This window comes from Mesorhizobium sp. M0633, from assembly GCF_040320645.1.
Lineage (GTDB): Bacteria > Pseudomonadota > Alphaproteobacteria > Rhizobiales > Rhizobiaceae > Mesorhizobium.
Map to the genome: position 1 here is coordinate 53,982 of NZ_JAMYQC010000025.1, position 50,432 is coordinate 104,413.

The window sequence follows — 50,432 nt, forward strand, 5'->3', positions numbered from 1 at the left end:
CAAGCTGGCCTTCCGCCAGATTGCAGATGGCCTCGAGTGTCGCCTGCCAGCGGTCGACGTCGGCAATCGAATCGTAGATCGCCTCAACGACCTGCGGCAACGCGCGACCGGCCGTGCCCGCCAGCGATGACATGAGCCCCTCTCATTTGCCGTCCTTGAGGCAACGAAGCTTCAACTGCTAGAATAACGCTGCGTAAGGTTGCCAACAACCTATTTCATCTGCTTCGGACGGCCGCGAAAATAGCATGAACGTATCGCTTTCCCGTCAGCCATTTGCTCGCCGGTTGCGGCAAGACCCTTGCCTTCGCAATGCCGTGACGCCATAAGCAGGAACAGGCGCCGCAGCCGCCGCGAGGACTTGCCACAAGGACTTGCCACGAGGATTTGGATGAAGACTTTCCTTCTGCAGTTTTTCACCTGGTGGAACAGCCAGACATTGGGAACGCGCTTCCACACCTGGCGGCACGGCAAGAAGGTCGGGCAGGACGAGGTCGGCAACGTCTACTATGAGGGCGGCGTCGATTCGGAAGGCCGCACCCGTCGCTGGGTCATCTACCGCGACTATTCGGAAGCCTCGGCGATTCCGCCCGGCTGGCATGGCTGGATCCATCATCGTGTCGACGTTGCGCCGCCAAGCGAAGACTACAAGCCACGCGACTGGCAAAAGCCGCATGTGCCGAACCTCACCGGCAGCCCCGCGGCCTATCGCCCGAAAGGCTCGGTGCTGACCAACCAGCATCGTCCGCAGGTGACGGGCGACTACGACGCCTGGACGCCTGGTTCGTGATCGATCGCCGCGACACGCGCGCGGTCCCCAAGGGCGCGGTCCCCACGGGGGCGGTCCTTTGTCGCCACAATTGCTGTTTAGCTGTTTGCTGATCCGACAGCAGCAACTAGCCTTGGCGTTAAGAGAATCACCCCGGGCGCAAACCACCGGACCTTGCATGAGCATGTTCAGCCGAATTTTGACGGGCGGATTAACCGCGGTCGTTCTCGCTTCTATGGTGGCGCTTGCTACTGCGCAGGAATTGGCGCCGCCTGCGCCGGACGCGTCGGTGGCGCCTGCAGCACCGGCAGTATCCGAGCGCATCACCAATCCAGTCGCTGAATTCGCCGGCATCGACAAGATCACCGGCCGTATCATCACCTTCGATGTCTACATCGACGAGACGGTGCAGTTCGGCGCTTTGCAGGTGACGCCGCGCATCTGCTATTCGCGGCCCGAAAACGAAGAGCCGAAGACGGATTCGTTCGTCGAGGTCGACGAGATCACGCTCGACCGGAAAATACGCCGTATCTTCACCGGCTGGATGTTTGCCGAAAGCCCCGGGATCAACGCCGTCGAGCATGCCGTCTATGATATCTGGCTGAAGGGCTGCAAGCAGAAGTCCGACGTGCCGGCACCCGCCGCCCCCAAAACCAACTAGAATCCGTCAGTGCGCGGCGGATACCGCGCCCTGCGGAACCGCCGCGTTGCCCGAGCGTTGGTGCCTCTCTACGGAGGAGGTTGCCATGATGATGGCCAACAAGAACGAACTTCTCGACATCGAAAGGGGATTCTGGAGCGGCGGTGCCGACTATTTCAAGGCCAATGCCGATACCGACTGCCTGGTGGCCTTCCCGCAGATGGCGCGGGTGATGAGCAATACCGATCTGGCCGCAACTGCCACGGACCCGAACCGCTGGCGCGATCTCGACATCGACCTCAAGGGCATCATCGAGCCGGGCAGCGACATCGTCATGCTGACCTACGAGGCGCGTGCGACGCGGCAAGATGGCGAAGCCTATGCGGCGCTGGTCAGCACCGGCTATGTCCACCGCGTCAATGGCTGGAAGATGATGTTCCACGCACAGACGCCGCTGGTGACGGCAGCAAAAGGCTGACCGGCCGCAAGAGCAATTCCAGGAAGTGTGAACGGCTTTCCGTCCGGAATTGCGTTTCCGTGAAACGATGAGCCATTCCAGGTTATGGAAAAAACACGGCCTCGCCCTTCAGCGCCTCGGCCAGCATCTTCTCGTACTTGCCGCGCGGCACGTCGATTGCACCGAAGCGTTTGAGATGCTCGGTGGTGAACTGCGTATCGAGCAGTGCAAAGCCACGCGCCTTCAGGCGTTCGACGAGGTGAACCAGGCAGGCCTTTGACGCGTCGGTCTCCCTGGCGAACATGCTCTCGCCGAAGAACACGCGGCCGAGCGATACGCCGTAGAGCCCCCCGACCAGTCGGTCGTTGTGCCAGGCCTCGACCGAATGGCAATGGCCCATCCGATGCAGCTCGATATAGGCTTCGCGGATCGGCGCGTTGATCCAGGTCGACCGCCGTTCCTCGCGCCTTTCAGCGCAGGCCTCGATCGTCGCCTCGAAATCGAAATCGATGCGGAACTCGAACAGGTTCTTGCGGATGGTCTTTCTCAGGCTTTTCGGTATGTGGAACCCGTCGAGCGGAATGATGCCGCGCGTCTCCGGCCGCACCCAGAACACTTCGGGGTCATTGGCGCTTTCGGCCATCGGGAAGACGCCGGAGGCATAGGCTTTGAGCAAAAGGTCGGTCGGGATGCGATAACCGGGTGCGTAGGGACGGGTCATCGCTTCGCCCCTGTATCACTCGCCTTCGGCCAGGTATTTTTCCAGCCAGTGGATGTCGTAGTCGCCATTGGCGATGTCGGCGTTGCCAACGAGGTCGCGAAACAGTGGCAGCGTCGTTTTGATGCCGTCGACGACGAATTCGTCGAGCGCGCGCCGCAGCCGCATCATGCATTCGACGCGGTTGCGGCCGTGCACGATCAGCTTGCCGATCAGGCTGTCGTAGTAGGGCGGGATCTTATAGCCCGAATAGACGCCGGAATCGACGCGGATACCGAGGCCGCCCGGTGTGTGAAAGTGGGTGATGGTGCCCGGCGAGGGGGTGAAGGTGCGCGGATCCTCGGCATTGATGCGGCATTCGATGGCATGGCCGTGGAAGCGGATATCCTCCTGGCGCACCGAAAGTCCGCCGCCCGAGGCGACGCGGATCTGCTCGTGCACGAGGTCGATGCCGGTAATCGCCTCGGTCACCGGATGTTCGACCTGCAGGCGCGTGTTCATCTCGATGAAATAGAACTCGCCGTCCTCATAGAGGAATTCGATGGTGCCGGCGCCGGAATAGCCGAGATCGGCGATCGCCCTGGCGCAGACGCCGCCAATATGCGCGCGCTCCTCGGCATTGAGCGCCGGCGAGGGCGCTTCTTCCCAGACCTTCTGGTGGCGGCGCTGCAGCGAGCAGTCGCGCTCGCCGAAATGCACGCCGCGCCCGGCGCCGTCGCCGAACACCTGCACTTCGATATGGCGCGGCTTCTGCAGATATTTCTCGATATAGACTGCGTCGTCGCCGAAGGCCGCACCCGCCTCCGAGCGTGCCGTCTGCAGCGCCACCTCGAGATCGGCCTCGCTACGCGCCACTTTCATGCCGCGCCCGCCGCCGCCGGCCGACGCCTTGATGATCACGGGGTAGCCGATCGCGGCGGCAATGCGCTTGGCTTCCTTGTCCTCGGTGACCGCGCCGTCGGAGCCGGGCACCACGGGAATGCCGAGGCGTTTTGCGGTACGCTTGGCCTCGATCTTGTCACCCATGATGCGGATATGGTCGCCGGTCGGGCCGATGAAGGTGATGTTGTGCGCGGCGAGGATGTCGGCGAACTTGGCGTTCTCCGACAGAAAACCGTAGCCGGGATGCACCGCGTCGGCGCCGGTGATCTCGCAGGCGGCGACGATCTGGTGGATGTTGAGATAGCTGTCGCGCGACGGCGGCGGGCCGATGCAGACGCTCTCGTCGGCGAGACGCACATGCATGGCGTCGGCGTCGGCGGTCGAATGCACCACCACCGTCTGGATGCCGAGCTCCTTGCAGGCGCGCAGCACCCTGAGGGCGATTTCGCCGCGATTGGCGATGAGGATTTTCTGGAACATCTTTCGCCTGTTCCCGGCTCTACTCGATCACGACGAGCGGCATACCATATTCGACCGGCTGCGCATCTTCAAACAGGATCGCCGTCACCGTGCCGGCGCGCGGCGAGGGGATCTGGTTCATCGTCTTCATTGCTTCGATGATCAGCAGCGTCTGGCCTTCCTTGACCTTCTGGCCGATTTCGATGAACGGCCTGGCGTCGGGCGACGCTGCCAGATAGGCGGTGCCGACCATCGGCGAGGCAACGGCGTTCTTCGACACGTCGGGCGTCGCCGGCGCGGCCGCTGCCGCAGGCTGCGCGGCTGCCGGGGCAAAGGCCGGCTGAGCTGTGGCGACGGCATGGACGGCCGGGGCCTGCCGCGAGACGCGCACCTTCAGATCGCCCAGCTCGACCTCGATCTCGGTCAGGTTGGTGTCGTTCAGTATGCCCGCCAGATCGCGGATCAGCTGCTGGTCAACACCGTTCTTCTTTATCGACATTTTCGAGCCTTCTGTTTGTTGGCCGGTCATAGGCGTGCAGCCAGCGCCTGCAGCGCCAGCGTGTAGCCGAGCGGCCCGAACCCGCAGATCATGCCGACGGCGACCGGCGCGACCATGGAGACGTGGCGGAATGGTTCCCGCGCGTGGATGTTGGAGAGATGCACCTCAGCGACCGGCAGCGGCGCGACAGCGCGGATGGCATCGTGAATGGCGATCGAGGTATGGCCGTAGGCGCCCGGATTAATGACGATCGCGGCGGCCTTGTCGGCGGCCTCCTGGATCCAGTCGACGAGGTCGCCCTCATGGTTCGATTGGCGGAAATCGATCTCCAGCCCAAGTGCGGCACCTGCCTGCTTGCAGTCGTCGGCGATCGCGGCAAGCGTCTTGCCGCCATAGATGCCCGGCTCGCGCTTGCCGAGCGCGTTGAGATTGGGGCCGTTCAGGACGAAAACCGTTTTCAAAATATGCCGACCTTTCCCGGCGCGGCTAAGCCGGCGCGCCGGACCCTCTATAATGGGCATAGACGCTGGCGAAAAGAGCGCAAGTGCGTTCTTTCGCCGTCCACAACAGCCGGAAAACGGCCCGTGCCGGAAACCCGCAGCCTAATCGAAACCCGAATGCTGATCAGAGCGCGGCCTTCGCCGCCTCGATCTTTTCGGCCAGCACTTCCTGGCCAAGCGCGCCGAACACCACCTCGTTGCCGACGACATAGGACGGCGTTCCGGTGATGGCGAGCTTGGTGGCGAGGTCATAGGTCTTGGAGAAGGCCTCGGTGATGCTCGGGTCCTTCATCTTTTCGCGCAGCGCCGCCTCGTCGGCGCCGAGCGACAGCGCCACCTTGATTGCCGCCGCCTCGGTGGCGCGCCCCTGGCCGCCGAGCAGCGCATTGTGGAATTCGCCGTATTTCTCCGGCTTCATCAAATGGAAGGCCATCGAGACGACGCTCGCCTTCTGCGAATCCGGGCCGAGGATCGGGAACTCCTTGAGTACGAAGCGCAGGTCCGGATCGGCCTTGGTCAGCGCGCGCATGTCGTCGATGGCGCGTTTGCAGTAGCCGCAATTATAATCATAGAATTCGACGATGGTGACCTTGCCGTTCGGATTGCCGACAACACCGTCGAAGGAGGAATTGAAGATCTGGTCCTTGGCGTCTTTGATGACGCCGAGACTGGCGACGCGCTGTTCTTCCTTCTGCTTGGCCTCGAGTGCCTGCTGTGCCTCCAGAAGCACTTCCGGGTTCTTCAGGAGATAGTCGCGGACGATGCCTTCGACTTCGGTGCGGTCGAGCTTGGTACCCGAGGACGCCGTCTGGGCAAGCTGCGCCGTGCCGGCCTTCGCCGTCTGCGGATTGCCGGCGACGAAGCCGAATGCCAGCATGGCGAGAGCCGCTGCCACTCCGGTAGTGCCCAGCAGAATTGCCTTGGTCATGATCCTCGATCCTCTTGCCCGTGTTCCGGTCCGCTCGCTTTGGCTGTGTCGCAGCCTGCGTCCGAAAGGTTCACTTCTTCTTACCTGATGGTGCGTAGTTTATAATGTCCTGCGCGCGAAGCCAGCCCGGCTCGCCCCGCTTCATGCTCTGCTGCGCCCGCATGGCGAAGATTTTCGCATTCTTGTAGTCGCCGGAATAGAAATGCCCTTCGGCGGTTGCAAGCTCGGCGGCCGGGATGTTGCCGAGTTCCCCGTAAGCCTGTGCCAGATAGCGGTATCCGGCGGCGTTTTCGCGATCCCGTCCGAGGCCGGTGTTGATCTGCGCCACCGCCTTCTTCAGCGAATCCTGCGTGCCGATCGCCATCAGCGCCTGGCCGTAAGAGACCGGCAGCAGCCCCGATCGCGCCGGATCGAGGCTGACCGACTTGGCATAGGCGTCCGCCGCATCCTTCGGCCGGTTCGCCTTCATCAGGATGTCGCCGCGTAATTCCTGGAAATAGGGATTTTTCGGCTGTTCCTTGATCAACGCGTTGGTCTTGGTGAGCGCCGACGCCAGATTGCCGAAAAGATAGGTCATCTGCGCGTCGCCATAGCGTGAGGCGAGGCTGCCGGGGTTCTTGCGCATCAATCGCGACGCCGCCGCCTGGCCCTGCATGTAGGCGGCGATCTTGATGCGCATCATGTCGTGGCGCTGCTGCAGTGCCGGCGGGTCGACCTTGTCGACGTAAGGGCTCTGCTTCACCAGCACTTCGAGATTGGCGATACGCTCCTGCGGCATCGGATGGCTGATCCTGTAGGGATCGACTTGCGCGCCCGAGAGCGACAATGCGTTCTGGAAGCGGCCAAACGTCTTCAGCATGCCCATGCCGGACTGGCCGGTTGCATTGAGATAGGTGATCGCCGAACGGTCGGCGGTCATCTCTTCGGTGCGCTGATAAGCGAGGATACTGCGTTGCGCCATCTCGCCGCCGCCGGCCACCACGCCCATGCCGGCGCCGGCGAGACCGCGGCTGTTGCTGGTGGCGCCGGCCACCATGGCGCCGGCGCCAAGCAGCGTCGCCAGGATCGCCATCGTCTTGGCGCGCTCGAGCTGTTCTCGCAATTTCTGCTGGTGTCCGCCGGCGATATGGCCGGCCTCGTGGGCAATGACGCCAATGATCTCGTTGGGCGTTTCGGCCGTCATCAGCGCGCCGGTGTTGATGAACAGGCGGCGGCCGGCAACAAAGGCGTTGAAGCTCTGGTCGTTGACCAGCACGATGTTGATGGCGTCGCCCGACAAGCCCGCCGCCTTGAAGATCGGCCGCGCGTAATCGCGCACCAGCGCCTCGATCTCGGCATCGCGCACAACCGGCACATTCTGCGCAAAAGCATTGACCGAGCCGGCCATGGCGACCACCGCGGCAAGCGAAAGCGTCGCGAGGGCGCGCGCTGTCCTGGCGATCGTCGATTTGGGTCGGCTCAACATGGCAGGTCCACTGGTAGACGAGTGGGCGAAGGATGAAAAGTCGGCAGCCTAAACTTACCGAACTTGTGATCCCCACACCAATCGGGCATTTGTGCGGCGCGGCCAGCATGGCCGGCACGTGCGGACAAGTGTGGTGGATTGAAAAATGGTTGTTTCGCTTTCGCGCCGCGGCGCGGTCGAACCGTTCCATGCCATGGACATCCTGGCCGAGGCGAATCGGCTGAAAGCCAAGGGCCTGCCGGTCGTTTCCATGGCCGTCGGCCAGCCTTCCGATCCGGCGCCGGCCGGGGTTCGCGAAGCGGCGGCCAATGCCTTGAAAGCAGGCCGCATCGGCTATACCGACGCGCTGGGCCTCGCCGGCCTGCGCAAGGCGATCGCGGCGCATTATGGCGAGCACTACGGGCTTGACGTTTCGCCCGAGCGGATAGCCGTCACCACCGGATCGTCGGCTGCCTTCAACCTCGCTTTCCTGGCAATGTTCGATCCAGGCGACCGCGTCGCCATCGCTGCGCCCGGCTATCCTGCCTATCGCAACATCATGGCCGCGCTCGGCATCGACGTCGCCGAGATCGAGTTGGACGGCGCCGCCTATCTGCATGCCGAGCACCTGCAAGCCGCGCATCGCGAAAAACCGCTGAAGGGCGTGCTGTTCGCCAGCCCGGCCAACCCGACCGGCGCGGTCATTCCCGCCGGCGATCTCGAGGCGCTGGTCGAGACGGCGCAAGAGCTCGGCATCGCCGTCATCTCGGACGAAATCTACCACCGGCTGGCCTATGCGGCGCCCGACACGACGGCGCTTGCTTTCGGCGCGGATGTGACGGTGATCAATTCCTTCTCGAAATATTATTGCATGACCGGCTGGCGCATCGGCTGGATGGTGCTGCCGCAGGAACTGGTGCGGCCAGTCGAGCGCATCGCCCAGAGCCTCTACATCTCGCCGCCCGAACTGTCCCAGATTGCCGCGATCGAGGCATTCAAGGCGACGCCAGAGCTGGAAGCGGTGAAGGCGCGCTATGCCTGGAACCGCGAGCTCCTGATGCAACGCCTGCCGGAGCTCGGCTTTGCTTTGGCCGCGCCGATGGACGGCGCGTTCTACGCCTTCTGCGACGTCACCAGGCACACCAATGACAGCATGGCGTTTGCGCGCCGGATGCTTGCCGAGGCGCATGTGGCTGCGACGCCGGGCCGCGATTTCGACCCGCTGCAAGGCCATCGTACGGTGCGCTTTTCCTATGCCGGCAGCCACGACGACATGGTCGAGGCGATGGCGCGTATCGAACGCTGGCTGAAGTAGCGGGTGCGACGATGCCGGAGTTTGATCAGGCGCCCCAACTCGAACATGCGTTGCGCGAGGTCGCTGCCGAAATGGCGGAGCGTACCGATCGCGGCGACGTCGCCAGCTATATTCCCCAGCTCGGCAAGATCGACCCGAAAAAATTCGGCATTGCCGCGGTGACCAATGACGGCCGCGTGCTGACCGCGGGCGATGCCGACGAGGCGTTTTCGATCCAGAGCATCTCAAAGGTGTTCACGCTGACGCTGGCGCTCGGCAATGTCGGCGACGCGCTGTGGCAGCGGGTTGGGCGCGAACCTTCGGGCAATCCGTTCAACTCGATCGTCCAGCTCGAGCACGAGAACGGCATTCCGCGCAATCCATTCATCAATGCCGGCGCCATCGTGGTCTCGGACATCCTGCTTGCCGGCCATCAGCCGCGCGAGGCGATCGGCGAGATCCTGCGCTTCATCCAGTTCCTGGCCGATGACGACACCATCATCATCGACCGCGAGGTCGCGGCGTCCGAACGCGCCACCGGCTTTCGCAATTTCGCACTTGCCAATTACATGAAATCGTTCGGTAATCTCAATCACGCGCCGGAGCTGGCGCTGGGCGTCTATTTCCACCATTGCGCTATCGCCATGAGCTGCCGGCAACTGGCCCTGGCCGGCCGCTTCCTTGCCAATGGCGGCAAGAACCCGGCGACCGGGCATTCCGTCGTCTCGGCAGAGCGCGCCCGCCGCATCGGCGCGATGATGCTGACCTGCGGCCACTATGACGGCTCCGGCGACTTCGCTTTCCGCGTCGGCATTCCCGGCAAGAGCGGCGTTGGCGGCGGCATATTGGGGATCGTGCCGGGCGTCACCTCGCTTGCCGTCTGGTCCCCTGGCCTCAATGCCAATGGCAATTCGAGGCTGGGGTCGATCGCGCTGGAAAAATTGGCGAAGACGATGAACTGGTCGATCTTCGCGCCATAAGCATTTTGCAGCCAAATGGAATCATTTGGCGTCCGCACAAATGCGGCAAAACAAACAGTTAGAGCGGAATGCCCCATTCAATTTGAATGCATTCCGCTCTGGTGCCTGTCGCCTGAATTGGGGCAAAAAAATCCCGCGCAGCCGATCGGCAGCGCGGGATTTTTTTAATCAGAAAGTCTGGCTAATGCACGGAAAGGCTTAGAAAAAGCCCTTCCGTTGCCACCAGCCGGCACGCTTCGGCTTGTCCTCGGCCTTTGCTTCCTCGGTCTTTGCCTCGTCGGTCTTTGCCTCGTCCGGGACGATCGAGGAGACGACCGGCACGACCGGAGCATCCACCGGTACGGGCTTGCGCCGCGACGGCCGGACCTTCGGCGTTTCCTCGGCAGCCGCCGCTTCGGTCTCCTGCGAAGCCGGCGCAGCGGTCTCGCCGGAAGCCACGGAGGCGGCCTCGGCAGCCGATGTCTCGGCGCCCGCAATCTCGGCAACTGCTTCCGCCGCAACCTTCTTCGGCTTGGCGGCACGGCGCGGCTTCTTCGGCTTTTCGGCGCTCGGCATGTCGTCGTTCGCCGGAGCAAGCACCGCAAGCTCTTCGGCCGGCGGCGCACCTTCCGGCTCGCCGATTACGGGCTCTGCTTCCGACACGGCACCTTCCGTCATGGCGGTGGGCTCGCCGGGGGCAGCTTCCAAGCCGTCCTCGCCGTCCTCACGGCGATTGCGCTTGCCGCCGCGCTTGCCGCGCCGGCGCTTCTTGCCGTGACCGTCGTCCGCCGCTTCCGCCGTTTCGGCAACACCGGCCGGCGTTTCACGTTCCGCTTCGGCGCCTTGATCGCCGGCGGCTACGAAGGCATCGTCTATCGGCGCCGAAACGGAAGCACCTTCCACAGCAGCGCCATGGTCGCGATCGGCGTGTTCACGTTCCCCGTGTTCACGATCCCCGTGTTCACGATCCTTGCCGCCGCGCCGTCTGCGGCGCTTGCGGCGCTTGCGATCGCGGCCTTCGCCGTCCTCGCCGGACCTTGGCTGCTGCGGCTGCTGGGCAGGGCGTGGCTGCTCGGCCTGCACCGGTGCCTCGTCTTCCTCTTCGATGACGATCTCGTCCTCGGGTTCTTCCGGCTCGACATAGGCCGGGAACGTGCGCGCCTCGACAAAGCCTTCCGGCTTTTCGGCCAGCGCGCCGCGGAAGATGGCATAGTGTTGTGCACCGACCGCGTCATCGGCTTCGATGGTGATGGTCACGCCGAAGCGGTGCTCGAATTCCACCAGCGTGCCGCGCTTGTGATTGAGCACATAGAGCGCGGTCGCCGCCGGCGTCCGCACCGTGATGTGGCTGCGCGAATCCTTGAGCAGGAATTCCTCGATTGCCCGCACCACCATCAGCGCGACCGACGAATCGGAGCGCACATGGCCGGTGCCGCCGCAATGCGGGCAAGGCTTCATGGTCGATTCCAGCACGCTGGCACGGATGCGCTGGCGCGACATCTCCATCAGGCCGAAATGCGAGATGCGGCCGACCTGGATGCGGGCACGATCGTTCTTGAGGTGATCCTTCAGCCGCTTCTCGACGGAGCGGTTGTTGCGGTTCTCCTCCATATCGATGAAGTCGATGACGATGAGGCCGGCGAGATCGCGCAGCCTCAATTGCCGGGCGACTTCCTCGGCGGCTTCCAGATTGGTGTGAAGTGCGGTGTCCTCGATCGAGTGCTCCTTGGTGGAACGGCCCGAATTGACGTCGATGGCGACCAGCGCTTCCGTCTGGTTGATGATGATGTAGCCGCCGCTCTTCAGCGTCACCTGCGGCTGCAGCATGCGGTCGAGCTGCGCTTCGATGCCGTTGCGCACAAAGATTGGCGTCGTGTCGCGGAACGGCTGAACCACCTTGGCGTGGCTCGGCATCAGCATGCGCATGAAGTCCTTGGCCTCACGGTAGCCTTCTTCGCCGGAAACCAGGATCTCGTCGATATCCTTGTTGTAGAGGTCGCGCACCGAGCGCTTGATCAGGCTGCCTTCCTCATAGACCAGGGCAGGGGCCGTCGATTGCAGCGTCAGATTGCGAACATTTTCCCAAAGTCGCATCAAATATTCGTAGTCGCGCTTGATCTCTGCCTTGGTGCGGCTTTCGCCGGCCGTACGCAGGATGACACCCATGCCTTGCGGCACTTCGAGATCGGCGACCACTTCCTTCAGCCGCTTGCGGTCCTGCGCATTGGTGATCTTGCGCGAAATACCGCCGCCGCGTGCCGTGTTCGGCATCAGCACCGAATAGCGGCCGGCCAGCGACAGGTAGGTGGTCAGCGCTGCACCCTTGTTGCCGCGCTCTTCCTTGACGACCTGTACCAGCAGGATCTGCCGGCGCTTGATCACTTCCTGAATCTTGTACTGGCGGCGCACCGGCTTGCGGCGGTTGCGCACTTCTTCGAGCGCGTCTTCAGCGCCGACCGATTCGATCTCGTGATCGTCCGGATGCGAGGATTGCACCTCCTCCAGCATGCCGCGATCATTGTCTTCGGACGTCGCTTCGCCGCTTGTCTCGGCCCCGCCTGTCTCGACTTGTGGGACGGCTTCGGAGATTACGTCGGCATCGACGCTGGCAGCGATGGAACTCGATCCGCCTTCGGAAGGCTCGGTCTCGCCGCTATCAGCGACTTCTTCAATCTGTCCAGCGGCATCCTCGCTCTGTCCGGCAGTGTCGGACGTGGTGTTGTCGGCAACGGCATCCAGCTTTTCTGCGACGGCATCTTCGCCGTTCTCGCCATTCTCACCGTCGGCCGCGCCTGCCTCGCGCCTGTGCTCGCCGCGGTCGCGGCTCTTGCCGCCGCGCCGGCGTCCGCGCTTGCCACGGTCGCGGCTCTGGCGGTCCTCGCCTTCGGCTTCCTCGTCCTCTTCGTCCTGGGCTTCCTGTGCTTCCGCACGCAGCAGCGCCTGACGGTCGGCGACCGGAATCTGGTAGTAGTCGGGATGTATTTCACTGAAGGCGAGGAAACCGTGACGGTTGCCGCCATATTCGACAAAGGCTGCCTGGAGGGAAGGTTCGACGCGCGTTACGCGGGCGAGATAGATGTTTCCTTTGAGCTGCTTCTTGTCCTGGGATTCAAAGTCGAATTCTTCAATACGGTTACCGCGAACGACGACAACGCGTGTTTCCTCCGGGTGGGAGGCGTCTATCAGCATTTTGTTGGGCATTATTTCGTTTCCTCCCGGCAGCCGTCGGCCGCAGCTTGCAGGACACTGCCCGCTGCCGTGGACCTGGAACATGGGTGCCGGACAATTGAACGTCCGCCGGCCGCTGCCTGAGCGCCATGGCGGTGCCGCCCGCAGCCGTAGTGGCGCGGTTTGTTGCGGACCTTTCCATGATTGCGCTTGAAGCCATCGTCACCAGCAGAACCTTTTGAACCAAAGCCCGGAAAAAACCGGACCAGCTTGTTTGCTCATACAGAGCCGGCACGGGACAATCCCGGCCGTTTTGCTCACGCAGGCGATTCCCCCGCCACGGGAGCACGCCTGCGAAAATCGTCGCGATCACCGATGCCTTCTTCGCCTGAAGCGAAAGGAGCCGTCTTGCGTCTGACCTGTAGCAGGAAGCTGCGGAGGAGGACGGTTCCAGGATTGCAGTGATCCACCATCGCTTTTATGATTTGGCGGGTTGGAAGGCAACCCCGATTCCCGATGCCGGCAAAAAGCCGTTCCGCAGCGGAAGCCCCGGTTCCAAGCCTTCCATGAAAAGGCTTGGTTAACCTTCTCTGGATACCAATCGTTAATCGAGTTCGCGGCCTGCCAGCACTTTGACAAGCAATAGGGCACTTCGACAAGCGATCGGGCATGACGCCAACGGGAGCGATTGGTAGAAAGATGGGACTGGCAGGCTTCGCAGACAAGGGCCGTCATCATGGAGGCTGGTTCTTCCGCACCGCCTGCCTGCTGCCGCTGATCCTGGCTTGCCTGGTCTTTTCGCCGCTTTCGCGTGCTGCCGACGCACCGCTCGGTGCCATAAGCTACAAGATGGCCGGCGATGCCACCAAGATGCGTATCGTCATCAATTTCGACCGCGAGCCCGACATCAAATGGTTCCTGCTGCGCGGCCCCAATCGCCTGGTCATCGATCTCCCGGCCACGAGATTCGCCCTCAATGCCAAGGATATGAAGCCGCGCGGGCTTGTCCGCGCCGTGCGTTACGGCGGACTCGGCGAGGGGAAATCGCGGCTGATTCTCACCGGCAAGGGACCGTTCGCCGTCGACAATCTCGACGTGCTCAAGAACGATGACGGCAACGGCTACCGCATCGCCATCGACATGTCGGCGGCCTCGCAGCGGGAATTCGACGCAGCGCTCGCCAATCAGGCGCTGACCACCGGTTCGACGGTCTCCGCCGACAAGGCCGGCAGGGTCGGTACCGGGCCGGTCTCCAATCCGGGCCATCGTTTCACCGTCGTCATCGATCCCGGCCATGGCGGCATCGACGGCGGCGCCGAGGGCCTGAACGGGACGGTCGAGAAGAACGTGACGCTCGCCTTCGCCATGGAACTGCGCGACAAGCTCGCCGCCGGCGGCAAATACGACGTGTTCCTGACACGTGAGACCGACGTGTTCCTGCGGCTCGACGACCGCGTGCGCATTGCCCGCCAGCATGAGGCCGACCTGCTCATCTCGATCCATGCCGACACGATCAGCCTCAAGGGCATTCGCGGCGCAACGGTCTACACCGTGTCCGACAAGGCTTCCGATCCCGAGGCGCAGGCGCTTGCCGACCGTGAAAATCTTTCCGACCAGTTCGCCGGCATGGAGATCAAGGACGACAGCAAGGAAGTGACCGATATCCTGATCGACCTGATCCGCCGCGAGACGCATAATTTTTCGATGAGCTTCGCCCATACTCTCGTCGGACAGCTTTCCACCAGCGTCGGTCTGATCAACAACCCGCAGCGTTCTGCCGGCTTCAAGGTGCTGAAAGCGCCGGACGTTCCATCCGTGCTGGTCGAACTCGGCTATCTGTCGAACGCCAAGGACGAAGCGCAATTGCTCAGCGCCGATTGGCGCAACAAGGCGACCCAGAGCATAACCAACGCCGTTGCCCTATTTGCTTCGGCCAAGAGCGGAACGGGGGCCGGAGGCTGAAATGTCCGCCGGCGCCCACAACCTGAAGCAGCGTTGCACGGCGACAACACCCTGTGCTTTTATTTCCGGCATTCGAAACCGAAATTCCACGCTGCCGTATTTTGCCCACATGGTCGCGACATGGGTTTTGCGATTACGGTTTGGGATCGTCCCGAAAGCTTGCGCGAAGGGCGGCTTCGTTTAGGAAATTCCCGAACCAAGGACTGGAGCGGGTATGATTCGTCTCATTGGCTATTTCTTCGGCATCGGCACGACGCTGGCCCTTTTGGTCGCGGCGGGCGTGGCGATCTATATCGGCCATTTGTCGAAGGACCTGCCCGATTACGAGGTGCTGGCCAAATACGAGCCGCCGGTGACGACCCGCATCCACGCGTCGGATGGCGCGCTGATGGCCGAATATGCGCGTGAGCGGCGGCTTTATCTGCCGATTCAGGCGATCCCGGATCGTGTCAAGGCGGCCTTCCTGTCGGCCGAGGACAAGAACTTTTACAATCACCCCGGCATCGACGTGACCGGCCTTGGCCGGGCCATTGTCGTCAACCTGCAGAATGTTGGCTCGGGAAAGCGCCAGGTCGGCGCCTCGACCATCACCCAGCAGGTGGCGAAGAACTTCCTGTTGTCTTCAGACCAGACCTACGAGCGCAAGATCAAGGAGATGATCCTCGCCTTCCGCATCGAGCAGGCCTACTCGAAGGATCGCATTCTCGAGCTCTATCTCAACGAGATTTTCTTCGGCTTCGGCGCCTATGGCGTCGCCGGTGCTGCGCTAACCTATTTCGACAAATCGGTGAACGAGCTCACCGTGGCCGAAGCCGCCTATCTCGCCTCTCTGCCGAAGGGGCCGAACAACTACCATCCCTTCAAGCATGCCGATCGCGCCTTGGAGCGCCGCAACTGGGTGATCGACCAGATGGTCGAGAACGGTTACGTCACGCATGAGGAAGGCGAGAAGGCCAAGGCCGAGCCGCTCGGCGTCACGCCGCGCCGCACCGGCAACTATCTCTTCGCCGGGGAGTATTTCACCGAGGAAGTGCGTCGCCAGATCATCGCGCGCTATGGCGAGAATGCGCTCTACGAGGGCGGCCTTTCCGTCCGCACGACGCTCGATCCGAAGATGCAGCTGATTGCCCGCAAGGCCATGCAGAACGGACTTATGAAGTTCGACACGCTGCGCGGCTACCGCGGGCCGGTCACGAGCATCGACGTTTCCGGCGACTGGGGCGTGCCGCTGGGCAACGTCAAGCGGTTGGAGGACGTGCCGGAATGGTCGCTCGCCGTCGTGCTCGACAGCTCGGCCACCGGCCTGTCCATCGGCCTGCAGCCGACGCGCCAGATCTCCGGCGAAATCGTCAAGGACCGCGTCGAAGGCACTGTCAGCAAGGAAGACATGAGCTTCGCCATGCGCCACGTGGTCGACGGCAGGACCGTCAAGGCGAAGTCGCCCGCCGACGTGTTGAAGCCGGGCGACGTGATTTTCGTGCAGAAGAACGACGGCTCGGACAACAGCTACAGCTTGCGCCAGGTTCCCGAAGTGGAAGGCGGCCTGATCGCCATGGACCCGCATACCGGACGCGTCCTGGCCATGGTCGGCGGTTTCTCCTACGCGCAATCGGAGTTCAACCGGGCGACGCAGGCCATGCGCCAGCCGGGATCGTCGTTCAAGCCGATCGTCTATTCGGCCGCCCTCGACAATGGCTATACCCCCGCCTCCGTGATCATGGACGGGCCGATCACCATCCAGAGCGGCAACACGACCTGGACGCCCAAGAACTACGACGGAACGGTGGCCGGCCCGGCGACGTTGCGCTCCGGCATCGAGAAATCGCGCAATCTGATGACGGTGCGGCTTGCCAACGACATGGGCATGAAGCTGGTCGTGGAATATGCCGAGCGTTTCGGCGTCTACGACCACCTGGCGCCGTATCTGCCGATGGCGCTGGGATCCGGCGAGACGACGGTGATGCGCATGGTGTCGGCCTATTCGATCATGGCCAATGGCGGCAAGTCGATCAAGCCGTCGCTGATCGACCGCATCCAGGATCGCTACGGCAAGACCGTCTTTAGGCAGGACGAACGCGGCTGCTCGAACTGCAATGCCGCCGAGTGGCAGGACCAGCCAGAGCCGGAGCTGGTCGACAACTCCGAGCAGGTGCTCGATCCGATGACCGCCTACCAGATCACATCGATGATGGAGGGCGTCGTGCAACGCGGTACCGGCGCCACCATCAACGAGCTTGGCCGTCACATCGCCGGCAAGACCGGAACGACCAACGACGAAAAGGATGCCTGGTTCATCGGCTATACGCCGAACCTCGTTGTCGGCCTCTATATGGGCTACGATCAGCCGAAAGGTCTTGGCAAGGGCGCGACCGGCGGCGGCCTTGCCGCGCCGATCTTCAAGGATTTCATGCGCGTGGCGCTGGATGGCACGCCCAATGTCGACTTCAAGGTTCCGGAAGGCATGAAGCTGATTGCGATCAATCGCAAGACCGGCATGCGAGCCAACGCGGGCGACGCCGGAACCATCACCGAAGCCTTCAAGCCGGGTACCGGTCCCGCCGACAGCTATTGGGTGATCGGCATGGGTGCGGACGGCTCCAACGCCACCGGCGGGGCGCTGTCGCCGCAGGCCAACCAGGCCATCCAGTCGGGCGGCGGCGGGCTCTACTGACAATCGCTACATCGGGTCGGGCCGACTTGACGATGATGGTCGAGCCGGCCCATTCCGCTTTACAGGGGCCGGTGCCGTCCCTATGTATCGCGCCATCAAGCCGCCATTTAGCAACAGGACAGAACAGCCAGCCATGCGCGCGGAAACGCAAAATATTGTCGACGAGATCAGGCAGGCGATAACCCTGCTGAGGAGGCATCTTTGACTGGGATCAAGCCATAAAGCGGCTTGAGTACCTGAATGTCCGTGCCGAGGATTCGAGCCTCTGGAACGAGCCGCTGGAAGCGCAAAAGCTGATGCGCGAGCGTCAGGGCCTCGAGGAAGGTATTGCCGCGGTCAAAGGCCTCACCCAGGCCCTGGAAGACAATATCGGCCTGATCGAGCTTGGCGAGGAAGAGGGCGACGAGGGCGTAATCGCGGAGGCCGAAGCGGCGATCCGCTCGATGCGCGGCGAGGCCAAGGCGCGCCAGATCGAAACGCTGCTGTCGGGCGAGGCTGACGCCAACGATAGCTATCTGGAAGTCCATGCTGGCGCCGGCGGCACCGAAAGCCAGGACTGGGCCTCGATGCTTCTGCGCATGTATACGCGCTGGGCCGAGCGCCGCCGCTTCAAGGTCGAAGTGCTGGAAGTACATGACGGTGAAGAAGCCGGCATCAAGTCCGCCACGCTGCTGATCAAGGGCCACAACGCCTACGGCTGGCTGAAGACGGAATCCGGCGTGCATCGTCTCGTGCGGATTTCGCCCTATGACAGCAATGCGCGCCGCCACACCTCCTTCGCCAGCGTCTGGGTCTATCCCGTCATCGACGATACGATCGACATCGACGTTTCCGAATCCGACGTCCGTATCGACACGTATCGGTCGTCGGGATCGGGCGGCCAGCACGTCAACACCACCGATTCGGCCGTGCGCATAACCCATCTCGCCACCGGCATCGCGGTTGCCTGCCAGGCCGAGCGCTCCCAGCACAAGAACAAGGCCAAGGCCTGGGAAATGCTGCGCTCGCGGCTTTACGAGGAAGAGCTGAAGAAGCGCGAAGCGGTGGCGGACGCCACGGAAGCGTCGAAGAGCGATATCGGCTGGGGCCACCAGATACGGTCCTACGTGCTGCAGCCCTATCAGTTGGTGAAAGATCTGCGCACCGGTGTCGAGAGCACCAGCCCGTCGAGCGTGCTCGACGGCGACCTCGATGATTTCATGGAAGCCTCGCTGTCGCAGCGGATCGAGGGTGGCGCCGGCGAAACGGTGGCCGATATCGACTGAGGCCGCCGGGCACCAATCCGGCAGGAATGTGGGTTCATCACGCGAGAGTTACGGCCATCGTGCGAGAGTGACGAGCTCTCAATTTGCACCTACCTGTCGTTCTACAACTTTGTTTTTCGTAGAGTTTTTCAAAATCGATTTCCGCTTTTGACGCGGATGCCTCGGGCCTGCCGGTGCCAAGCCTGGAACCAGCGCGAGCCAAATCCCGTTATTGGCGATCCCTCTGCCGGGGGTCGACGAGGTTCGTCAACCAGGGCGGCAGGTTGGTTCCGGCTGCAGAGGTCGGCGTTCGATTGCGACAGCAATTCCTTGCGCCAACCAAGGAATCAGCCCAGCATTCATGCGCTGGGGAGGAAAAAAGCATTTATGGCCGGACGCGGCGTATCTGCGACCTGACGATCCGGCCACTGGGAAGACACGTTCCGGGAACGGGCAAGCGAAATGCTTGACAACCGTTGATAGGAACTGCGCTCATGCCTGCTCTCACAACCAGACCGGCCCCAGTCGCCCGCACGGCGCGCCGACTCCTGAATTCACTTGTCGCGGCAGTGGTTTTGATTGCTGCCGCCATTCCATTTGCGGCGCCTGCTCTGGCGCATGATGCCAAGCCGACCGCGGCAATGCCGCAAGGCTGGAGCTATCCGTTCTCCTGCTGCTCGGGCTATGATTGCCGCGAGGTCTCTCAGACATCGATCAGCGAACGTCCCGAGGGCTATGTCATCAAAGGAACCGGGGAAGTCGTGGCCTATAGCGACAAGCGGATCAAGAATTCGCCCGACGGCGAATATCATTGGTGCTCCGTTGCCGGTGCCAATGACGGAAAGACCATCTGCCTGTTCGTGCCCCCATCGTCCTACTAGCGCATGACGCCCAAAAGCTTGCCCACGGGCTGACCCGAGCGTGTGCAGCGGTTTTGGATCGATGGGCCTTCGATCTGTGCATCGCAGGCTCACAGGTCTGCTGACCGGCAGTTGTCAGGAGCGTTTCTTTATGCTGCCTTTGCCGTACGGGGCGGCGGCATTGTGAGGGACCAATTCATGACCATCAAGGCAAGCTGCCCCTGCAAGGCGACGACGTTCGAGGTTTCGCAAGCGCCGCAGACAGTGACGCGATGCACCTGTTCCTTCTGTTCGAAACGCGGTTCGTTGTGGGCCTATTACACCCCATCGCAATTCAGACTCACCAGCCCGCCGGAGAATGTTTCGTTCTACCAGTGGGGATCGAAAACCATAAAACACGGTTTTTGCGCCACCTGCGGCTGCGGCACCTTCACCGAGACGCCGGACTGGTCGACAGGCGAGCCGAATTTCGACAATCCGAAGATCAGCGTGAACTCGCGGCTGTTCGACGATTTCGATCTCGACAAGGTCGAAGTGGTGGTCATCGACGGCAAGAATCTCTGGTAGCCGATCGAATTGGGGTGGTCGCGCGAGCCGCTGCAGGCGTGTGGAATTGAGCCGGGGAAAGCCGCGGCAACGGCTTTTGCTGGTCCGTTTTTCGCCGCATTTCATGGTACAAGTCGCTGGAAGGGCTGATGCGGTGCGCCGTTGCGCGACCGTGGAATGGAGAGGGACCACCATATGAAAAAGATTGTGCTCGCCGTCGTGGCGACGGCTGTGCTCGTGAGCGCATGCACCACCGATCCCTACACCGGGGAACAGAAGGTTTCCAACACCGCTGCCGGCGCCGGTCTCGGTGCTTTGGCGGGTGCCGGGCTCGGCATGCTTGCCGGCGGTAACGACCGCCGCAACGCGCTGATCGGCGCGGGCATCGGCGCGCTTGCCGGCGGTGCCATCGGTGCCACCATGGACCAGAACGAGGCCGAACTGCGCCGACAGCTTCAGGGCACCGGCGTCAGCGTCACCCGCACCGGCGACCAGATCATCCTCAATATGCCGTCCGACATCACCTTCAACGTCGACCAGGACGCGGTGAAGGCCGGTTTCTATCCGGTGCTGAATTCGGTTGCCCTTGTGCTGAAAAAGTTCCGGCAGACCACCGTCGACGTGTTCGGCCACACCGACTCGACCGGCGGCGACGAGCACAATTTCGACCTGTCGCAGCGCCGTGCTTTGGCGGTCGCCAACTATCTGTCCGGACAGGGCGTCGATTCCCGCCGCTTCGCCGTCACCGGCTTCGGCAAGACGCGTCCGATCGCCTCCAATGCGACGGCTGCCGGCCGGGCTCAGAACCGCCGCGTCGAGATCCAGCTGTCGCCGCTCACCTGAGGCAAGCACATGAACCGAGAGCGGCCCCGCAAGGGGCCGCTCTAATGGTTATGCCGGACCACCGGCCGCCGGCGCCCTTCGTTCGCGATATCAGGACCGGGCCGGCTGATCGACAATTGCGGCAACGATCCGGCGCACGATCGGAAGCACAATCAGCAGGCTGGGAAACGCAACAAGCCATGAAGCGCCCCACGCATAGCTCCAGGCCGCTATAAACCCGTTCGTCCAGCCTGCGCCGATTGCCGTCGAAACCGCCGAGACAATCGAGGACATCAGAATCGAAAGAACCAACGGCATCACCACCGCGCCGTAGGAGGGCGGCAGCTTTCTCAACTTGAAGGCTCGGTCCGGTGATGCTTGCATCGAAATCTCCTAATAAAAAAATATGCGTAGGCGCTATTGTGAGGACGATCAGGCGGCATATGCCGTCTGCAGCGCCAATTCCCGAATGAAGCTTCGCAGCGAACGCGGCTCGCGGCCAAGCACGGCACGCAACGTCAGGCTGTTCCCGCCGAGGCCGTATTTGGCGTAGTGGCTGTGTACTTTGGCCAGCATCTGCAACTGCCGGTCCGTATAGGGAAGGCGGGCCTTCGCCGCCCAGTCCTGAAATGTCGGCTCGCCCGCCGAAACCGGCCGGCCAAGCGCTTCGCTCATCATGGCGACGACCTCTTCGCGGCTGTGCATACCGTCGGCGCACAGCTCGAGGGTCGCATAGGACAAACGCGCTTCGGTCAGTGCGATTGCCGCAACTTCAGCCACATCGCGATAGTCGACGCGGGCGAGCTTCGCCGTCCTTGGAAACGGCTCGGCGAAAACGCCGTGCTCGACGACGGACGGCCAGGCCGCCGCGATATTTTGCATGAAATTGGCCGGGTGCAGAATGGTGTACTCCATGTTCGTCGAATAGAGGGCAGCTTCAACGGGTACCTTGCTTGCATGGTTTTCCAGCCTCGTATTGGTCGGCTGGATCACCGACGAAAAGACGAACTTTCGAACGCCTGCTCGCGCCGCCGCCTCAACCATGGCAACCCCCATGGCGGCTTCGTCGGGAGCAAAGGCCGGTCCGATGTGAAAGACACCGTCGACACCTTCCACGGCCTGCTCAAGGCTCCGATGGTCGCGCAGATCTCCGATCGCGATCTCGGATGCACCGGCTTTCTGGGCTTTTTCGGCACTCGCGGCGTCACGAACAAGCGCCCGAATCCTGGCATTGCGGCGGACGAGTTCAGGCACCACCAAACCGGCAACGCGGCCTGCGGCGCCTACGATCAGGACCGTTGGACTGGGTGTTCGCATGACGATCTCCTTCCCTCAAGTCTGCCTTTCGGCCTATGCAGGGAAGATAAAATCTAGCGAACTGTGTTACAATTGATCGATTTTGCGATAGTTTCTCCCGATTTTCGGGAGAAAGGAGCGATGAGCCGGATAGATGATTTCGAAGCCTTCATTGCCATTGTCGAGCACGGCAGCCTGACGGCTGCCGCACGCCGGCTGAACCGCTCACTGCAGTCGGTCAGTCGGTCCTTGGCGACATTGGAGGAATCCATCGGGGTCGAGCTTCTGCACAGGACGACACGCCGCTCGACGCCGAGCGAAGCCGGAGCGGCTTTTTTCCAGCGCATCAAACCCGCCGTCGAGGAAATTAACGAAGCCAGGCTTCAGGCGGCCAACCGACGGTCGGAGCCGTCGGGCATCCTGCGTGTGAGTGCCCCGGTTCTGTTCGGCCCGGATTTCCTGATGCCGGTCATCGCCGACTGTATGCGGACATATCCCCGCGTCGAGGTTGACCTCCAGCTTTCCGATGAATTTGTCGATCTTGATGCCGAGGGTCTCGATTTGGCGGTCCGGATCGGCAATTTGCCGGATTCCAATTTACGTGCGAAGCGGCTGGGGGCGTTGCGGCGCGTCGTGTTCGGCGCACCTGCCTACTTCCAGCAACGCGGCCGACCGGCCCATCCGCTTGAATTGCGTGAGCACGATTGCATCGTACGAACTGTCGACGGCCGCCCGGGCGAATGGATGTTTCAGATTGAAGGCAAGCCCCGGTCGGTGAAGGTCGCGGGCACTTTCCGGTCGAATTTGATGATATCCATCTATGCAGCCGCGGTTCACGGATTGGGTCTGGGCTACTCGCCGCTTTGGCAGATAAAACACCTGGTGGACGACGGCCGCCTGGAACTGGTTCTGACCGAATTCGAGCCTGTGCCGGTGCCGATACACGCCGTGTGGCCGGAAGGCAGATCATCCTCCGCCAAAGTTCGCGCTTTTCTGGACCTGCTGGCATCCCGCCTGGAGCTCAAGAACCTTTAGGGCGCAAAACTAATCTGAGCGCCGATCTTACCTCATCGACATCAAGTTCGTGATCAGAACTGCCTTGGCGGCGTTGACCACGGGTTGATGGACCTCCGAATGACCGATGTCATTCAGCTGATCGGTCGTCAAATTTGCCAATGCCCTGCGTCTTGCGACGGTCCGCCGCCACCCCGTGAAGGCAGTGATCATCATTGCTGCGCTTTTCAGGCCAGACCCAAGCCAGCGGCGTTTGGACGCGCTGCTGCCGGCGCGAGTTCCCGTGTGAGCCATTTCTTAGTCTCCCGTTTCGAGTTTGCGGGTGGGAGCGTGCCACGCAGGTGTTTTCGGGCTGTTCGGCTGTGCGTGAACAATTGGGAGGAGTCCGACGATCCGCCGTTAAATCGGTGTTAAATCAATCTACCGAGATGCTATTCTGTCGCTGCGGTCAAAGTCTGGAGACGATTTGTGCGCATCCGGTTGCTTGGTGGCCTGGAGGTTACTTCCCCGGAGCACCGGCCCGTCCGGTTCGCCACACGCAAGACTTCGCTTCTTTTTGCTGCTCTGGTTCTCGCAGGCCGCCGCGGCCATCGTCGCGAGCAGCTTTCCGAAGCCTTTTGGCCGGGGCGAAGCAATGGGCAAGCCCGCAATAGTCTGCGGCAAGCGCTTGTCGACATCAGGCGCTCGTTCCCGGCCAGCTTGGATGCCACCGTCTACATCGATGGGGATCAGGAAACCGTTGCGCTGATTGCCGGACCGGATGAGGCGGACATCTCGATCTTCGACCGGAAATTAGAGGAGGGCCGAACCACCGATCTCGCCTTCGCCGCCGATCTCTACCGCGGTGAGCTGCTTGCCGGGCAAACGATTCCTGACGAACTGGACGAGTGGTTTGGACCCTTTCTGAGTAAGTATCAGCGCAAGGCGCTGCAGTTGGTCGATCGGCTGAGCCTGGCGCTGCCCGCACCCGGCTCAGCGGAAGAGACGGCCTGCGAAGGGCTCGCGGAGAGATTGCTCGCCTCGGATCCGACGGCGGAGGCAGCCCATCGGGCGCTTATCCGCATCCACGCTCATCGAGGTCACGAAAACGCGGCCTTGCGCCAGTTCGAGCTGTGTCGGGCAGCTTTAAAAAAACATCTGAATGCGGACCCAGAGGAGCAGACAAGCTCACTGGCGGCTTCCCTGCAGTCCCGTGAAAGAACTGAACGTCAGCGGCCGGAGCCAAGCTCTGGCGCCGCATCACTGGCGCAGGTTCTGGCGGCCCCGACGAGGCGCGACGACCAGCCGTCGATTGCGGTGCTGCCGTTTCAGAATCTAAGCGGTGATGTCGAGCAGGAATATTTTGCCGACGGCATGGTGGAAGACATCGTCACCGCCTTGGCTCACTTCCGTCACCTGTTCGTGGTCGCACGGAATTCGAGCTTCACCTACAGGGGACGATCCATAGACATAAAGCAGGTCGGGCGTGAGCTGGGCGTGCGCTATGTGGTCGAGGGAAGTGTTCGCCGCGCGGGCGACCGCCTGCGCATCGCCGGGCAGCTCATCGACACCTCGACGGGGGCCTATCTCTGGGCCGACCGTTTTGACGGAACGCTCGCCGAAGTTTTCAATCTGCAGGACCAGGTCGCCTCGAGCATCGTCGGCGCAATCACACCGAAAATGGAGGAGGCTGAGATCGAGCGTGCCAAACGCAAACCGACAGAAAGCCTCGATGCTTATGACTACTATCTCCGCGGACTGGCGGCCTTTGACCGAACGATCACTAGTAGATCGGCCATTGACGACGCCTTGCGCCTCTTCATGAAGGCGATCGACCGTGACCCGGAGTTCGCGATAGCCCATGCGCGGGCGGCGCGGTGCTACGCTACCCGAAAAAGCAACGGCTGGATGGTCGACCGTGCAGAAGAGATTGCCGAAGCTACTCGACTGGCCAGGAGAGCGGTCGAACTCGGAAGGGACGATGCAATTGCGCTTTCCTACGGTGGATACGTCCTCGGCTACGTAGGCGGCGACCTTGATGATAGTGCGGCTTGCATCGATCGCGCGCTCGCTCTCAACCCGAACTTGGCCGCTGCTTTGGGCGTCAGCAGCTGGGTGAGGGCTTGCTTGGGCGAGCCAGGCAAGGCCATCGAGCACGCCGCGCTTGCCATGCGCCTAAGCCCATTGGATCCACGCCTGTTCGCTTGGCAGTTCAACACCGGGCTCGCTCATTTTTGTGCAGGCCACTACGATGACGCCGTCGCTTGGGCGGGAAAGTCGCTGCGGCACCAGCCGAACTACGTGAGCGCGATGCGTGTAGTGGCGGCGGGTCATGCCCTTGCGGGGCGCCTAACGGAAGCGCAGCAAATGATGGCCCGGCTTTGCGAGTTCGATCCCTCGCTGCGGCTTTCGAATCTCGCCGAGGTGCTGCCGCCGTTTTATCGACCGGATGATCGCAGCAGATATATCGAAGGCCTTTGCAACGCGGGCCTGCCGGACTAACGCAGTATCAGCGCGAAGCGAGGCCGTCTTATGCAGCTTTCGGTGCTTCGCGCGTCGGCGCGACGCGCAAGCCCTGCAGCATCAGACCTTGGCGACGATCCGCATGAAGGCCGGCATGTCGTCGCCGAAGCCGACGGTCGCGTCATTGTCTTCCTGTCGCTGGCGGGCAGGGCGCTCGCGCTGCGGCCTGGTGTCGCCCCGTTCCGGCGCGCGCCTTTCGTTGCGATCCGGCGAAGCCTTCCGTTCAGGTGAAGCCTGGCGTTCGCTGTTTTCCGACCGGATCGCGTCCTTGCGGGTACGCCGCTCGTCGATGTCGGCGACCGCGGCTTCGGCCACGACCGGCTGTTCCTCGCTAACTGCTTCCGGCGCTGCTTCTTCGCTGCGCTTGGCGTGGCGTTCACGCGGTTTGCGCTCGCCCCTGTCCTTGGCGTCGTCCTTGCGGCCGGCACGGCGTGGCGCACCGCGGCCACGGCGCGGGGCCTCATCCTCGCCGCCTTCGCTGGCAACGACCGTCGACAAATCGCCGTCATGCCACTCGATCTTCGTGCCGATCAGCCGCTCGATGGCGTCGATGTATTTGGTGTCCGACTTGGTCGCGATGGTGAAGGATTTGCCCGAGCGCCCGGCGCGGCCGGTACGGCCGATGCGGTGGACGTAATCCTCCGCGTGGATCGGCACGTCGTAATTGAAGACATGGCTGACATCGGGAATGTCGAGGCCGCGCGCCGCGACATCCGAAGCAACGAGGTAGCGCAGCTTGCCGTCACGGAAATTGGCCAGCATCTGCATGCGCGCGCGCTGGTCCATGTCGCCGTGCAGAGCGCCGGCGTCGAAATCATATTTCAGCAGCGAGCGGAACAGCTCCGATACCTCGATCTTGCGGTTGCAGAAGATGATGGCGTTCTTCAGCTCGGCATCCTCGGCTTTCATCAGATTGCGCAGCGTCTCGCGCTTGTCCCAGGGTTTCGGGCCGGATTTCACCAGCCGCTGGGTGATGTTGGTGGCGGCCGATGCTGCCTTCGACACTTCGACGCGCACCGGTGCGTGCAGGAATTTCTCGGTGAGCTTGGTGATTTCCGGCGGCATCGTCGCCGAGAAGAACAGCGTCTGCCTGGTGAACGGGATCATCTCGCAGATACGCTCGATGTCGGGGATGAAGCCCATGTCGAGCATGCGGTCGGCCTCGTCGATGACGAGGATCTCGACGCCGTTGAGCAGGAGCTTGCCGCGCTCGCGATGGTCGAGCAGGCGGCCGGGGGTCGCGATCAGCACATCGGCGCCGCGCTCGAGCTTCTTGTCCTGCTCGTCGAAGGACACGCCGCCGATCAGCAGTGCGATGTTGAGCTTGTGGTTCTTGCCGTATTTGACGAAGTTTTCCTCGACCTGCGCGGCGAGCTCGCGCGTCGGCTCGAGGATCAGCGTGCGCGGCATGCGGGCGCGGGCGCGGCCCTTTTCCAGCCGGGTGAGCATCGGCAGGACGAAGGACGCCGTCTTGCCGGTGCCGGTCTGGGCTATGCCCAGCACGTCCTTGCCGAGCAAGGCGTGAGGGATGGCGCCTGCCTGGATCGGCGTCGGCTCGGTGTAGCCGGCATCGGTAACTGCGGAAAGGACCTTCGGCGACAGGCCGAGGTCTGCGAAGGTCAACGCTTCTTGAGCGATCTGGGTGTCTGAGGACAAGTTTGGCTGTCTTTGGCTGGTTCGGGGGCGCAACATATGCAGTCGCGGCAAGCGCCGCGCGCCTGCAAGATTGGTATTGCAGGTAGGCGCAAGCCCACGATTTGTCAACACAAACGGGCGGCATTGGCGCGATTGTGAAGTCGTTACCTTAATCGCGATGCTTAATTTGCGCAGTGGCCGCTGCGCCGGCTCAATACCTGAACTGTTCGGCGAGAATGCGCTCGTTCCACGAATGGTTGGGATCGAACAGCAGCGTCGCCGTCGCCGTCGGTGATTCCCTCACCGTGACCGTCGTCACCGCCTTGACCTCGGTGTGGTCGGCCGCGGCATTCACCGGCCGCTTTTCCGGCTCCAGAATGTCGAAACGCACGATCGCCTTGTTGGAGAGCAGCGCGCCGCGCCAGCGGCGCGGACGAAACGGGCTGACCGGGGTCAGCGCCAGCAGCGGAGCGTCGAGCGGCAGGATCGGCCCGTGCGCCGACAGATTATATGCGGTCGAGCCGGCCGGCGTCGCAATCATCACGCCGTCGCAGTGCAATTCCTCCAGCCGCTCCTGCCCATCCACGGTGATGCGGATCTTGGCCGTCTGGTACGACTGGCGCCAAAGCGCGACCTCGTTGATCGCGAGCGCCGAAATCGTCTCGCCTTCGGCCGTCACCGCCTGCATCTCCAGCGGACGGATCGTTTCGGCAACGGCCGCCGCGATGCGCCCCGTCAAACCGCTGGCGCGGTATTCGTTCATCAGGAAACCGATGGTGCCACGGTTCATGCCGTAGACCTTCTTTCCCGTGCTCATCGTCTCACGCAGGGTCTGCAGCAGAAAGCCGTCGCCGCCGAGCGCCACGACGATCCCGGCTTCTTCGACGGATGCCTGGCCGTAACGTGCAGAGAGGCTTTCCAGCGCTGCATTGGCGTCGGCTGTACCGGATGAGACGAAGGCGAAACGGCTGGCGGTTTTGCTCATGGCTCTCAACGACAACCGATTGGCGACGACCGTCTGGCGACCGATTGGCGGCGACCGGTTGCTGGGCCGCGCCAGCGCCGGGTTAGCATGGGTGGGCATTTCTGCAAAGGGAGGGAGGTGCCTGGAGATGGCGACCAAACAAGCCGCACTCGCGCATCATGTCGGAGGACAAAATGATGTGATGGTTAAGACTCGCCTTAAACTCTCGTAAAGCCGGATCGATCATGTTAGCCGGCAGCGGACGGGCGGCGTGGGGGCTAACCAGTCGAGGCCGATCTATTGCCGCTGGCACGCTTGATTATTGTCTTCCTGATGCTGGCAAGTTTTGCCCTGGCTTTCGCGGAACTGGTGCGCCAGTCGGAGGAAAAGAGCTTTAGACCCGAGCCCACGGCCTCACGCTGCGGCGACGCGGCGGGGACACCCTGTCCGCAAAGGGCGCTTTGACGCCACAGCGCCAGTGCTTATCGGGCTTGCAACAGATGGCAGCCGGCCTGGCGCTTTTGCGCGAGGTACTCGTCGACAAGCTGGCGATAGCGGACTTTGCCGAAGCTCGGGAAATGGCCGCCGTGCACGACCGAGACATCGAGATCGCGCATGCGCAGCAGCGTTTCGACATAATCGTCGATATCGGAGTGATAGACGTCGTCGATCAGCGGGCCGTCATAGATGATGTCGCCGGAAAACAGGATGCCCGTCCTGTTTTCGTAGAGCGCAATGCCGCCGGGTGAATGGCCGGGCGTGTGGATCACCTCGAAGGCACGGTCGCCGAGATCGACGATGTCGCCTTGCTCGAGCAACCGGCCGGCTGGTGCGGGCAGGATCTGGTAGCGCTTCGCGTCCCAACCTTGCGGCATGCCGTCGAACATCTCGTCAGTGGCATAGCGGTCGGCAACCGTCGATTCGTTGCGTGGATCGGCGAGGATTTCGGCCTCGGCAGGGTGCACGCAGCGGTCGGGAAATTCGTGATGGCAGCCGATATGATCGAAATGCGTGTGGCTGGCCACGCAGGTGAGCTTGCGCTCCGTGACCAGCGGCACGTGGCGGCGCAGGCTGAAATGGCCGAGGCCGGTGTCGAACAGAAGATCGCGGTCGCGGCCGCGCACATGCCAGATGTTGCAGCGGAAGAACGGCTTGATCCACGGCTCGTGGATCAGCGTCACGCCATCGCCCATGCGGATGGTTTCGTACCAGTGGCCGGCGTCGATGGTTGGAAGCGTGCTCATGTTCAGTCCGCAAGCAGGATGATGTCGCCAGCATCGCACGATACCCCGACCACGTCGCCCGGCTGGACGGCCGATGCCGAGGGAACCTTGGCGATGAAATGCAGCGCCGGGTCGGTCGTGGAGGTCCCCAGCACACGCTTGAAGCTGCCCTGGAAGACGACGTCGCTGACCTTGGCCGTACCGAGCGCCACAGCACCGCCGGCAGCGCCGAGGACAAGATGCTCCGGCCGGACGGCCAGCGCAACGGTCGAGCCGGCCGGCAATGTGCCAGGCACGGAGAGCGACCCAAGCTTCGTGGTGACGATGATTTTGCCGCTCTTCGCCTTGGTCACCGTTCCCGATAACAGCGTGCTTTCGCCCATGAAGGTCGCGGAAAAGCGCGTCGCCGGCCGTGCATAGACGCGCTCGGGCGGTCCTTCGTCCTCGATGCGCCCGTCATTCATCACCACGCAATGGTCGGCCAGCGCCATCGCCTCTTCCTGGTCGTGGGTGACGTGGATGAAGGCGGTGCCGACGCGTTTCTGGATCGCCTTCAATTCATCCTGCATCTGCCGGCGCAATTTCAGGTCGAGCGCGCCGAGCGGCTCGTCGAGCAACAGCACCGCCGGCTCGACCACCAGGGCGCGCGCCAGCGCCACGCGCTGCCGCTGACCGCCCGAAAGCTGATGCGGCTTCTTGTCGAAGGCAGTGGCCAGCCCAACCAGCGCCAGCGCCTCGCGCGCCCTTGCTGCCCGGGTTGCGCCATCGACACCCTGCATGCGCAGACCGAAGCCGACATTGCTGCCGACGCTCATATGCGGGAACAGCGCATAGTCTTGGAACACGGTCGTCGTCGGCCGCTTCGCCGGTGGCACGGCCGTGCAGTCCTCGCCGCGGATCAGCACCTTGCCCTCGCTCGGCGTAACGAAGCCTCCGAGGATGGACAGAAGCGTCGTCTTGCCGGAGCCGGACGGCCCGAGCAGGATCGTGTAGCTGCCAGGCTCGATCGTCAGCGAGACATTCTTCAGCACGGTGTGCTGGCCGAAGCGATGCGAGACGGAGCTTATATCGACCAGTGGCGCACTCATGCCGGCTTCCTCCGCAACAGCATCAGCTCGAACAATACCACCAGTACGATGGAGACGGCGAAGACCAGCGAGCCGACGGCGTTGGTCTTGGGATTGAGGCCGGAGCGGAGCAGGTTCCAGATCTCGACCGGCAGCGTCGTGTCGAAGCGCGTCAACAGGAACGAGATGACGAACTCGTCCCAGGAGAAGGTCATCGACAGGAAGAAGCCGGCGAAGATGGCCGGCGCCATGACAGGCACGGTTATCAGCAGCAGCACCTTCCATTCGGGCGCGCCGAGGTCGCGCGCGGCGCGCTCGATGTTGATCTGGTGATCGCCCATCTGGCTGTAGACGATGGCAAAGCAGAGCGGCAGGTTGATCACGACATGGCCGATGCCTGCGGCAAGTAGAGACTTCGGTACGCCGGTCCAGTTGAACAGCACCAGCAGCCCCATGCCGATGATGAGATAGCTGACGGTCAAGGGCAAGGTGATCAGCCCGCGCATCAGGCCCGAGCCCGGCAAGGCGAAGCGCGCAAAACCCCAGGCGGAGAGAAAGCCCAACGTGACGGCGGCAGCCGAGGAGACGACCGCCACCAGCAGCGAATTGACCAGCGCCGAAGTCAGCCGCGTGTCGGCGAGCACGGCCTCGTACCAGCGCAGCGACGGCCCGGTGAAGGGCGGGATCGGAAACGACGTCGCCTGCAGCGAAAACAGCACCAGCACCACCACCGGCAGGAAGATGAAGCCATAGATGGCGATGGCATAAAGGCCGGAGACGAGGCGGATGAGCGCGCGCATGGTCAGGCCCGCTCGATCTTCAGCCAGCGGGAGCAGGCGAGGTAGGCGATGGTGACCACCGCCATCAGGATGATCGACAGCGCCGAGGCGAGCGGAAAGTCGCCGCGCCGGCCGATCTGCATCATGACGAGTTGCGGCATCAACAGCTCGTTGTTGCCGCCGAGGATCTGCGGCGTGATGTAGTCGCCGATGCATAGCACGAAGGTGAGGAAGGCGCCGACCATGATGCCAGGCAGCGTCAGCGGCAGAACGACATGCAGGAATGTGCGCATCGGCCCGGCGCCGAGGTCGGCGGCGGCCTTGCGGTAGCTGGGGCTGAGCTGCTTCAGATTGGCAAAGATCGTCAGCGTCAGCAGCATGACGAAGAAATGCACGAAGCCGGTGACCGTCGCTAGCCGCGTATTGGCGAGCTGCAGCGGTTCGCCGAACAGGCCGGAGCCGGTCAACGCGCGGTTAACGACGCCGTTTTGCGCCAGCACCAGCAGCCACGAATAGGAGCGCACGACATAGGAGGTCCAGAAGGGCAGCACCGCCAGCATCAGCGCCAGCCGCTGCCAGCGCTCCGGCACCTGCTCGGCCAGGATCCAGGCAAAGGGATAGGCGAGCAGCACCGAAATCACGGTGACGATCGCCGTGACCTGCAGCGAGTTCACCATCGCCTGCCAGTAGGACGGATTGGCAAAGAATTGGCTGTAGTTGGACAGCGTGAAGCCGCCGCCTTCATGCGCCGTCAGGCTGGATACCGCCATGGCGACGAAGGGCAGCACGAAGAACAGCAATGTCCAGCCGAGCGCCGGCGTGACCAGCGCCCAGGGCAGGGCACGCCCGCTGTTGACGGCGTTCACGACCGGCAGCCGGTTATTGCGCCTGCAGCATTTCGGTCCAGACGTCCTGCATCTTCTTGTCGAGATCGGCATTCGGCGCCGGATAGGACTGGGCGCGGGCGAGGAATTCCGGCTGCTCGTCGAAGCGCAGGATCTTCTTCTGCTCATCACTCAGCGCCGCCTTGCTGTTGGCCGGCATGCCCCAATAGCAGGACGAGGTGGCGAGCCGCGCCTGGCCTTCGGGGCTCATAATGTACTGGATGAATTTAAGCGCCAGCTCCTTGTTCTTGGAATCCTTGAACATTGCCAGCGACTGCGACCACAGCACGGCGCCTTCTTTCGGGATAGAGAAGTCGAGGGCAGGGTTTTCCTTGGCCAGCCCCGCCGTCACCCATTCGCCGCCGCCGACCAGAATGTCGACCTCGCCGGTCGCCAGCGCCGTCTGGCTGGCGGTCACTTCGCCGACCAGCTTGGCGTTGGCCTTCATTTTGAGCAGCTCTTCCTTGATGGCGGGAAGGTCGGCCTCGGTCAGTTCCGCAGTCTTCTTGCCGATCGCCAGTGCGGCCATGCCGATGACCGGCAGGTAATAATCGTAGATGGCGATCTTGCCCTTGTATTTGTCGCCGGTCAGCGCCGCCATCGACTGCATGTCGGCCGGGTCGACCTTGGTCTTGTTGTAGCCGATCGTGTTGTAGCCGAACTTTTCGGTGATGCCGTAACGCTTGCCGTCGACGACGGTGGAGCTATCCATCTTCACCTGCGGAAACAGGTCGGCCAGCGGCAGCTTGTCTTCCGGTAGCGGCTCGAACAGGCCTTTTTCGACGCCGCGCGGTACGTCGATGCTGTCGATCACCATCACGTCCCAGTCGCCCGGCTGTGATTGATCGACGATGGCTAGGCCGGCGCCGGTGCCCTCGAACTCCTTGACATTGACCTTGACGCCATTGGCCTCCTCGAAAGGCTGCAGCAGCGCCGGATCGGCGTGATCGCACCAGATCAGCGCGTTGAGGTCCTGCGCCTGAGCGAGGCTGCCCGTCGCCAGCAGCAGTGCTGCCGCGGCACAGGCGCCTTGGAGATGGCTCTTCAGAACGGAAAGCGGATTCCTGACGGTTGGATTGGGGGTCTTCAGCTTGGTGTACATCGAGTGTTCTCCCTTGCCTTTTTGGCTTGTAGGAAAAAATTGAACCAATTCTAAAATTGAGTCAATTCTGTTTTTGTGGCAAACAGCCGCTATGAGCGGATTGCGGGCAAGGCAGAAGGCGGATCGGCACCGCCGCATCATCGAGGCAGCGGCGGCGCTTTTCCGCGATGCCGGTTATGAAGGCGCCAAGATCGAGACCATCGCGGCGCAGGCCGAAGTCTCGGTCGGCACCATCTACAATTACTACCAGAACAAGGGCGACATCCTCGGCGCCATCGTCTCGATGGAGGTCAACGAGGTGCTGAATGCCGGGCGCGGCGTCGTCGCCAACCCGCCAGCCAATGTCGGCGACGCTCTCGATACGCTGCTCGGCATCTATATCGAGCACTCGCTGCATTATCTCAGCAAGGAGATGTGGCGGCAGGCGATGGCGATCTCGACGCAACTGCCCGACAGCCCGTTCGGCCAGGCCTATACCGCGCTAGACCGCGCCCTGACCGAGCAGATCCGCGCGCTGATCGTCCGCCTGCAGGCGCTCGGCCTGGTGCGCCGCGACATCGACGGGCCGGCGCTCGGCGAACTCATCTTCAACAACATGAACATGATGTTCATCGAATTCGTGAAGCGCGAGGAGGCGAGGATTGCCGAACTGCGCACGGCGATACGCAGGCAGAACAGGATATTGGTGGCGGCGATCGGAGTTTGAACGGAGGATCTCAAAACCGGAATTTTCGGTGTCTTAGACAGAATTCTCAAGAAGAATTTCCGCGCATGGCATCTACGAGTTTCTTTTCCCTCCCGGCTAGTTCGTTCGGTTATTGACTGACCTCGATAACTAGCCGCCACATCTGCAGAGCCATCCATCCTTCGTTTTCTTGAGTTCAGAACTTGCCAGCGGTTTCGGCCTGATGATGTAATCAACCTCCGATTTTTGTATGAGTGAAAAGCACATCGAGTATTTGTTTATGTACGCGAGCATAATCTCGCGCCCGGTTCGCCCGCGAACTAGGGAATACTCGCACACCCAGACGTCCTTGAACGCGGGCGGGTCGAAGGAAAATGTGCTCTTCAACTCATCCGCTTGCACTCTTTCGAGGAGCGTCGGCATCGGGTTCGCATAGCCGGCCGCGTTTGTGTACACTTCGAGTGCCGTAGGAGGTGGATCCCTTAGATACCAGTCCCAAAAATAAGCGCCAATGAATGAGACTACCGCGCCTACAAGAATGGCGCGGAAGTCCGCTCCATCCGCCCAGAACCAGCCCCACACGCGCCGCGCGTAGCGTTTGATTTTATGAATGTTCATTTGATCGGTAGGTATACCGACAAGGTGGCGGCATTTTTCCTGGCTTCGAGGAGGAAATCACCGGCTTCGGTTCTGCCACATGACACGTCCTTCCCATTGTAGAATTTGTCATCCTTCCAGAGCGTTTCAAATGAACATTTCTCTATCTCATTGGAATTATCTGCGATCGCCTTCATCCATTGTGCCCTTTCGTCCGCTCCCACATCCGGGCTCAGCAACGGAATCGCCAACGCTTCAATCGCGGAGGGGACGAATTTTCCCTGCACTATAGAAAACGCTTTGGCAGCGTCCGACGTATTTTTTAGTTCATCCCAAGTGTCGAAGACAGCTTTGAATTTTCCCATCGGCGCTATTGATACGAAGAACTTACATGTCTGCGTTGCTGGGTCCTTCAGCACATTAACAGCGAGCTGAGGATCGACATTAACTTCGGCCATCTGGCGTACTGCATCACAGGTATAGCGCACCTGTGCCTCCGCCTGATGGGAACTCAGCAGGATTCCCGAAGTGATGGCCAAACCAATTCTATTGATCGTCATTTCGCCCTATCCCCGCTACAACCGATTGGCACTTGTTACCCTACGATCATTTGCCGCTAAAAGACCATGGGTTCAAAACGACGCTCGACAGCCTGGGGTGTTAGGCGAAGGCCACTCCAAGCCCCCGCTGTTCTTCGATCCTGGGGTGCGCCGCCACATCCTTCAACATCATCGAGGCATATGAGCTTGGGCGGTGATTTACACGTGGTATGATCCGCATTCGAAGCCGCCCGCTACTCAAGATTTCATGGACGCGGTATTACTGGGTCGGGGTCACTCAATTTAGGGCAACAGACCGATGGCGAAGCTTCCAAGCGCGATTGAAATTTATCTGACGGAAATGCAACGGCCTAAGCTGCTGTTCTCAAAATTCCTGCAGCCGGGGGGCAGATGTCCCCACTGTTCGATACCCAATCCTGGATATGCGGAATGGTGGACGAGTGGCGGCTTGGTTCCAAGGGCAACCCCTGGTTTCACCGCAAAATGGGGTACCTATTTTTGTACAGCCTGCGGCGGAGGGGTACTGGCAAAAGGTGTTTGGGGTGATGCTAAAGATAATGCAGAAATTGCGTCATTGATCCCAACGGCACGGTCTGTTCATGACGATGTGCCTGAGCCCGTGCGAACCTTTCTTCAACAGGCTATAGATACTCAGCACGCACCCGACGCAGCGGCCGTCATGGCAGGCTCGGCTGTGGACTCCATGTTGAAAGTCTTAGGCTACGAAGACGGCAGCGTGTATGCGCGCATTAACAAGGCCGTCGAAGAACACAAAATTACGGAAAGTATGGGGGAATGGGCACACGCGGTGCGGCTGGAGGCCAATAACCCGAGGCATGCCGACAAAGCTAAACCTCACGTATCCTCTGCTGAGGCGGCACAGTCTGTGGAATTTGCGGAAGCCCTCGCATTTTTCTTGTTTGTGCTCACGGAAAGAATAAAGCGCGGGAAAACAGCGGCCGAGGAAGCATCGTTGCCGAGTTGAAAACCTGCTGGTACGCCGCGACATTGACGGGCCGGCGCTCGGCGAACTCATCTTCAACAACATGAACATGATGTTCATCGAGTTCGTGAAGCGCGAGGAGGCGAGGATTGCCGAACTGCGCACGGCGATACGCAGGCAGAACAGGATATTGGTGGCGGCGATCGGAGTGTGAGAAGATCAAAGGCGAGTAGGGCCTGGAACACAAATCGCCGCAGCCGGAGCATCGCCTAACGGTTGATCAGCCATAGAATCGCCGAGAGCACGATGCTGACCAGTATCCCCGTGGTGATAGGGACATAAAGCCTGAAGTTCTCACGCTCGATCACGATATCGCCGGGCAGCCTGCCAAGGCCGGTCCGAGCCAACCAAGGCCACAGCAGGCCTATGGCAACTATGCTGAGACCAACGACGATCAGAGTTCGCGACATGGCAGCATCCTGCCGATAAAAATGCCGGGCGCCTGGTATGGACCCGGATCACCCAGCCGTTAGGCCTGCTCGAGCGAGGATTTCAGGAGCCGGCATGACATGCCCGTGCGGCTTGCAGTAGACGGGGTCGATCGCGTGATAGCCAAGCAGATGGCCGAGTGGCGCCAGGATCCCCAGCGCCACTCGCTGAATCGCAGGTGGCGGGTGCGTGAAGACGATCACGTCGGCAAATTCTCTGGCGATGACTGCTGCCTGAAGCGGCGAAGGTCTACCTTTTCTGTCTACCTTGCCGGCATTGGCCAGGCCGAAGAGCATGCCGATCAGCAGCTCGAAACGGTTCGGGTCGACATTGTCCGCACCTGGCGCCCGGTCGACTTCGACCAGGACATGCGCTTCTTCGGTTTTGCTGCTGTTCCACCAATCATGTGCGACGCCTGCTTCGACCGTGGCGGATTGGCCAGGCCCCAGGGACAAAGTGCTCCCGGCGATGCAAGCGTCGAGACGGCCACGGAGGACGGTAAACCGTTCCGTCAGATTCGGGTGGAAGTGCTCGCCCACCACTGCGGCTCCCGGCCGGGCGGTCAGATGAGCGATGCCAGGTCCCTGGCCGCGGTCTTCGGTACCACGCAGGATGACCGCATATTCGCCGGTCACCTTGTTCTCGTAGACATCTCCACAGCGTGACATGGATCGGCTCCGGAGTTTCAGAGCACCACTGCCCGGCAACTCTATCGTCAAAGACTTGGTCGTTCAACGACGCTCCAACGGGCGATTGCGGAAACACCAGTTGCCGGCTCTTCGTCAACGCGGGCGATCAGCGCTCTACCGAACATGCTTAGGCGGCCGCGCTCGCGGAAACGGCACGACCGTCAGTGGCGCCTTGCGGAATTCCGCGATGGCTATTTCTTCAATCAGCGCGTCGAGGGCCTCGTTGACGCGTCGGCTCGTTTCATCCGCGCCGCAGAGGCGGTTTTGTGCGCACTCCAAAAGCTCGCGCGCCGCGGCGAAATCACTTCGCATGACAACACCCTTTGGTTTTTGGCCCGCCGCACCGACATTGTCGGCGCGCTTAATTGAGCGAGTGCTAATATACACAGGAGCAATTTAATCGAATGGTACGAGATGGCCGAGGCCGGGAGAGAGGGCCGAAATGACGGCTCTGCAACCGCGAAGTCACGCCCTGGCTCAGCGTCTCTAGATATGAGATGCTAACTCGTTGTCTGGCGACAGATTTTGCCAGCAATTTCACGGAAGTTTCTGGTGACCCGACGAGGACGGTCCCGACACGTACGCCCCTAATACGATCTTGGGCGGCTTATATATTCTCTGGCGGCGGCAATCTGGCGCCGGTGCTCGCGGAGGAAGGCTGCGCCGAAACAAATGGCGAAGGCCAGTACTGAAAGGCTTGTCGTTGCTCTTGATGTTGGATCGGGATCGGGACTTAGCAGGAAACGGAAACCGAACGCGAAGGCGAAGACGATAAATCCGCCAAATATGCCGTTGATGAAGGGGGCGGTCGTGCGTTTCTGCTCCAACGAAGACTCCTAGGTTTTCCGCTAGGGAACTATGGTTTCCGCTAGGGAATATATGCGTTGAAGCTGATGTGCTACCGATCCTGACGGCCCCGGCCTGTGGATATCGGGGATGAGCAGATATCAAGCGCCCCGGAGGTCTCAAGAAGCCCGTACTGGTGCCCCCGGACGGAATCGAACCGCCGACCTTCGGTTTACAAAACCGCTGCTCTACCAGCTGAGCTACAAGGGCACGGCGCTCCGGTTACCATATTTGCCGCGCCAGTAAAGACAAAACTCCGTTTTCGGCCGCCGCGAACGCGCCGGTTCTGCCGCCAAAGCGTCCTGAAAACGGCCAATTCGCTTCCTATATTGATCGAAGGTGCAATTGCATCAGCGAGGCAGTCGCATGATCAGGTTTGTCATCATTCTCCCGCTCGTCGTCGTGGCCTGGGTTCTCCTGGTGAAGCTCGTCAAGGACCTGAAGCACGCCAATATCGACTGGACCGGCGTCACCACCATCATCGGCTTCATCGCGCTCGCCTTCTGGCTTCGCCATATCACCGGCATGGGCTGAGGCCTGCCGGTTGTTCCGGTGAACTGTCGACGGCGCGACCGTTCGTGGTCGCGCATCAGACCGCGCGATTTCTCCCTTCGAAAAAAATCCAAAAGGACCTTCGAACCTTTTTCCTTGTTGCGACGACTGATGGTCAAGAGGCGGTTGGATCGCCTCCCACAACAAGGAGATCGTCATGTTCAAGCGCACCATCGTTTCCGGCCTCGTCGCCACCACTGTCGCCGCCGCCATGCTGGTCGGCACCGTTCAGCCGTCGGCCGCCCATCACAAGCACAAGCACCTCGGCATCGGCATTGCCGCAGGTGTCGGCGGCTTCCTGCTCGGCAGCGCGCTGGCCCAGCCGCGCACCCTCTATATCGAGGAAGGCGGCGGCTCGTGGCACGTCCGGCGCTGCCTCAATCGCTACCAGAGCTACGACCCGTACTCGGACACCTATGTCGGCTACGACGGCTATCGCCATCGCTGCTGGCTTTGAGGGCCACTATGCCAGCTTGGGAGGAGGTGACCGTTTCAGGCAACCGGAAGAAGGGGCACCCCACTGCCCCTTTTTCTGCGCGTCTGAGTGGCAGGGCAGAGGGGTTGTTCCTCCGACCTCTTGGGACCTGGGTTCCTCGCCCGCCGCGAAGCGGGGGAGAGGTGGCCGCCCACGGGTCTTGCCTTCGGCAAGCCCGAGGACAGGCTCCGCGGCCGGAGAGGGGGTCTTCGTAGGGCGCGGTCCCCTCTCCGTCGCGGCTTCGCCGCGCCACCTCTCCCCACTTCCGTGGGGCGAGGAACCCAAGCTGGAATAAAGCCGCGCTCCGTCAGCCTCTCTGTCCTGTCGAACATCGCCCACTTAAGACGAGATCGGATGCCGCTTCAGCATTCGCCAACACTCTTGCCGATGTACAGCGATTTCCCAACAGCCTAATCTGCACCGATACCGAAACAGGGGAGAGGGCGCTTGGGCGAGCAAGATCCGAACGAAGAGCCGATCGAGACAATTTTCCGCAACGGCACAATCACCACCGTCGGCATCCTGCTGGCGTTCTCGCTGGGCTTCATCACGCATTGGGCCGCCAACCCGATACCATGGGAAATCTATCACCTGGCCGCCGTCGCGCCGATTTTGATCGGCATTGCCCTGCAGATACGAGCGCTGCGGTTGCTGCTCGACATAACGTCTCTACAACGGCGCGTTTATGAACGCGCCAATCGTATCTTCATTGCCGGCCTCATCTTCACCGCCTGCGGAGTTGGGCTGGCGATGCTGCTTGATTTCTACGACCTATCGACCAAGAGCGCGGTGCCCGGGGCCTAGCTCTGGCCATCCTGGCAGATGTCGCACCATTCCGCGCCGGTCAGCGCTGCCATGCGCTCGGCTCGCTGCCAAGGCCGGGAGGGGTCGGCAGCCCGCCGATCATCCTCGTCACCTCCGCCGCCGCATCGTGCACCAGCGGGCCGATCTCGGCCAGCCGTTCCGGCGTGACCCGTACTGTCGGCCCGGAGACCGAAACGCCGCCGATCGGCTCGCCGAATTCATTGAAGATGGCGGCGGCAACGCAGCGCATGCCGGGATGCCGCTCCTCGTCGTCTACCGACCAGCCGCGCAGCTTGATCGTCACCAGGTCGCGGGCGAGCGCCGAGATGTCGGACAGCGTATTTTCGGTGAAGCGCTCCAACCCGGCCCGGCGCAGGATGGTGGCGACGCGCTCCGGCTCGAGATGCGCCAGCACCGCCTTGCCGATGCCCGAGGCATGGAAGGAGCTGCGCGTGCCCGGCCGGAAAAAGGCGCGGATCGCCTGGTGCGTCTCGACCTGACTGACGAAGACGACGCAATCGTCCTCGGCGACGCCGAGATTGGCGGTCTCGCCGGTCTTCTCCATCAGTTCCTGCATGACGATACGGGCGCGGTCGACCAGCTTGCGGCGGCGCAGGAACGCCGCGCCCATGCGATAGGTCTCGACGCCGATCGACCACAGCTGGTCAGGGCCGTCGAACTCGACCATGCCGTGGTTTTCCAGCGTCGTCAGCATGCGGTAGGCGGTGGATGCCGGCAGACCGGAACTGGCGGCGATCTCGCTCAGCGACAGGCCACTGCCATCGGCGACGATTGCCAGGATGCGCAGCGCCCGGTCCAGCGACTGCACCGAGGCGGCCTCGGCCGGCCCGTTGAAGGCGCGCGGCCGGCCGCGCTGGCGTTTTTCGGTGGTCTCCATCGGGCCATTCTTCGCTCTGTTCGCCCAACAAGCAATGAAAAAGTTTTTCACCGATTTGCCAAGCGAATTCGTGGAAAACAGAAAGTCAAATCAATTCAACTCACAAGAGCCGTTTTCTAGAAATGAAAAAATATTCTGAAAAAATTGAAAAATCATTGGTGCGCTGGCATCATAGGCTATCAACAATTCCGTGGAGGCTGACATGGCCAGGATGCGCGCAGTCGACGCAGCGGTTCTCGTTCTCGAAAAGGAAGGCATCTCCTGTGCCTTCGGCGTGCCGGGTGCTGCGATCAACCCGCTCTATTCGGCACTGAAGGCGAGGGGCAGTATCCGCCACATCCTTGCGCGTCACGTCGAGGCGGCCTCGCATATGGCCGAAGGGTTTACCCGCGCCAGATCGGGCAATATCGGTCTGTGCATCGGCACTTCGGGTCCCGCCGGCACCGACATGATCACCGGCCTCTATTCGGCCGCTGCCGATTCAATTCCCATCCTCTGCATCACCGGGCAGGCGCCGCGCGCGCGTCTCAACAAGGAGGATTTTCAGGCCGTCGACATTGCGGCGATCGCCGCACCCGTCGCCAAATGGGCTGTTACCGTCATGGAACCCTATCTGGTGCCGATGGCGCTGCAGAAAGCGTTCCATCTGATGCGCTCGTCGCGGCCGGGGCCGGTGCTGATCGATTTGCCTGTCGATGTGCAACTGACCGAGATCGAGTTCGACATCGATGCCTACGAGCCGCTGGTGCCGTTCAAGCCGGCAATGTCGCGCGCCCAGGCCGAGAAGGCGTTGACGATGCTGAACGCGGCGGAAAAGCCTGTCATCGTCGCCGGCGGCGGCATCATCAACGCCGATGCGTCCGATCTGCTGATCGAGTTCGCCGAGGTCACCGGCGTGCCTGTCATCCCGACGCTGATGGGCTGGGGCGCGATCCCCGACGACCACCGCCTGATGGCCGGCATGTGCGGGCTGCAGACCTCGCACCGCTATGGCAATGCGACGATGCTCGAAGCCGATTTCGTTTTCGGCATCGGCAACCGCTGGGCCAACCGCCACACCGGTTCGGTCGACGTCTATACCAAGGGCAAGAAATTCATCCACGTCGACATCGAGCCGACGCAGATCGGCCGCGTCTTCGCGCCGGACCTCGGCGTCGTCTCGGACGCCGGTGCGGCGCTTAAGATGCTGCTCGACGTCGCCACCGAGTGGAGGACGGCCGGAAAATTGCGCGACTGGTCGGGCTGGGCCGGCGAATGCCGGCAGCGCAAGAAGACAATGAAGCGCAAGACGCATTTCGACCAGGTGCCGCTGAAGCCGCAGCGCGTCTACGAGGAGATGAACAAGGCGTTCGGCCGCGACACCACCTATGTCACCACGATCGGCCTGTCCCAGATCGCCGGGGCGCAATTCCTGCATGTCTACAAGCCGCGCAACTGGATCAATTGCGGCCAGGCCGGCCCGCTCGGCTGGACATTGCCGGCAGCACTTGGCGTTCGCGCCGCCGATCCGGACCGCACCATCGTGGCGCTGTCCGGCGACTATGATTTCCAGTTCATGATCGAGGAGTTGGCAGCCGGTGCGCAGCACAGATTGCCCTACATCCATGTCGTCGTGAACAATGCCTATCTCGGCCTGATCCGCCAGGCGCAGCGCGGCTTTTCGATGGACTTCGAAGTCAGCTTGGCCTTCGAGAACGTCAACCGACAGGGCGATCCCGAGGCGGGCTACGGCGTCGACCACGTCGCCGTTGCCGAGGCGATGGGCTGCAAGGCGGTCCGGGTGCGCCGGCCGGGGGAATTCGCCGGTGCCTTCGAAGAGGCAAAGCGCCTGATGAACGAGCACCAGGTTCCGGTGGTGCTCGAATTCATCCTCGAGCGCGTCACCAACGTTTCGATGGGTACCGAAATCGACAAGATCACCGAATTCGAGGAGCTAGCCGAACATCACGAAGATGCCCCCACGGCGATCGTCATGCTCGATTAAGCCGCATATGAGGAACTACTGCCATGCCACGGTTTTCAGCCAATCTTTCGATGCTCTTTGGCGAGCATGACTTCCTCGACCGCTTCGATGCCGCCGCCCGCGCCGGCTTCAAGGGCGTCGAGTATATCGGCCCCTATGACCATGCGCCGGATGTCGTCGCGGCCAGGTTGAAGAAGAACGGGCTGACGCAGGTCCTGTTCAACCTGCCTGCCGGCGACTGGGCCAAGGGCGAGCGCGGCATCGCGATCCTGCCCGACCGCATCCCGGAGTTCCGGCAGGGCATTGCCAAGGTCGTCACCTATGCCCATGCGCTCGGCTGCGAGCAGGTCAACTGCCTCGCCGGCATCGCGCCGCAAGGCGTCGATCGCTCCGTGCTGGAAGACGTCTTCGCCGAAAATCTGGCTTTCGCGGCCGAAAAGCTGGAGCAGGCCGGCATCAGGCTGCTGATCGAGCCGATCAACACCCGCGACATTCCGGGCTTCTTCCTGAATTACTCGGACCAGGCTCTGGCCCTGATCGACCGCGTCGGATCGAAGAACCTGTTCCTGCAATACGACATCTATCACATGCAGATCATGGAGGGGGATCTCGCCCGTACCATAGAGGCAAACCTCAACCGCATCGCGCATATCCAGCTTGCGGACAATCCCGGCCGTCATGAGCCGGGGACGGGCGAGATCAATTTTCCTTTTCTGTACAACCACATCGACCGCATCGGCTATGCCGGCTGGATTGGCGCGGAGTATAAGCCGAAGGCGGGGACGGATGCCGGACTGGGGTGGTTCCGGGACCTGGCCGGGCAGGGCAGCGCGGCGGCGTAGCGGGCAAGAGAGGCCCCCTCATCCGGCCGCTGCGCGGCCACCTTCTGCCCGCTGGGGAGAAGAGGCTGGCACCGGCGTTCGCGATCTCTTCTCCCCTCGGGGAGAAGGTGGCCCGAAGGGCCGGATGAGGGGGCGTTTCACATAGTCACTTGGAGAAAAACATGGAAACCATCGGCTTCATCGGCCTCGGCATCATGGGCGCGCCGATGGCGGGGCATCTGCTAGACGCCGGTTATCAGGTCGTCGCCAGCGACCACCGCTCGAAGCCGCCGGCCGATCTCGTCGCCAAGGGCCTGAAGACAGTCACCGGCCATGATGCCGTCGCGCGCGCGGCCGACATCGTCATCACCATGGTTCCCGACACACCGCAGGTCGCCGATGTGCTGTTCGGCCAAAACGGCGTCGCGTCCGGCCTAACAAGAGGCAAGCTGGTCATCGACATGAGCTCGATCTCGCCGATCGAGACCAAGGAATTCGCAAGAAAGATCAACGATCTCGGCTGCGACTATCTCGACGCGCCGGTGTCGGGCGGCGAGGTCGGCGCCAAGGCGGCTTCGCTGACCATCATGGTCGGCGGTGAGGAAAAAGCCTTCGAACGCGCCAGGCCCATCTTCGAGAAGCTTGGCAAGAACATCACTCTGGTCGGACCGAACGGCGTCGGCCAGACCACCAAGGTCGCCAACCAGATCGTCGTCGCGCTGACCATTGAGGCCGTCGCCGAAGCGCTTGTTTTTGCATCGAAAGCCGGCGCCGACCCGGCCAAGGTCAGGCAGGCGCTGATGGGCGGGCTCGCAAACTCGCGTATCCTGGAAGTGCATGGCGAGCGCATGATCAAGCGCAGCTTCGCGCCGGGCTTTCGCGTCGAACTCCACCAGAAGGATCTCAATCTGGCGCTGGAAGGCGCGAAGGCGCTTGGGGTAGCACTACCCAACACCTCGATGACGCAGCAATTGTTCAACTCTTGCGCGGCGAACGGTGGAGCAAAGGAAGACCATTCGGCACTGGTCAGGGCACTGGAGCGGATGGCTGGTCACGAGGTTGGGTGAGAGTGAAGTGAATTAGTCTGCAATACCTTCGATGGGCCGACTTCGTTCGACCGCATAGCGTATGAGATCGGCAAAACGTTTCAGAAAATCTTTGGATTCCTCCGACATTCCTTCAGTTCGCACAAGTGCCTCAACTTGCTTGGTCAAGGAAGGTAGGGATTCGATCGGAAGAGTGACGTCCTCATAGAAATCTTCGAATTTCAGTATGAGTTCAAACGCGTTTTGGTTTGCGATTGACACGATTTCATGATGCGCAGAGGGACCTACCGATACGCATCGATCGATATGTCCATCTGGATTGAGAACGGCAAAATCCAATGACATGCATTGCGCCCTATTTGCCGCGCGCGAACCACCGCCTCGCCGCATAAAGGCTCACCGCCGCGGCATTCGAGACGTTGAGCGAACGAATGGCGCCCGGCATGTCGAGGCGGGCCAGCGTCGTCACCGTCTCGCGCGTCTTCTGGCGCAGGCCTTTGCCCTCGGCGCCCAGCACCAATGCGATCTTCTCTCCCGAAAAGCTCGTTTCGAGCTCCGCCGGACCGTCCGAATCCAGCCCGATGGTCTGGAAGCCGGCCTCGTGCAGCTGCTCCAGCGCATCGGCGAGGTTCTTCACCTCGATCTGGTCGATATGCTCGAGCGCGCCGGAGGCCGACTTCGCCAGTACGCCGGATTCCTGCGGGCTGTGGCGCGCCGTGGTGATCAATGCACCGGCGCCGAAAGCCACCGCCGAGCGCAGGATCGCACCGACATTGTGCGGATCGGTGATCTGGTCGAGCACCAGCACCAGCCTGGTGTCGCCGAGCGCATCGAGGCGTTTCGGTTTCAGCGGCTCGGCCTCGATCAGCACGCCCTGGTGCACGGCATCCGAGCCGGTGACCTTGTCGATGTCCCTGGGTTCGACCAACTCCGCCTTGAAGGGCAAAGCGCCAAGGTCGGCGATTGCCAGCCGCTCGGCAGCGTTGCGCGTCACCAGCATCTTCTTGATTTTTCGGCGCGGATTGTCGAGTGCGGCCCGCACCGTGTGCAGCCCGTAGAGCCGCACCAGCCCATCCGCCGGGTTCTCGCCGGGCGGCACCGGCTGGCGTGGCCTGAATGCAGGCGCGCCACCGCTCTTCTCGTCGCGATGCGCGCGGCGCAGCTTGGCGTAGTGGGTGTCTTTAGGGGTCTTGGATTTGTTATCGTTGCTCATGGCCGGCTTCTATAGCTGTGTCGTCCGGCCATGGATACAGCCGCATAAGCTGCTTGTCGGGCGAGGCGTGAGATTCAGCGCTTTTTGCCGGACTGTTGCGGTTGACAGTTTTGGGCGCTGCCGCCATAAGGCGCTTCGCGGAAGGGCTGCTTTGGCAGCCGCGACGCGTCGATGCCTCGTTGCATGGCTCCGGCGGCAGACTGGAGAGGTGCCCGAGTGGTTAAAGGGGACGGACTGTAAATCCGTTGGCTATGCCTACGTTGGTTCAAATCCAACCCTCTCCACCACTGCCGGCCCGGAAGCCCTGAAACGCAGAGCGAGCGTCGGAGCGGATCCGATGCTTGACTGAAAGGCGCGGGTATAGCTCAGTGGTAGAGCAGCAGCCTTCCAAGCTGAATATGCGGGTTCGATTCCCGCTACCCGCTCCAGATTTCCCCCAAGCCGCGGCGCACCTCGCGCACGATGCCGAAGCAGGCAGCCCCAAGCGAAGCGCTTTTGCCGATAGTTCAAAGTATTCGTTGCGCGTCCAGACGGACGCGCATCTTAATCTGTGTTATCGTTGTCCCGAACCGCAGGCGGCGTTGGGCGACAGGCGTCAGCTCGCGAATTTGCTGAATATGGACGCGAGCTGGTTCTGCTGCGGCACTTGCCCGTTCGGCGTCAGCTGGTCGACAAGCCCGGGCAAGGCCGCGGACAATTGCTTGAGCAGATCCTGCTGGTTCAGGCCCGTCCTTTGCGCGATCTCCTGAATGATTTGTGGCCCGAGAGCACTGCCCAGATCGCTGGGGTTGATCGGCTGGTTCTGACCGGTACCGACCCACGAATTGGCAACGTTGCCGTGGCCGGCGTCCTTCAGTTTGTCGAGCAGGCCGCCCAGACCGCCGAGCAGGCCGCCATCGGCGGATGCGGTTGTATCAGGCGGGACGGGGGCAGGGCTTTGCGCTGCCTCCGTCTGGGCGGAACTTCCACCGCTCAGCATTTTTCCCACCAAAAGTGCGCCGAGCGCGATCATCAGCGGCTTGGCGACGTTGCCGCCGGGAACGGCATTGTCAAACAGTCCCATTGTGGATCTCCATGTCAAATTGCCCGTCCATCTCCAACAATGACGCATCCATGGCGAATTTCAAGCCGGTTTGAGCTTTCCGTAATCATGATTTTCAAGTTGGCTTGAGCTTTGCTTAATAATGTGGAAGTAATCGGGTGCGGGGAACGGAGAGGAAAAATGTCAATATTAAGCTGGATTATTCTCGGCGTCATCGCCGGCTTCATAGGCAGCAAGATCGTCAATAAAAGCGGGCAAGGCCTTGTGCTCGACATCGTGCTCGGGATTGTCGGTGCCATCGTCGGCGGGCTCATCTTCAGCGCCTTTGGCGCGTCGGGCGTTACCGGGCTCAACATCTATAGCCTGATCGTAGCCGTGGTCGGTGCGGTGGTTGTCCTGTGGGCCTATCACCAGTTCAGCGGCAAGAGGGCTCTGTAGAAGCCGTCCGGCAGTTGCGTCGGCATTCGGGTGAATGCCGACCGCCTATCTGATCCTTTTGAGGATTTCGCGGATCAGCGTGTTGAGGCCGGCTTCCAGCCCTCTCACCATGATCGGCCATAATTCCTCGAGCAGTCGCTGCCATGCGGCATCGCGCCCAATCCTAACCGGCAGATTTGGCATCGCGCCAATTGCCGCCGTCACGTCCCGGCGCAGCCGCTCGCCACAGGCGCTTGCGCCGCTGATCGTCGGATCGAAGGGCAGCCGGGTGAAATCCCATTTTCCGCGCTGCTCGATGCCGAGATTGCTCTCGACTTCGGCATGCGACAGCACCGTTTTGGGCGTGACCTTGATGCGGTAGTATTTGCAGAGTTCGGCGACGACGGCGGCCATCGCGTCCCACTGCGCCCTGGTCATCGGATAGCGGCCGGCATCGAACGGCCTTTCCTCCGCCCCGGCCATGCAGCAGAGCGAAACCCCGATCGAGCCGCCGTTGCAGTTGAGCGTGTGCGCGGCATATCCCGGTTTTACCCGGCTCGAATTGAGCGCGATCGAAGGCCGGCCCCTGACCAGGCGGCCATTCCCCTCGACCAGTATGTGATACGCATCCCTGTCGGTATCGCCGGCCGAATGCGAGCCGGCCGTCCAGTGGCAAATGACGCGCCTCATCGCACCATTGGGCAACCAGTCGGGCGGCAATGCCACAGAAATCTCCGCGACATAGGTTCAGTGACGGAGCACAGTATAGTTTCCTTGGCGGCGGACGCGAAAACGAAACGATAATTTGGTTGAGCGTTTTCTAACGGTCAGCTATTCGCCGGCATCTCCGGCGACCGCGTGTTCTCTGTATTGCGGCAGATCGTCGGTGATCGTGAACCGCTTCGCCTTGGAGCCGACGAAGATGTGCTGCGTCGGCCGGATGGTCGGCTCGTCGACGAGACTTCCCATGGCGACATGCACGAAGGCACCGTCGCGGACCACCGAATAGAGCAACGAGCCGCAAGTCTTGCAGTGCGCGTCATGGCCGGTGTCGTCGCCGAAGATCATGAGATTGTCCTCGCCCCTCGCCAGGCTCAGCCTGTCGCGCTCGATGCCGGCGAATGGCTTGAAGGCCGAGCCGGTGGTGCGCCGGCAGTTCGAGCAGTGGCAGTTCGCGGCATAGACGAACGCGTCCGCCACCGCGTACTGAACGGCGCCGCACAGGCACTTTCCGATAAGCCTGCGGTTGCGTGAATTCTGGTTGTCATCCGGGCTTGCCACGCGCTCCTCCTATTGTGCAGGCCGATTTCAGTTTCAAGCGACGACGGTCAACCGGCGCTTGCGCTCGTCGAGCGAGACGATGGTCAACCCGCTGGCCACCACCAGCAGGATGCCGCAGATGGCCAGCGCATTCGGGAGCTGCCGGAAAACCACCAGGCCTGAAGTCACCGCCCAGACGGTAAAGCAATAGTAGAACGGCGCTACCACGCTGGTCGGCCCGACGCGATAGGCCATGAAGATGAAGAAGTGGCCGAAGATCAGGAACAGTCCGGCGCCGCCCATCAGCAGCAGGTGACGGATTTCAGGCACCACCCACTGCTCGGAAAGCAAATGAGCTGCCCCGGCCCCCGCGAGCACGACAATCACCGCGGACATAGCGACGACCATTCCCGGCACGTCGGCGGCGACCTTGCGTCCGGCCAGATCGCGCGCCGCGGACAGGGCTGCATTGCCTAGCGCCAGCAGGGCATAGACCGAAATCCCCTGCATCGTCGGTTGTGCCACCATCACCGCGCCGATAAAACCAAGGCCGATCAGCGCCAGGCGCACCCCGCCGATCCGTTCGCCAAACAGCATCGAGGAGCCGACCAGCATCAGCAAGGGCGTGATCTGTCCGAGCGCGGTCGAATCGGCGATCTGCATGTTGGCGAGCGCCACCACGTAGCAAAGGATCGCACCCAGTTCGAGCAGGTTCCTGCGCAAAACCTTGGCGTCGAGGATCAGCGGGATCTGCTTGCCATAGCCCAGCATGAACAGCAGCGGAATGCCCCACAATGTTGCCGCAGCGCCGCGCAGGAACAGCACCTCATAGGGCGGCAGTCCCGCGGTTGCGAGTTTCATCATCGTGTCGTTGACGATGTAGGACCCGGTCGAAACGACCATGAACAGCGGGCCTCGTATGGCAGTCGGGATGAAATGCATCGGCCCACGAAATCAGACCGGCGCCAGGGCGGCAATGGGCCAGATCCGGCTGTAAATCCGGCAAAGCCGTCAGCCGCCGCCGTAACCATTCCATTTGCCCTTGTTCGTTCCTATATCCGCGCCACATTCTCCGAAACCGGATCACGCGTTCGGGCCGGGCGAGCGCGCTCGGCGACAAGGCACTTGTGTTTTTCGGCCTTAGTCGCTAATCGCCCCGCATTCGACTGAACTGAAGGTCCAGGCCGTCCCCAGGCCGTCCAAGGAAAGAGACTATGGCAAAAGGTAAATTCGAGCGCACTAAGCCTCATGTGAACATTGGCACGATTGGTCACGTCGATCATGGCAAGACGTCGCTGACGGCGGCGATCACCAAGTATTTTGGCGAATACAAGCGCTACGACCAGATCGATGCGGCGCCCGAAGAGAAGGCGCGCGGCATCACCATTTCGACGGCGCACGTCGAATACGAAACCGCCAACCGCCACTATGCCCATGTCGACTGCCCCGGCCACGCCGACTATGTGAAGAACATGATCACCGGTGCTGCGCAGATGGACGGCGCGATCCTGGTGGTGTCGGCCGCCGACGGCCCGATGCCGCAGACGCGCGAGCACATCCTGCTCGCCCGCCAGGTCGGCGTGCCCTCGATCGTGGTGTTCTTGAACAAGGTCGACCAGGTCGACGACGCCGAGCTGCTCGAGCTGGTCGAGCTCGAGGTGCGTGAGCTTTTGACCAAGAACGAGTTCCCCGGCGACGACATTCCGATCGTCAAGGGTTCGGCGCTTGCCGCACTTGAAGATAGCGACAAGAAGATCGGCGAGGACGCCATCCGCGAACTGATGGCTGCGGTCGATGCCTACATCCCGACGCCGGTGCGTCCGCTCGACAAGCCGTTCCTGATGCCG

General features: G+C 61.9%; 53 protein-coding genes and 3 tRNA genes (1 of these 56 only partly in view). 25 read left to right on the top strand and 31 right to left on the bottom strand.

Going from position 1 to position 50,432, the window contains the following annotated elements; all coding sequences use genetic code 11:
- Nucleotides 1-133 carry the beginning of a helix-turn-helix transcriptional regulator gene (locus NKI47_RS23670; RefSeq protein ID WP_352593827.1) on the bottom strand. 1,028 nt of this gene lie to the left of the window's left edge, so only the first 133 of its 1,161 coding nucleotides appear in the window; it begins with the start codon at nt 131-133; its stop codon lies beyond the left edge, outside the window.
- 255 nt (nt 134-388) lie between these two features.
- Between NKI47_RS23670 and NKI47_RS23675 the strand changes: the two genes are divergently transcribed.
- From NKI47_RS23675 to NKI47_RS23685, 3 genes are all read left to right on the top strand, one after another.
- Entirely contained in the window at nt 389-787 is a 399-nt protein-coding gene (locus NKI47_RS23675) for an NADH:ubiquinone oxidoreductase subunit NDUFA12 (RefSeq protein ID WP_023674818.1), read from the top strand.
- Nucleotides 788-944: 157 nt separating this feature from the next.
- Nucleotides 945-1,427, top strand: a complete 483-nt coding sequence (locus tag NKI47_RS23680) for a DUF2155 domain-containing protein (RefSeq protein ID WP_023674819.1) — start codon at nt 945-947, stop codon at nt 1,425-1,427.
- An 88-nt stretch (nt 1,428-1,515) separates the two neighbouring features.
- Nucleotides 1,516-1,884: a hypothetical protein gene (locus NKI47_RS23685; protein ID WP_352593854.1), complete on the top strand. Its 369-nt coding sequence runs from the start codon at nt 1,516-1,518 to the stop codon at nt 1,882-1,884.
- 82 nt (nt 1,885-1,966) lie between these two features.
- Here NKI47_RS23685 and aat read toward each other — a convergent pair whose 3' ends face one another.
- The 6 genes from aat to NKI47_RS23715 form a co-directional block, all read right to left on the bottom strand.
- Nucleotides 1,967-2,584 (bottom strand): leucyl/phenylalanyl-tRNA--protein transferase, encoded by a 618-nt coding sequence (gene aat / locus NKI47_RS23690; RefSeq protein WP_023674821.1) that lies wholly within the window; start codon nt 2,582-2,584, stop codon nt 1,967-1,969.
- Nucleotides 2,585-2,599: 15 nt separating this feature from the next.
- Nucleotides 2,600-3,943 (bottom strand): acetyl-CoA carboxylase biotin carboxylase subunit, encoded by a 1,344-nt coding sequence (accC, locus tag NKI47_RS23695; protein ID WP_023674822.1) that lies wholly within the window; start codon nt 3,941-3,943, stop codon nt 2,600-2,602.
- Nucleotides 3,944-3,962: 19 nt separating this feature from the next.
- Nucleotides 3,963-4,421, bottom strand: coding sequence for an acetyl-CoA carboxylase biotin carboxyl carrier protein (accB, locus tag NKI47_RS23700; protein ID WP_352570908.1), 459 nt, complete (start codon nt 4,419-4,421; stop codon nt 3,963-3,965).
- Between the two features lie 26 nt (nt 4,422-4,447).
- The gene (gene aroQ, locus NKI47_RS23705; protein ID WP_031211260.1) at nt 4,448-4,882 is read right to left on the bottom strand and encodes a type II 3-dehydroquinate dehydratase; all 435 of its coding nucleotides are present in this window, start codon (nt 4,880-4,882) and stop codon (nt 4,448-4,450) included.
- 163 nt (nt 4,883-5,045) lie between these two features.
- Complete coding sequence (locus tag NKI47_RS23710) at nt 5,046-5,849, bottom strand: DsbA family protein (RefSeq protein ID WP_023674825.1); 804 nt, start codon at nt 5,847-5,849, stop codon at nt 5,046-5,048.
- Between the two features lie 70 nt (nt 5,850-5,919).
- Nucleotides 5,920-7,314: a M48 family metalloprotease gene (locus NKI47_RS23715; protein WP_352472763.1), complete on the bottom strand. Its 1,395-nt coding sequence runs from the start codon at nt 7,312-7,314 to the stop codon at nt 5,920-5,922.
- 145 nt (nt 7,315-7,459) lie between these two features.
- On the opposite strand from NKI47_RS23715, the gene NKI47_RS23720 reads away from it, so the two are divergent.
- Both NKI47_RS23720 and NKI47_RS23725 read left to right on the top strand, forming a co-directional pair.
- Nucleotides 7,460-8,608, top strand: a complete 1,149-nt coding sequence (locus NKI47_RS23720; RefSeq protein ID WP_352593828.1) for a pyridoxal phosphate-dependent aminotransferase — start codon at nt 7,460-7,462, stop codon at nt 8,606-8,608.
- Nucleotides 8,609-8,619: 11 nt separating this feature from the next.
- Nucleotides 8,620-9,567, top strand: a complete 948-nt coding sequence (locus NKI47_RS23725; protein ID WP_352593829.1) for a glutaminase — start codon at nt 8,620-8,622, stop codon at nt 9,565-9,567.
- Nucleotides 9,568-9,765: 198 nt separating this feature from the next.
- On the opposite strand, the gene NKI47_RS23730 is transcribed toward NKI47_RS23725, so the two are convergent.
- Nucleotides 9,766-12,747, bottom strand: a complete 2,982-nt coding sequence (locus NKI47_RS23730; RefSeq protein WP_352593830.1) for an Rne/Rng family ribonuclease — start codon at nt 12,745-12,747, stop codon at nt 9,766-9,768.
- Between the two features lie 666 nt (nt 12,748-13,413).
- Between NKI47_RS23730 and NKI47_RS23735 the strand changes: the two genes are divergently transcribed.
- From NKI47_RS23735 to NKI47_RS23760, 6 genes are all read left to right on the top strand, one after another.
- Nucleotides 13,414-14,676 carry an N-acetylmuramoyl-L-alanine amidase gene (locus tag NKI47_RS23735; protein WP_352593831.1) on the top strand — a complete coding sequence of 421 codons (1,263 nt, stop codon included), beginning with the start codon at nt 13,414-13,416 and terminating at the stop codon, nt 14,674-14,676.
- Between the two features lie 214 nt (nt 14,677-14,890).
- Nucleotides 14,891-17,347 (top strand): penicillin-binding protein 1A, encoded by a 2,457-nt coding sequence (locus tag NKI47_RS23740; protein ID WP_023679927.1) that lies wholly within the window; start codon nt 14,891-14,893, stop codon nt 17,345-17,347.
- A gap of 133 nt (nt 17,348-17,480) precedes the next feature.
- Nucleotides 17,481-18,612 (top strand): peptide chain release factor 2 gene (prfB, locus tag NKI47_RS23745; RefSeq protein ID WP_156937454.1). Its coding sequence is split into 2 segments (ribosomal slippage): nt 17,481-17,546 and nt 17,548-18,612, totalling 1,131 coding nucleotides; the frame shifts between segments, so codons are not numbered across the junction.
- A gap of 473 nt (nt 18,613-19,085) precedes the next feature.
- Complete coding sequence (locus NKI47_RS23750; RefSeq protein ID WP_031212810.1) at nt 19,086-19,472, top strand: hypothetical protein; 387 nt, start codon at nt 19,086-19,088, stop codon at nt 19,470-19,472.
- A 177-nt stretch (nt 19,473-19,649) separates the two neighbouring features.
- The gene (locus NKI47_RS23755) at nt 19,650-20,018 is read left to right on the top strand and encodes a GFA family protein (RefSeq protein WP_352593832.1); all 369 of its coding nucleotides are present in this window, start codon (nt 19,650-19,652) and stop codon (nt 20,016-20,018) included.
- A gap of 174 nt (nt 20,019-20,192) precedes the next feature.
- Nucleotides 20,193-20,840, top strand: a complete 648-nt coding sequence (locus tag NKI47_RS23760) for a YiaD family glycine zipper/OmpA-like lipoprotein (RefSeq protein ID WP_023679922.1) — start codon at nt 20,193-20,195, stop codon at nt 20,838-20,840.
- Between the two features lie 90 nt (nt 20,841-20,930).
- On the opposite strand, the gene NKI47_RS23765 is transcribed toward NKI47_RS23760, so the two are convergent.
- Together NKI47_RS23765 and NKI47_RS23770 are read right to left on the bottom strand one after the other, a co-directional pair.
- Nucleotides 20,931-21,203 carry a DUF2798 domain-containing protein gene (locus tag NKI47_RS23765; protein ID WP_023679921.1) on the bottom strand — a complete coding sequence of 91 codons (273 nt, stop codon included), beginning with the start codon at nt 21,201-21,203 and terminating at the stop codon, nt 20,931-20,933.
- A 48-nt stretch (nt 21,204-21,251) separates the two neighbouring features.
- Nucleotides 21,252-22,136, bottom strand: coding sequence for an NmrA/HSCARG family protein (locus NKI47_RS23770; RefSeq protein WP_023679920.1), 885 nt, complete (start codon nt 22,134-22,136; stop codon nt 21,252-21,254).
- A gap of 72 nt (nt 22,137-22,208) precedes the next feature.
- On the opposite strand from NKI47_RS23770, the gene NKI47_RS23775 reads away from it, so the two are divergent.
- A complete protein-coding gene (locus tag NKI47_RS23775; protein ID WP_352570916.1) occupies nt 22,209-23,150 on the top strand; it encodes a LysR family transcriptional regulator in 942 nt (313 codons plus the stop codon).
- Nucleotides 23,151-23,597: 447 nt separating this feature from the next.
- Nucleotides 23,598-25,610, top strand: coding sequence for a BTAD domain-containing putative transcriptional regulator (locus NKI47_RS23780; protein WP_352593833.1), 2,013 nt, complete (start codon nt 23,598-23,600; stop codon nt 25,608-25,610).
- 81 nt (nt 25,611-25,691) lie between these two features.
- Here the strand turns inward: NKI47_RS23780 and NKI47_RS23785 are convergent, their stop codons facing one another.
- From NKI47_RS23785 to NKI47_RS23815, 7 genes are all read right to left on the bottom strand, one after another.
- Complete coding sequence (locus NKI47_RS23785) at nt 25,692-27,287, bottom strand: DEAD/DEAH box helicase (RefSeq protein WP_352593834.1); 1,596 nt, start codon at nt 27,285-27,287, stop codon at nt 25,692-25,694.
- Nucleotides 27,288-27,477: 190 nt separating this feature from the next.
- Nucleotides 27,478-28,251 carry an NAD kinase gene (locus NKI47_RS23790; RefSeq protein WP_023679915.1) on the bottom strand — a complete coding sequence of 258 codons (774 nt, stop codon included), beginning with the start codon at nt 28,249-28,251 and terminating at the stop codon, nt 27,478-27,480.
- Between the two features lie 461 nt (nt 28,252-28,712).
- Nucleotides 28,713-29,474 carry an MBL fold metallo-hydrolase gene (locus tag NKI47_RS23795; protein ID WP_352593835.1) on the bottom strand — a complete coding sequence of 254 codons (762 nt, stop codon included), beginning with the start codon at nt 29,472-29,474 and terminating at the stop codon, nt 28,713-28,715.
- Between the two features lie 2 nt (nt 29,475-29,476).
- Nucleotides 29,477-30,541, bottom strand: coding sequence for an ABC transporter ATP-binding protein (locus tag NKI47_RS23800; RefSeq protein ID WP_352593836.1), 1,065 nt, complete (start codon nt 30,539-30,541; stop codon nt 29,477-29,479).
- Complete coding sequence (locus NKI47_RS23805) at nt 30,538-31,320, bottom strand: ABC transporter permease (RefSeq protein ID WP_352593837.1); 783 nt, start codon at nt 31,318-31,320, stop codon at nt 30,538-30,540. The genes NKI47_RS23800 and NKI47_RS23805 overlap by 4 nt, the downstream gene beginning before the upstream one ends.
- Before the next feature lie 2 nt (nt 31,321-31,322).
- Nucleotides 31,323-32,165 carry an ABC transporter permease gene (locus NKI47_RS23810; protein WP_352593838.1) on the bottom strand — a complete coding sequence of 281 codons (843 nt, stop codon included), beginning with the start codon at nt 32,163-32,165 and terminating at the stop codon, nt 31,323-31,325.
- Between the two features lie 13 nt (nt 32,166-32,178).
- Entirely contained in the window at nt 32,179-33,285 is a 1,107-nt protein-coding gene (locus NKI47_RS23815) for a polyamine ABC transporter substrate-binding protein (RefSeq protein ID WP_352593839.1), read from the bottom strand.
- Nucleotides 33,286-33,376: 91 nt separating this feature from the next.
- Between NKI47_RS23815 and NKI47_RS23820 the strand changes: the two genes are divergently transcribed.
- Nucleotides 33,377-33,991: a TetR/AcrR family transcriptional regulator gene (locus tag NKI47_RS23820; RefSeq protein WP_023679909.1), complete on the top strand. Its 615-nt coding sequence runs from the start codon at nt 33,377-33,379 to the stop codon at nt 33,989-33,991.
- Between the two features lie 129 nt (nt 33,992-34,120).
- On the opposite strand, the gene NKI47_RS23825 is transcribed toward NKI47_RS23820, so the two are convergent.
- Nucleotides 34,121-34,588 carry a hypothetical protein gene (locus tag NKI47_RS23825; RefSeq protein WP_352593840.1) on the bottom strand — a complete coding sequence of 156 codons (468 nt, stop codon included), beginning with the start codon at nt 34,586-34,588 and terminating at the stop codon, nt 34,121-34,123.
- On the bottom strand, nt 34,585-35,127 hold the full coding sequence (locus NKI47_RS23830) for a hypothetical protein (protein WP_352593841.1): 543 nt from the start codon (nt 35,125-35,127) through the stop codon (nt 34,585-34,587). Before NKI47_RS23830 ends, NKI47_RS23825 begins: the two co-directional genes overlap by 4 nt.
- A gap of 298 nt (nt 35,128-35,425) precedes the next feature.
- Between NKI47_RS23830 and NKI47_RS23835 the strand changes: the two genes are divergently transcribed.
- Nucleotides 35,426-36,112 (top strand): DUF4145 domain-containing protein, encoded by a 687-nt coding sequence (locus NKI47_RS23835; protein WP_352593842.1) that lies wholly within the window; start codon nt 35,426-35,428, stop codon nt 36,110-36,112.
- A 227-nt stretch (nt 36,113-36,339) separates the two neighbouring features.
- On the opposite strand, the gene NKI47_RS23840 is transcribed toward NKI47_RS23835, so the two are convergent.
- The 5 genes from NKI47_RS23840 to NKI47_RS23860 form a co-directional block, all read right to left on the bottom strand.
- Nucleotides 36,340-36,540 (bottom strand): DUF2905 domain-containing protein, encoded by a 201-nt coding sequence (locus NKI47_RS23840; protein ID WP_023679908.1) that lies wholly within the window; start codon nt 36,538-36,540, stop codon nt 36,340-36,342.
- A 48-nt stretch (nt 36,541-36,588) separates the two neighbouring features.
- A complete protein-coding gene (locus NKI47_RS23845) occupies nt 36,589-37,227 on the bottom strand; it encodes a cupin domain-containing protein (protein WP_352593843.1) in 639 nt (212 codons plus the stop codon).
- 135 nt (nt 37,228-37,362) lie between these two features.
- The gene (locus tag NKI47_RS23850; RefSeq protein WP_084641813.1) at nt 37,363-37,560 is read right to left on the bottom strand and encodes a hypothetical protein; all 198 of its coding nucleotides are present in this window, start codon (nt 37,558-37,560) and stop codon (nt 37,363-37,365) included.
- Nucleotides 37,561-37,835: 275 nt separating this feature from the next.
- Nucleotides 37,836-38,075: a hypothetical protein gene (locus tag NKI47_RS23855; RefSeq protein WP_156937488.1), complete on the bottom strand. Its 240-nt coding sequence runs from the start codon at nt 38,073-38,075 to the stop codon at nt 37,836-37,838.
- 153 nt (nt 38,076-38,228) lie between these two features.
- Nucleotides 38,229-38,304 (bottom strand) — tRNA-Thr (locus NKI47_RS23860).
- Between the two features lie 156 nt (nt 38,305-38,460).
- Here NKI47_RS23860 and NKI47_RS23865 point away from each other — a divergent pair.
- From NKI47_RS23865 to NKI47_RS23875, 3 genes are all read left to right on the top strand, one after another.
- Complete coding sequence (locus NKI47_RS23865) at nt 38,461-38,628, top strand: hypothetical protein (protein ID WP_023680422.1); 168 nt, start codon at nt 38,461-38,463, stop codon at nt 38,626-38,628.
- A gap of 175 nt (nt 38,629-38,803) precedes the next feature.
- Nucleotides 38,804-39,103: a BA14K family protein gene (locus NKI47_RS23870; RefSeq protein ID WP_352593844.1), complete on the top strand. Its 300-nt coding sequence runs from the start codon at nt 38,804-38,806 to the stop codon at nt 39,101-39,103.
- A 465-nt stretch (nt 39,104-39,568) separates the two neighbouring features.
- On the top strand, nt 39,569-39,925 hold the full coding sequence (locus NKI47_RS23875; protein WP_352593845.1) for a hypothetical protein: 357 nt from the start codon (nt 39,569-39,571) through the stop codon (nt 39,923-39,925).
- A gap of 40 nt (nt 39,926-39,965) precedes the next feature.
- Here NKI47_RS23875 and bhcR read toward each other — a convergent pair whose 3' ends face one another.
- Nucleotides 39,966-40,823 carry an HTH-type transcriptional regulator BhcR gene (gene bhcR / locus NKI47_RS23880; protein WP_352593846.1) on the bottom strand — a complete coding sequence of 286 codons (858 nt, stop codon included), beginning with the start codon at nt 40,821-40,823 and terminating at the stop codon, nt 39,966-39,968.
- 202 nt (nt 40,824-41,025) lie between these two features.
- Between bhcR and gcl the strand changes: the two genes are divergently transcribed.
- The 3 genes from gcl (at nt 41,026) to NKI47_RS23895 (ending at nt 44,674) form a co-directional block, all read left to right on the top strand.
- On the top strand, nt 41,026-42,807 hold the full coding sequence (gene gcl / locus NKI47_RS23885; protein ID WP_352593847.1) for a glyoxylate carboligase: 1,782 nt from the start codon (nt 41,026-41,028) through the stop codon (nt 42,805-42,807).
- Between the two features lie 23 nt (nt 42,808-42,830).
- Nucleotides 42,831-43,628 (top strand): hydroxypyruvate isomerase, encoded by a 798-nt coding sequence (gene hyi / locus NKI47_RS23890; RefSeq protein WP_023680427.1) that lies wholly within the window; start codon nt 42,831-42,833, stop codon nt 43,626-43,628.
- Between the two features lie 161 nt (nt 43,629-43,789).
- Nucleotides 43,790-44,674 (top strand): 2-hydroxy-3-oxopropionate reductase, encoded by an 885-nt coding sequence (locus NKI47_RS23895; RefSeq protein WP_352593848.1) that lies wholly within the window; start codon nt 43,790-43,792, stop codon nt 44,672-44,674.
- 12 nt (nt 44,675-44,686) lie between these two features.
- Here the strand turns inward: NKI47_RS23895 and NKI47_RS23900 are convergent, their stop codons facing one another.
- The gene (locus tag NKI47_RS23900) at nt 44,687-44,998 is read right to left on the bottom strand and encodes a hypothetical protein (protein ID WP_352570930.1); all 312 of its coding nucleotides are present in this window, start codon (nt 44,996-44,998) and stop codon (nt 44,687-44,689) included.
- 10 nt (nt 44,999-45,008) lie between these two features.
- Nucleotides 45,009-45,866, bottom strand: a complete 858-nt coding sequence (locus NKI47_RS23905; protein ID WP_352593849.1) for a TrmH family RNA methyltransferase — start codon at nt 45,864-45,866, stop codon at nt 45,009-45,011.
- Nucleotides 45,867-46,068: 202 nt separating this feature from the next.
- Between NKI47_RS23905 and NKI47_RS23910 the strand changes: the two genes are divergently transcribed.
- Together NKI47_RS23910 and NKI47_RS23915 are read left to right on the top strand one after the other, a co-directional pair.
- Nucleotides 46,069-46,153: transfer RNA gene (locus tag NKI47_RS23910), tRNA-Tyr, on the top strand.
- A gap of 67 nt (nt 46,154-46,220) precedes the next feature.
- Nucleotides 46,221-46,294 (top strand) — tRNA-Gly (locus NKI47_RS23915).
- Between the two features lie 167 nt (nt 46,295-46,461).
- Here the strand turns inward: NKI47_RS23915 and NKI47_RS23920 are convergent.
- Entirely contained in the window at nt 46,462-46,929 is a 468-nt protein-coding gene (locus NKI47_RS23920; protein ID WP_352578225.1) for a YidB family protein, read from the bottom strand.
- 159 nt (nt 46,930-47,088) lie between these two features.
- On the opposite strand from NKI47_RS23920, the gene NKI47_RS23925 reads away from it, so the two are divergent.
- Entirely contained in the window at nt 47,089-47,346 is a 258-nt protein-coding gene (locus NKI47_RS23925; RefSeq protein ID WP_023717513.1) for a GlsB/YeaQ/YmgE family stress response membrane protein, read from the top strand.
- A gap of 45 nt (nt 47,347-47,391) precedes the next feature.
- Here NKI47_RS23925 and NKI47_RS23930 read toward each other — a convergent pair whose 3' ends face one another.
- The 3 genes from NKI47_RS23930 to NKI47_RS23940 all read right to left on the bottom strand — a co-directional run bounded on the left by NKI47_RS23930 (nt 47,392) and on the right by NKI47_RS23940 (nt 49,527).
- Nucleotides 47,392-48,051, bottom strand: coding sequence for a peptidoglycan recognition protein family protein (locus NKI47_RS23930; protein WP_352593850.1), 660 nt, complete (start codon nt 48,049-48,051; stop codon nt 47,392-47,394).
- Nucleotides 48,052-48,156: 105 nt separating this feature from the next.
- A complete protein-coding gene (locus NKI47_RS23935; protein WP_352593851.1) occupies nt 48,157-48,606 on the bottom strand; it encodes a GFA family protein in 450 nt (149 codons plus the stop codon).
- Between the two features lie 33 nt (nt 48,607-48,639).
- A complete protein-coding gene (locus tag NKI47_RS23940) occupies nt 48,640-49,527 on the bottom strand; it encodes a DMT family transporter (RefSeq protein WP_352593852.1) in 888 nt (295 codons plus the stop codon).
- Between the two features lie 272 nt (nt 49,528-49,799).
- On the opposite strand from NKI47_RS23940, the gene NKI47_RS23945 reads away from it, so the two are divergent.
- Nucleotides 49,800-50,432 (top strand): GTP-binding protein (locus tag NKI47_RS23945; protein ID WP_352593853.1); only part of this gene is annotated, 633 nt, incomplete at its 3' end.

Coding starts and splice junctions, on each gene's coding strand:
- NKI47_RS23675 (WP_023674818.1), top strand. CDS start 389: ATGAAGACTTTCCTTCTGCAGTTTTTCACCTGGTGGAACAGCCAGACA.
- NKI47_RS23680 (WP_023674819.1), top strand. CDS start 945: ATGAGCATGTTCAGCCGAATTTTGACGGGCGGATTAACCGCGGTCGTT.
- NKI47_RS23685 (WP_352593854.1), top strand. CDS start 1,516: ATGATGGCCAACAAGAACGAACTTCTCGACATCGAAAGGGGATTCTGG.
- aat (WP_023674821.1), bottom strand. CDS start 2,584: ATGACCCGTCCCTACGCACCCGGTTATCGCATCCCGACCGACCTTTTG.
- accC (WP_023674822.1), bottom strand. CDS start 3,943: ATGTTCCAGAAAATCCTCATCGCCAATCGCGGCGAAATCGCCCTCAGG.
- accB (WP_352570908.1), bottom strand. CDS start 4,421: ATGTCGATAAAGAAGAACGGTGTTGACCAGCAGCTGATCCGCGATCTG.
- NKI47_RS23710 (WP_023674825.1), bottom strand. CDS start 5,849: ATGACCAAGGCAATTCTGCTGGGCACTACCGGAGTGGCAGCGGCTCTC.
- NKI47_RS23715 (WP_352472763.1), bottom strand. CDS start 7,314: ATGTTGAGCCGACCCAAATCGACGATCGCCAGGACAGCGCGCGCCCTC.
- NKI47_RS23720 (WP_352593828.1), top strand. CDS start 7,460: ATGGTTGTTTCGCTTTCGCGCCGCGGCGCGGTCGAACCGTTCCATGCC.
- NKI47_RS23725 (WP_352593829.1), top strand. CDS start 8,620: ATGCCGGAGTTTGATCAGGCGCCCCAACTCGAACATGCGTTGCGCGAG.
- NKI47_RS23730 (WP_352593830.1), bottom strand. CDS start 12,747: ATGCCCAACAAAATGCTGATAGACGCCTCCCACCCGGAGGAAACACGC.
- NKI47_RS23735 (WP_352593831.1), top strand. CDS start 13,414: ATGGGACTGGCAGGCTTCGCAGACAAGGGCCGTCATCATGGAGGCTGG.
- NKI47_RS23740 (WP_023679927.1), top strand. CDS start 14,891: ATGATTCGTCTCATTGGCTATTTCTTCGGCATCGGCACGACGCTGGCC.
- NKI47_RS23750 (WP_031212810.1), top strand. CDS start 19,086: ATGCCTGCTCTCACAACCAGACCGGCCCCAGTCGCCCGCACGGCGCGC.
- NKI47_RS23755 (WP_352593832.1), top strand. CDS start 19,650: ATGACCATCAAGGCAAGCTGCCCCTGCAAGGCGACGACGTTCGAGGTT.
- NKI47_RS23760 (WP_023679922.1), top strand. CDS start 20,193: ATGAAAAAGATTGTGCTCGCCGTCGTGGCGACGGCTGTGCTCGTGAGC.
- NKI47_RS23765 (WP_023679921.1), bottom strand. CDS start 21,203: ATGCAAGCATCACCGGACCGAGCCTTCAAGTTGAGAAAGCTGCCGCCC.
- NKI47_RS23770 (WP_023679920.1), bottom strand. CDS start 22,136: ATGCGAACACCCAGTCCAACGGTCCTGATCGTAGGCGCCGCAGGCCGC.
- NKI47_RS23790 (WP_023679915.1), bottom strand. CDS start 28,251: ATGAGCAAAACCGCCAGCCGTTTCGCCTTCGTCTCATCCGGTACAGCC.
- NKI47_RS23795 (WP_352593835.1), bottom strand. CDS start 29,474: ATGAGCACGCTTCCAACCATCGACGCCGGCCACTGGTACGAAACCATC.
- NKI47_RS23800 (WP_352593836.1), bottom strand. CDS start 30,541: ATGAGTGCGCCACTGGTCGATATAAGCTCCGTCTCGCATCGCTTCGGC.
- NKI47_RS23805 (WP_352593837.1), bottom strand. CDS start 31,320: ATGCGCGCGCTCATCCGCCTCGTCTCCGGCCTTTATGCCATCGCCATC.
- NKI47_RS23815 (WP_352593839.1), bottom strand. CDS start 33,285: ATGTACACCAAGCTGAAGACCCCCAATCCAACCGTCAGGAATCCGCTT.
- NKI47_RS23820 (WP_023679909.1), top strand. CDS start 33,377: ATGAGCGGATTGCGGGCAAGGCAGAAGGCGGATCGGCACCGCCGCATC.
- NKI47_RS23825 (WP_352593840.1), bottom strand. CDS start 34,588: ATGAACATTCATAAAATCAAACGCTACGCGCGGCGCGTGTGGGGCTGG.
- NKI47_RS23830 (WP_352593841.1), bottom strand. CDS start 35,127: ATGACGATCAATAGAATTGGTTTGGCCATCACTTCGGGAATCCTGCTG.
- NKI47_RS23835 (WP_352593842.1), top strand. CDS start 35,426: ATGGCGAAGCTTCCAAGCGCGATTGAAATTTATCTGACGGAAATGCAA.
- NKI47_RS23840 (WP_023679908.1), bottom strand. CDS start 36,540: ATGTCGCGAACTCTGATCGTCGTTGGTCTCAGCATAGTTGCCATAGGC.
- NKI47_RS23845 (WP_352593843.1), bottom strand. CDS start 37,227: ATGTCACGCTGTGGAGATGTCTACGAGAACAAGGTGACCGGCGAATAT.
- NKI47_RS23850 (WP_084641813.1), bottom strand. CDS start 37,560: ATGCGAAGTGATTTCGCCGCGGCGCGCGAGCTTTTGGAGTGCGCACAA.
- NKI47_RS23865 (WP_023680422.1), top strand. CDS start 38,461: ATGATCAGGTTTGTCATCATTCTCCCGCTCGTCGTCGTGGCCTGGGTT.
- NKI47_RS23870 (WP_352593844.1), top strand. CDS start 38,804: ATGTTCAAGCGCACCATCGTTTCCGGCCTCGTCGCCACCACTGTCGCC.
- bhcR (WP_352593846.1), bottom strand. CDS start 40,823: ATGGAGACCACCGAAAAACGCCAGCGCGGCCGGCCGCGCGCCTTCAAC.
- gcl (WP_352593847.1), top strand. CDS start 41,026: ATGGCCAGGATGCGCGCAGTCGACGCAGCGGTTCTCGTTCTCGAAAAG.
- hyi (WP_023680427.1), top strand. CDS start 42,831: ATGCCACGGTTTTCAGCCAATCTTTCGATGCTCTTTGGCGAGCATGAC.
- NKI47_RS23895 (WP_352593848.1), top strand. CDS start 43,790: ATGGAAACCATCGGCTTCATCGGCCTCGGCATCATGGGCGCGCCGATG.
- NKI47_RS23900 (WP_352570930.1), bottom strand. CDS start 44,998: ATGTCATTGGATTTTGCCGTTCTCAATCCAGATGGACATATCGATCGA.
- NKI47_RS23905 (WP_352593849.1), bottom strand. CDS start 45,866: ATGAGCAACGATAACAAATCCAAGACCCCTAAAGACACCCACTACGCC.
- NKI47_RS23920 (WP_352578225.1), bottom strand. CDS start 46,929: ATGGGACTGTTTGACAATGCCGTTCCCGGCGGCAACGTCGCCAAGCCG.
- NKI47_RS23925 (WP_023717513.1), top strand. CDS start 47,089: ATGTCAATATTAAGCTGGATTATTCTCGGCGTCATCGCCGGCTTCATA.
- NKI47_RS23940 (WP_352593852.1), bottom strand. CDS start 49,527: ATGCATTTCATCCCGACTGCCATACGAGGCCCGCTGTTCATGGTCGTT.